Below are 57,671 nucleotides of genomic sequence, written 5' to 3'. Positions count from 1 at the left end.
AGCTGCCACGCACAATATAACGGCGATATTCACGGCTACGAGTGCCCAGCCCACTTTCTCGTGCAGAATCACTGAGGCAAGCAGCAGTCCAAAGAAGGGCTGGAGGAGCTGCAGCTGTCCAACCGCCGCAATACCGCCTTGGGCGAGACCCCGATACCAGAACACGAAGCCAATCAGCATACTGAATAAAGATACATACGCAAGACTGAGCAGTGCAGGAACGCCGACGCCCGACCATGAGTCCGGCGTAAAATAGAATGACAATGGCAGCATAAGAGGAAGCGACAGAACGAGAGCCCAAGAGATCACCTGCCAGTTTCCCAGCCGCCGTGAGAGCCGGGCCCCTTCTGCATAACCGAGTCCGCATACGACGATAGAAGCCAGCATGTACGCGTCGCCGATCGGGGAGGATACTCCGCCTTGGATGAGGGCGAATCCTGCTACTAGTAAGCTGCCTGCAGCTGAGAAAATCCAGAAGGCTGGCCGAGGGCGTTCCCCTCCGCGAAGTACGCCGAAGATCGCCGTCGCGAGCGGAAGTAGTCCAATGAAAACAATGGCATGGGCGGATGTGACATACTGAAGCGCCAAGGCTGTCAGCAACGGGAAACCGGCCACCACGCCGAACGCTACCACCAATAGCGCAGTTATGTCACCTTTGGCAGGTCGCTGCTGCCGGAAGATGAAAAGGAGCGCTCCAGCCAGTACACCAGCTATCGCAGCGCGGCATACGGTGAGGAACAACGGATCGAAGTCCGCCGCAGCCAAGCGGGTCGCAGGCAGCGAGCCGCTGAAAATGAGCACCCCGATAAAACCATTCATCCAGCCATTTGTTGCTTTGTTCATTTACAATCACTCCATAAAATGTTCTTCTCACAAGATCATTTCTTCTCTGTCAAAACCTGTATTTAAGGATTACAATGACTATAAACTGTAATTGACCTTTTAAAAACAGCCAGTTTTCATAAAAAAATGCATACCAGTTAGGGGAAACGAGCAAATGGATATCACACCTTTTTTAAATAGAAATCTGGATATTCCGCTTTATCAGCAGCTTTATCAGTATTTCAAAGAAAACATGCATCAAGGGCGTATTCAAAAAGGAATGAAACTGCCATCAAAGAGGCTCCTTGCGAGTCAGCTTTCCATCAGTCAAACGACTGTTGAGCGTGCCTATGAACAGCTTGCTGCTGAAGGCTATATTGTGAGCAAGCCAAGAAGCGGATGGTTTGCTGATTATAATGATGCTGATTTTGTCCATAGTAAAATGCTTAGCACATCACCAGCGAGACAAAATGCGCAGAAAAATGAACAATGGATTGATTTTCACTATGGAAATGTAGATTCTTCTCACTTCCCTTTTTCCGCTTGGCGAAAAAGTATGGTCAATAGTTTAGACCAATACGGCCAAGAGCTTTATCGGCCGGGAAATGCTTTAGGGGAGCTTGAGCTGAGAACACTTATTGCAGAGTACCTGTATCAATCACGCGGAGTTCATTGTGTCCCTGAACAAGTGATCATAGGGGCCGGGAACCCTTTTCTTCTGCAAATCTTGTGCCAGGTTTTTGAACCGAATATTTTCATAGGATATGAGGATCCGGGTTATCCAAGAGCTCGGAAGATTTTTGAAGGCAATCGTATGAAGATCGTTCCAATACCGGTCGGCGATGAAGGAATTTGTATACAGAAGATCAAAGAACACCAGCCAACCCTTGTTTATGTCACGCCTTCTCACCAATTTACGCTGGGGACAATCATGACAATTAACAGAAGAATGCAGCTGCTCAAATGGGCGGCAGACAATCAATCATTCATCATAGAGGACGATTATGACGGAGAATTTAGATACACAGGACAGCCGGTCCCCTCCTTGCAAGGGCTTGACCAGCATAACCGTGTCATTTATATGGGCACCTTTTCTAAATCTCTTCTTCCTTCGCTGCGTATCAGTTATATGATTCTCCCTTCGCCTCTTTTGGAAAAAGGCCATGACATCACTTCTTTATATAAGCAAACAGTGTCTTGCCACAGTCAGCTGACGCTGGCTCAATTTATAAAAAATGGAGAGTGGCAAAAACACATCAACAGAATGAGAAAGCTATACCGAAAGAAAAGGGCTATTTTATTAGAGACTGTGCAAAGAGAATTAGGAAAACACGTCAGGATTCGCGGGGAAAATTCTGGACTTCGTATCTTACTAGACGTTTTCTTGCCCTTCAGTGAAAAAGAATTAATTGAGAAGGCAAAGGAATATGGAGTGAGAATTTATCCTGTTTCACTTTCTTATCAAAAACATCCTCCTACAAAAACGGTTTCACTTGGATTTGCAGGGGTTTCAGAAGTCAACATACGAGAAGGCATAAAAAAGCTGAAAGCTGCTTGGGAGATATAAGGGAGCTTTCAGGTTTGCCATTTGAAATTCCTTCAGGTTGAATAAAAGAACGAGTGACGGCGATGAACAATGTTGGCGGAAAAATCATACGAAAACGGCTTTTGTATTTTGCCTTTCATCAAAAAAAATTGATTCATTTTATTGAATTTCATGAAAATTTATGATTATAATCAATATATCAAAAAAAATTGATTTAAGAGGTGATATGATGAATGATACGAAATTAGAACTGCTTCAGAATTATGAGAAAAAAATTTAAAGCTCTAGCAGATCAAAAACGGTTAGAGATCATGTATGAACTTTGTCAAAGAGGAAAAACCTGTGTTTGTGATTTGACTGAGATCTTTGATATGACTCAATCAAAGCTTTCTTATCATCTTAAAATATTGCTGGACGCGAACTTAATTACTAAAGAAGTTAAGGGAACATGGAGCTATTATGATGTAAATAATCCTGTGTTCAATCAATTACTGTCAGAAGAGGTTTGTTGTGTATTTAGAAAGAGCAGGGAGGGATGATGCGGTTACATTTTAACCATTAAATCAATATTTCTTGATGAATATCAATAAAGGGGGAATTATTATGATGTATGTTCATGTAGGAGTGAATGTAACCAATTTAGGGGAATCGATCACATTCTATGAAAAAGTTTTTGGAGTGAAACCTGTAAACGTAAAAACAGACTATGCAAAGTTTCTGTTAGATAAACCGGGATTGAATTTTACGTTGAATGTTCGTGATCAGGTACAAGGGAACCAAGTGAATCATTTTGGATTCCAAGTCGATAGTGTAGATGAAGTGTTGAGACATAAGGAGCGGCTTGAAAAAGAAGGCTTTTTTGCACGTAAGGAAATGAATACAACATGCTGTTATGCAGTCCAAGATAAATTCTGGGTTACAGATCCCGACGGAAATGAATGGGAGTTTTTCTATACCAAGCCGAATAATGATGACCAAAAACAAAATTCTCCTTCTTGTTGTGTAACACCTGAGTAAAAGCGTTATTCATTTAGATGAAGGTCAAAATTTCCGCCGGCTAGGCAAAACCGATGAGTGGCTAAACATAAACGTTAAGCTCGCTTAGCTGAGCATAGTAAAAGGGAGCAGCACTTGTTGCTCTTTTTTACCTTTCTTTTTTTCATCATTTTTATATCCTCAGCTTCACCTAGGGGCGGTTCGACTTGAGGCAAATGAAGCGACCAACAATGAAGAAGTCTATAAAACAACGATTCGCAGAAATATTAGGATATTTTCTCCCTTTTTTGTGGCTTTTTTGATCGTTTACCGTTTTTTCAGAATTTCTTTTCGACTTATACTTTGCATCCCAAGGGAAGAAGTCGGCCGGGTTATGAACATGTAGAAGCAAGTTCTGGAACTTATTAGAGGAATTCATTTATTGGTTTACTATTGGGAAATATACATATACCTTCTGAATATGGTCTTTAGTACAAATAACTCTATTATGGTATATTTAAATAAGATTAAATATTCGAAACGAGGAATGATATGAATACGAACAAAAAACAAAAGCATATTAAAATAAAAAGGATACTGCAAGTCATAATGGTTATTATTGGAGGAATTATAGCGGCATATGGACTGGAAACCGTATTGATTCCAAACAGTGTGTCTGATGGAGGGGTGACAGGCCTTAGTATCGTTGGTTCACAGCTGTTTGATTTGCCATTAGGGGTCCTTATTGCAGCTTTAAATATCCCGTTTGTCTGGTTAGGATATAAGCAAATCGGGAAAGACTTTGCATTATTATCCATTATCGGAATCGTATCACTTGCCGCTGGTACAATGTTTTTCCACCACACTCCAGCCATCATAGAGGGGGATACCTTGTTAATAACCGTTGTTGGCGGGATTATCCTTGGATTGGGAATGGGGTTGGCCTTACGTAATGGCGGCGCATTGGATGGAATTGATATGCTCGCTGTGCTGCTATCTCGAAAATTGCCATTTGGAACGAGCGATCTCATTTTATTCTTAAACCTTTTTGTGTTTATTTTTGTATCCATTGTATTTGGCTTTCAAGGGGCATTACTGTCAGTCATTGCTTACTATATTGCGTCTAAAGTCATACATATCGTTGAGGAAGGCTTAAGTGGTTCTAAAACCTTTCAAATTATTTCAACCCAGCCTGAATTAATGGTAGAGACAATACGTGATCAGTTAGGTCGAAGTGCTACTTATAAAGAAGCTTATGGCGGTTTTTCCCACGAGAAATTTAAAGAAATCACATGTGTCATCAACCGCCTGGAAGAAACAAAACTAAAGGAAATTATTAATGAAATTGATAAAAATGCCTTTGTTACCGTATATGACGTAGCTGAAGTGAAGGGCAGTAATTTTAGAAGACATACGAGTCATTAGAGAAAAACACAACGTCTAACCCAAAAGCGAGATACCGCTTTTAAAGTAAGTCTCAGAAATTTTATATTAAATTGTTTTTGTCATTCGGTCAGAAAATCTGTACTGGAATTCCATTGCCTCCTGTCTCGTATAATGAGAATAGGAGGCTTTTTTGTATCAGGTTATGCTTAAACGAGGGGATTTATCTGAATATTGAACTGCAAGAAATAGATATGTCACACGCGGATTCTGGTCCTTATGGGATAGCGGTCTCTCGTGAAGGAAATGTATGGTTTACTCAACATAAAGCAAATAAAATCAGTTGTCTTCATCAAGATGGAACAATCAAAGAATGTATTGTTCCAACTCCTGATGCACGAGTGCTGTGTTTGACCATATCTTCAATAGGTGATATTTGGTTTACTGAAATGAATGGAAATCGCATAGGGAGATTGACAGCAGAAGGGGTGATTCATGAATACGAACTGCCGAATGAAGAATCCTATCCTTCTTTTATTACGTTGGGGCCCGATGACTCACTTTGGTTCACTGAAAACCAAAACAATGCGATCGGCAAGATAACCGGCTCAGGAGAAATAACGGAATACCCAATCCCTACATCGGGAGCAGCACCAGTCGGTCTTGCAAACGGAAATGATGGTGACCTTTGGTTTACAGAAATAATGGGAAATAAAATAGGAAGGATCACGATGTCCGGCGAAATAAAGGAATATGATATTCCTACACCAAATGCCCGGCCTCATGCTATTGCTGCGGGAGTCGAATCGGATTTATGGTTCACTGAATGGGGAGCAAATAAAATAGGAAGGTTCACGAAAGAGAGAACCTTTGAAGAATATACAATCCAAACCCCTAATGGCGAACCTCACGGAATTGGCTGTGACAAAGAAGGCTGCGTATGGTTCGCATTAGAGTGTAATAAAATCGGAAATTTACGCTTTCTGAAATAAACATTGAGGTTTAGTCTAAGAACATGCATGATCTAAAAAGCATACCAAGAACATTGTATGCTTTTTCATCTCCCTGAAATAATGGTACATTAACTGAAACTGAGGTTTCATCAACATAGATTTTCAAAAAATTAAGTACTTATAGCTCTTTTACCATGACCTTCTCGCCGTTATAATCGAGCTCGCCATTAAATGTAAAACCGAATTTTTGATACAGGCGCAAAGCATGTATATTGTTCTCAAAAATGCTTAAATAAATTCTGTTACATGTATATAGCTCAGCAAGGTGATGAATAAGAGCTTCAAGCATCATGCTCCCTAACCCTTGACCTTGAAAACACTCGTCAATGAAAAATCGGTCAAGCCACACTCTGCCGCTTTTATTTTCTTCATCAAACTCAGGAAACCATCCATACATAGCAAAACCGACTAACTCCCCTTCGTAATAAAGTCCAGCAGGTTTATAATACTGACATTCTGATGCATCCTCTAGACATTGCTTGGTTGATTCTATATATGATATTTGGCTCTTGTGAACATGAAGAGACAGAATAGATTCACGATTCTCTTCAGTTACCGCCTTTATCTCAATATTCATCTTCATTCTCCTTTTATCTGTTTATCTGAAAAGGACAGAAGCTTTTCAGATCAATTGTTACGCTTTCATCGACATCATGTAGTCTTATAAAAAACAATAGTTCTGTAGTGAATCCCCTTACTTTACAATTTTTCATATGTTTGTCGCGGCAGCTGAGGAGCTGCTTTTTTTGAGTCTTGCGGTACACTAGGTGCTCTTTCATAAATTAATTTTACCTAATAAAATTCATCTCAATTGAAGCTTGTCCTGAACATTCTTTTATGGTGGGCATCTTCTTTTTAATGATGAACAGGTGAATTTTCTGAGCATAAATCCAATTTTTCCGGAAGTTTCGGTAAAAAACGAAACTTTTAGCGCATGTATTTTACTTTATAATGTAAGCGGTTTCTCTTGTAGTATACTTATACTATCGTACATCATTTGAGTGAAACACAGGAAGGATAGAAAAACAGATGAGATACATGAATACTAGACAAAAAGACATTTTGTATCTGTTGTTATCTGAACCTGATGATTATTTAGTCGTGCAAGATTTCGCCGACAGGGTAAAGTGTTCTGAAAAAACGATCAGGAATGATCTGAAAACGATCGAAGGTTATCTGCATGAACATTCTCCTGCTCAGCTCATTCGCAAACCAGGATTAGGTGTCTATTTAAATATAGAAGAATATGAAAGGGCCCGGTTAACTCAACAATTAGGTACTGAACATTTTGGCTCAAAGCAGCAGTCCGATGAAGAAAGAATTCTGCAAATCGCTTATCAATTATTAATGAACCCAAAACATGTGTCAGCAAAAGAAATTGCCGCTCAGCATTTTTTGAATAAGTCTTCCATCAAAAGGGATTTGCATGAAATTGAAAAGTGGCTGAAGCGATTTGATCTCAAATTGGTGTCAAAGCAGCGGCTCGGTTTAAAGATTGAGGGAAATGAAAGAAATAAAAGAAAAGCCTTAGCCAGAATCTCTGATTTGATTGATAATCCAGAGTTTACAAGTCAATTTATCAAAAGCAAGTTCTTAAGTCATGAAGTGAAATTTGTGGCGAATGAATTCAAAACATTGCAAAAGCACCATTCTATCTATTTCACAGATGAAACGTTCGAGAATTTATTATTGCATACATTGCTGATGATACGCCGAATCAAAATGAAGCAGCCCATCTCGATTTCGCCAACAGAAATGGCAGCAGTAGAAAAGAAGAAAGAATATCAGTGGGCAATGACATGTTTAAAACGGCTGGAAGCGGTTTTTGCCATCCGCTTCCCTAAAGAAGAAGCCGTGTATGTAACGCTGCATATACTCGGCGGAAAAGTTCGTTTTCGAGCTCAGGGAGAAGAGAAAAAGGTTCTGGAAAATCCCTTGCTTCCCATGGTTGTGCGGCATTTAATCGATCGTGTATCAGAGCTAAAAATGCTTGATTTTCATAGTGATCAGGATTTGATCAACGGATTGAACATCCATCTCAATACAGTGCTAAACCGGCTGAATTACGATCTTTCTGTATCAAATCCAATGCTTAATGATATAAAAAAAATGTACCCTTATCTGTTTCATATGATCATTGACGTTCTGGAAGACATCAATCAAACGTTTGCTCTTTCTATTCCTGAGGAAGAGGCCGCTTATCTGACATTGCATTTTCAAGCTGCGGTCGAACGTTTGCACCACAGCAGCGAGAAGCGTAAAAAGGCAATCATCGTCTGCCACATGGGCATTGGAATGTCACAATTGCTGCGAACAAAAATTGAACGGAAATTTCATCAAATCGCGGTGAAGGCCTGTATTGCAAAAGCTGATTTAGCAGATTACACAACAAAGCATGGGGACATAGATCTTGTCATTTCCACGATAGCGTTGGAACATGTGCCGATTCCTCATATTGTTGTATCACCGCTGTTGGAGCCTTCTGATGAGAAGAAACTAAGTGCATTTATGGATCAGGTTGACGTATCGCAACGCCAAATACAAAAAACGTTTAAGATGCTGAATAATACGACTCCTTTCTTAGTTTTTTTGCAGCAAGAGTCAGTTCATCGCTACAAGCTGATTGAGCAAATGGCAATGGTCTTATACGAGAAAGGCTATGTGGAAAAGGAGTATGCCATTCATGCTGTGATGAGAGAAAAAATGTCGGCGACAAACATTGGAGCTGGCATTGCGATTCCTCATGCAAACTCTAAATTGATTAAACAATCAGCGATTGCGATTGCCACATTAAAAGAGCCGCTTGATTGGGGGGCCGAAAAAGTGTCACTCGTCTTTATGCTGGCTGTCAAACACGAGGATCAAAACATGACAAAGCAATTGTTCCATGAACTGTCATATCTGAGTGAGCAGCCGGCATTCATTCATAAGCTGACGAAGGAAACAAATGTTATGAGATTTTTATCTTATTTGGATTATTAAAAGCGGGGCTTCGATGCCCTGCTTTTTTTTGCATATGGAAAAATGCTAGTTTTTCCGGAATTAACGGTAAAAAACAGCGCTTTTACAAGCATGATTTTGATATACAGTTGTTACAGGCCTTATGATTCATACTTTAAAGGAGGACTCGTATGAAACTGTTAGCGATTACATCATGTCCGAATGGAATTGCCCATACATATATGGCGGCTGAAAATCTGCAAAAAGCTGCCGACAGATTAGGCGTCCAAATGAAAGTCGAGACCCAAGGCGGAATCGGGGTGGAAAATGAGCTGACCGGAGAGGAGATTCGTGAAGCAGACGCGATCATTATCGCTGCAGACCGCTCGGTAAACAAAGACCGGTTTATAGGAAAAAAGCTGTTGTCTGTCGGGGTTCAGGATGGTATCCGCAAACCGGAAGAATTAATTCAAAAAGCACTTAGCAGCGATGTGCCGGTCTACCGTTCAGCTTCAAAATCGGAAGCCGGCAATCAACAGGAGAAAAAACAAAATCCGATTTACCGTCATTTAATGAACGGTGTTTCCTTTATGGTTCCATTCATCGTCGTCGGAGGATTATTGATAGCGGTTGCATTGACGCTTGGAGGTGAGAAAACACCGAAAGGCTTAGTCATTCCGGATGAATCTTTTTGGAAAACGATTGAACAGATCGGAAGTGCCTCATTCTCATTCATGATCCCGATTTTGGCCGGATATATCGCGTACAGCATCGCTGATAAGCCTGGGCTTGTACCAGGCATGATCGGCGGATACATTGCAGCGACGGGAAGCTTTTACGGCAGTGCAAGCGGCGCCGGTTTTCTCGGCGGCATCATCGCCGGGTTTTTGGCGGGGTATGCTGCCCTTTGGATCAAAAAATTGAAGGTTCCAAAGGCGATTCAGCCGATTATGCCGATTATTATCATTCCAGTGTTCGCTTCACTAATTGTAGGTTTGGCGTTTGTGTTTTTGATCGGTGCACCTGTAGCCCAAATTTTTGAATCTTTAACGGTATGGCTGGCGGGTATGAAAGGTTCGAGCTCCATCCTGCTGGCATTGATTTTAGGCGCAATGATTTCATTTGATATGGGAGGCCCCGTAAACAAGGTGGCATTCCTGTTTGGATCGGCCATGATCGGAGAAGGAAACTATGAAATTATGGGACCGATTGCCGTCGCCATTTGTATACCGCCGATCGGCCTAGGGATTGCAACGTTTTTTGGAAAAAGAAAATTTCAGGAGTCGGAAAGAGAAATGGGAAAAGCATCATTTACAATGGGGCTTTTCGGCATCACTGAAGGAGCCATTCCATTCGCGGCACAGGATCCGCTTCGCGTTATTCCGGGGATTATGGCAGGTTCTATGACTGGTTCTGTGATCGCTATGATCGGCAATGTCGGAGACAGAGTAGCACACGGCGGGCCCATAGTTGCAGTACTAGGCGCCGTTGATCATGTATTGATGTTTTTTATTGCAGTGATTGCCGGATCTCTTACCACCGCTCTTTTAGTTAATGTACTAAAAAAAGATATTCCGGTTTCTTCACCCGCCGGGCTGAGTGAAGCTGCAGCAGCGAATGACGTTCCGCAACAGCACAATGAAGCGGAAAGCAGACAGATGGAGAAGACGGATATTCACAAGCTGACAGACATTATGAGTATAGATCTGATTGAACCAACTTTATCAGGCGAAACCAGAGATGACATTATTGATGAAATGATTCAAAAATTGTCCCGAACAGGTATGCTGCATTCAGAGAGCGGTTTTAAACAAGCGATCATGAATCGCGAACAAGAGGGGACAACGGCGATTGGCATGAATATCGCGATTCCGCACGGGAAGTCTGATGCGGTCAAGAAGCCTAGTGTAGCATTCGGAATCAAACAATCAGGCATTGACTGGAACAGTCTTGATGGATCAAAAGCAAAGTTAATCTTTATGATCGCTGTACCGAAAGATAGCGGAGGGAACCAGCATCTGAAACTGTTGCAAATGCTATCTCGAAAACTGATGGATGACAGCTATAGAGAAAGGCTGCTCTCTGTGCAGACAAAAGAAGAAGCATACAAACTCCTGGATGAAATCATATAAAGGGGGGGGATTTTCATGATGGCTGAACCGCTATTTTTCAAGCCTGTTTTCAAAGAAAAGATTTGGGGCGGCACCGCTTTGGCTGCTTTCGGCTATGACATTCCGTCAGAACGAACGGCGGAATGCTGGGCTTTTGCAGCACATCAAAATGGACAAAGCATTGTTCAAAACGGGATATACAAGGGGCTTACGCTCAGCGAATTATGGGACCATCATCGGCATTTATTCGGACATCTGAAGGGGGACCGTTTCCCTCTTCTCACAAAAATACTGGATGCCAATCAAGACTTATCCGTTCAGGTGCATCCGAAAGATGAGTATGCAAAAATGCGTGAAAAAGGGGAGCTCGGAAAAACGGAATGCTGGTATATCATAGACTGCCAAGAAGATGCAGAAATCGTTTATGGCCACAACGCAAAAACAAAGGAAGAACTGATCTCGATGATAGAAGTTGGAAAATGGGACGAGCTCCTGCGACGCGTAAAGGTAAAACCGGGGGATTTCTTCTATGTGCCAAGCGGCACCGTTCATGCGATTGGGAAAGGCATTCTCATTTTAGAGACGCAGCAGAATTCCGATACTACCTACAGATTATATGATTATGGCCGAAAAGATACAGAAGGCAATTTGCGCGAGCTCCATTTGGAAAAGAGCATAGATGTGATAGACGTACCATTTGAACCGGATCAGCAAACGGTTCAATATGAACAAACAGATGATTTGCACAGAGCCGTATTGATTGAGTGCCCTTATTTTTCAGTGGAAAAGTGGGATTTAACAGGATCAGCAAGTTTAAAACAGCAAAAATCATTCCTTCTTGTCAGCGTCCTCGAAGGAGAAGGCCGGATAATCTCCGGCGAGCATACATATGACTTTAAAAAAGGAGATCATATGTTGCTGCCTTACAGGTTTGGGGAATTCAAACTCGCAGGGGATGCGGAGTGTATCGTATCTCATCTGTAAAATAAAACTTTATACCAGTTTCATTTTTGATATAAAGAACAAACCATCCATAGTGATATCTCTTTGAGCTAAATGAATAGTTAAATATAAAAAGATACCACTGGTATCTTTTTTCACGCTTCAATCTTATTTGAGCAAAAGAGAAGACGAAATGTGTTTCTGATTGATTTGTTTGTAAAAAAAAAAGCTATCCTATTATAAACGCAGGTTTTTTTATTTCATGCGCAAAATCATCTTTGGGTATGTCACGTTGGCTATTTCAAATGTGTCTTTCCCGAAACCCAACTTTTGATCTGACAAGTTTTATAGGAAAGAATGTAAAGGATGATCTACATGAAATATGATAAAGTATTTTTAAAGCGTTAGTTGTTGAAGGAATATTTTGATAAGAGGTGTATTTATGAGGTTTGATGAATTTGCGATTGGACAAGTATTTCATACAAAGTCTTTTAGGGTAACAAAAGAAAATGTAATGAGGTTTGCGGAAGAATTTGACCCTCAATATATGCATGTAGATGAGGAAAAAGCGAATCAAGGCAGATTTAATGGTATCATCGCTTCTGGGATACAAACGTTAGCCATTTCTTTTAAGCTGTGGATTGAAGAGGGTTACTATGGCGACGATATTATCGCTGGAACAGAGATGAATCATATTAAATTCATAAAACCCGTGTATCCAGACGATGAATTGCATTCAGTTGTTGAAGTGGTAGATAAGAAACCAAAGAAAAGTGGAACGGGAATACTTACTGTATTGATATTTACTTATAATCATAAAGAAGAGAAAGTATTTGAAGGTGAGTTATCAGTATTGATTAAGCAGTGACTAATGGAACATTAAAGGCTTTTCATCATTAATTTGATATGGATATCAATGTTAAAGGCTCATCTTAGAAAGAAACATACCAAATCATATTGGTATGTTTTTTTATTCATGCATTTTTTTATGGAACCTGTCATTCCTGCAATGACAGGAAGCAGAGTAGATACCTTGCATCAAGGCAGTAAAGCAAAGAGAATTGGCGGTTTGACAGAAAAGAAAATTAGAACTTACTACTCTCCTTTACCACCTTCATTTTGCTTCCTTTTATGTAGGTGAAACACACTCCGCCGACAGTAACTATTCCGCCTAGCAGTGAGATAAATGCAGGCATTTCGCCTATCCACACCCAGGAAATCACCAGTGTCAAAGCAGGCGTTACATAGAGTGAAATCGTTGCTTCAGAAGGACCGACGATTGAAGTGACATATGCAAGCGCAAAGTATGGAATGACCGTCGGAAATAAACCTAAGTAAACGATAGACAATGTGGAGTTCATTGAGGCGAGTATAAACTCTCCCCATAAACCTGGAAGAAAAACAAGCATTGGTATGACTGCACCCCAAATTGTGAACGTTACAAATGGAATAAATCCATACTTTTTTATATAGCGGGCTTGAAAAACGAAATAAATACTCTCTGCAAAAGCTGCCAGCAGGATAAGCAAAATCCCTTTCATTGAATGCGTATGATCTCCTGCCCCAAATGAAATAAATGATACACCCAATAAACTAATGATAGAGCCAATCCATTTAGAAAAACCAAAATGTTCACCAAAAAACAGTCGAGATAACACCGCAGAAAAGATTGGTGCTGTGGTTACGAGTAAGCTTGCAATCCCGGCACTAACTGTCTTTTCACCGATATTAAGCAAAAGATGATATAGTGCAAAACCTAAAAACCCTAATAATAAGATGACAGGGACATCTTTCATGTCAGGTAAGCGCATTTTAGTCAGCACAGCAAAAAGTAACAACGCCATAGATCCGATTAACAAACGAAATAAAGCAAGGTGTTCTGGTGTATAGTATTCCAAACCTACACGAATTCCAGGAAAAGCTGATGCCCACAAACCAATCATAAGACTGTAAGATATAATCAGTTGAACCGTTTTCTTTTTCATGATCTTCACTCCTTCTCTACAAAAACCAACCAGTGATTTAGTGTGTTATATACTAATAGAGATTTGATAAAATGACTTCAACCAGTTACGCAATTTATGACCCAACCACTTAGTAGAAGGAGACTGCTTTTGATGAGCTTTACAGAAGAAAAAACGAATAGAAAGCTTCCTAAGTACTTACAAATTATTGACTATATAAAAGAGAAAATAGGAAATGGAGAGTGGCCGATTGGAAGTAAGATTCCTAGTCAGCGAACGCTTGCAAAAGACTTTCATGTAAATCGAAGCACGGTTATCACAGCGTTAGAGGAATTGATGGCAGATGGGTTGATTGAAGGCAGAATGGGTAAAGGGACAGTTGTCATCAACAATACTTGGACACTGTTGGCTAAGAATTCTGCACCTAATTGGGAGAAATATGTAACTTCGGGAATCCAGCAGCCAAGCCGAAGAATTGTTCAGGAGATCAATAAATCAGAATCAAATGCTGATCTTATACAGCTCAGCAAAGGAGAACTTTCAAATGAGATTTTTCCTTTGTCTGCTATGAAAGAGATTATGGGCAAGGTATCTCAAAATATAGAGGCGTTCGGATATGAGGAACCAAAAGGATACTTACCCTTAAGAGAGGCATTGAGTGTTTATTTAAAAACAATCGGAATTCAAGCTTCTCCATCATCCATTCTTATTGTTTCAGGAGCACTGCAAGCCTTACAGCTTATATCAATGGGGCTTTTACAAAGAGGATCAACTGTTTTTCTTGATCAGCCATCTTATCTTTATTCATTACATGTATTTCAATCAGCCGGAATGAATCTGACTGGACTTCCTATGGATAAAGAGGGGCTTTTGCCAAACCATATTCATATGACAAAGGGAGAACGGGGGAGAGCCATATTATATACAAACCCTTGTTTTCAAAATCCGACTGGTATCTTAATGTCAGAAGAGCGGCGGAAAGAAATCCTTACAGCAAGCGAAAAAACACAGCTTCCCATTATTGAAGATGACATATATCGTGAGCTGTGGATAGATGAAAACCCGCCATATCCTATTAAAACAATAGATAAAAACGGGCATGTGCTATATGTAGGAAGTTTATCGAAAACGCTAAGCCCCGGCTTAAGGATTGGATGGATAGTCGGACCAGAACCAGTGATTGAACGTTTATCTGACATTAAAATGCAGACAGATTACGGATCCAGTTCGTTATCTCAAAGAGTTGCGGCCGAATGGTTTACATCTGGCCAATATCAGCGACATTTAGAACGTGTGAGACATCAATTAAAGATAAGAAGGCAATTTGTTACGAGCGCTTTAGAAACCAATATGAAGAATGCAGCTGTTTGGACTATTCCAAATAAAAAAGCCTTAACAAAAGGGATTCTTCTCAATCTTGGCAGTATCTATGCTCAGGAAAAAGGCAATTATATTCGCTTGTCATACGCTTATGCATCCCTTGAAGATCTCCAAAAGGGAATTTATGAATTAAGTTTGATCATTAAGGAACTGGCAAGTAAATAAATATGCATTCAATGTTGAGAACCTATCTATCAAGCAATGTTGGTATGTTTTTTATTTTTATGCGTTCTTAGAAATGTAAGATGAATATGTAGAGGAGTAGGTATCTCCTCATCTTTACTGGCTGTTCTAAAAAACAGAAGTGTCTCTTAAAAGAGGGGAATTCTTTTATTGATAAAATAAAAGAGAGAAAGTGATAGGAGGGATACAGTTTGCAGGAGGTAAAAAAAGAACAATATAGTGATGTCAAAAGATTGATCCATCATAAAGAAACATGTTGTCCGACATTTGTTTATTCAATATTAGAACAAACCATTCCAGGAGTTGTTTATGAAGATGATCAATCGTTTCTGATAGGAACCAGCTCAGGAATTTATTATGTTGCAGGGGATGAAAGGAATCAAAATGTCAATGAATATATCGTTGATTTATACAATAAGAGAGCAGAATCCAAAAAAAGATTCACTCTGTTTTCTCCCAATCGTTCATGGGACAGTGTTGTAAAAACTGTACTGCATGATGAATTGAACCAAATGATGCGATATGCGTTTTCTCAACAAATTTCTGCCAAAAAGGCTTTTCAGCTTCCAAAGGGATTTACATTAAAAAGAATAAATGAAGATATCATCCCAACCAGCACTGAATTTCAAAAAGCTTATTATGAGGAGTATTGGGGTTCAGTCTCGAATTTTTTAAAAAACGGATTTGGATTCGCTGTTTTGTATGACAATCATGTTGTCAGTGAGTGCACTTCCATATTTCTAGGCGGCGATCATGCGGAAATGGATATCTATACAAGCGAAGAATATAGAGGGATGGGGTTCGCTTATATTGCTGGGAGTGCCTTTATAAATGATTGTCTCGAAAAAGGCGTGACCCCTAGCTGGGATTGTGATGTCAGCAACAAGTCATCTATTCATTTAGCAAAAAAACTTGGATTTGAGATATCGACCAAATACTCCATCTTTTTTAAAAAATCAGGTTAAAAAACCCTTCTTAGGAAGGGTCTTTTCTTGAGCACCAAGCTGTTTTAAAATGAATATGATTCGCCATCATCCGGTACCAGTACATGAGATGACATGCCTTTTTCATGAATAAAGCTTTTTAATTCTTCTTTAGATAATGCCCAATGGTTGACAGTCTCCATATCAATGAAATCCCTTTATAAAAAGCTTTATCAAAAGGGATTCTTCTCAATCTCGGCAGTATCTATGCTCAGGAAAAAGGGGATTATGTTCGCTTATCATATGCTTATGCATTGCTTGAAGACCTTCAAAAGGGGATTTATGAATTGGTTTGATGATTAAAGAATTGGCAAGGAAGTAAGGTGAAAGAAAAAAAGTTGGAGCCGGGCTAAAAGATCACACACCAAACATATAGGTTCTTATGAAACAAGCGGTGATGGCACACCAATTAACATCTGCTTCAGTGGAAAATTCCACTATTTTTTAAAAACTGTTGACATTTGAACATCCATATTCTATTATTATCTCATATTCAAGATATTTTAATTCAAGGTAAATAGCCATGACCAAGCGTAAACCTGCTTGTATATAGAATCTCAATCCTTCTAATGTGATTTTTTTTAAAATAATATCTCGAATTCGAGATAAAAGAGGAGTGGCGTAAATGGCTGAATTTTCACAGCTAGTCCAAGAAAGAAGATCTGCAAGCAACTTCCTATCGGATCATCCAATCACGAAAGAAGAACTTAATGAGATGTTTGAATGGGTTGCATTGGCTCCATCGGCTTTTAATTTACAGCATACAAAATATGTGACGGTTCTAGACCCGGGTGTAAAAGAAAAGCTGAAACAGGCCGCAAACGGACAATATAAAGTGTTTAGCTCATCTGCGATTCTTTTGGTATTAGGAGATAAGCAGGCATATCAGCAAGCGGCTGACATCTATGAAGGATTAAAGGTGTTGGGGGTGCTAAATAAGCAAGAGTATGACCACATGGTTCAAGACACCGTTTCATTTTATGAAAGCAAGGGAGAACAATTTAAGAGGGATGAGGCGATAAGGAATGCTTCACTTTCTGCAATGATGTTTATGCTGAGTGCTAAGGAAAAGGGCTGGGACACCTGCCCTATGATCGGCTTTGATGCTGAAGCCGTGAAACGGATTTTGAATATAGATGATCAATTTGAGGTTGTCATGATGATTACAATTGGGAAAGAAAAAACAGAGAGCAGAAGGCCGCGCGGTTACCGGAAACCTGTAAATGAGTTTGTTGAGTATATCTAAATGAACATGTAAAGGAGCGGGTAAAAATGGCTAAAACAACGATGGGAATACATCATATTACAGCAATTGTCGGTCACCCTCAAGAGAACGCAGATTTTTACGCAGGAGTCCTGGGGCTTCGATTGGTCAAGCAAACTGTCAATTTTGATGATCCAGGTACGTATCATCTTTATTTTGGAAATGAAGGCGGGAAGCCGGGAACAATCATCACCTTCTTTCCGTGGACAGGAGCCCGCAAAGGCATCATTGGGGACGGTCAAGTTGGCGTGACTTCTTATGTCGTGCCGAAGGGAGCTATGGCTTTTTGGGAAAAGAGACTTGAAAAGTTCAACGTTCCATACACCAAAATCGAGCGTTTTGGAGAACAATATGTAGAATTTGATGATCCGCACGGTCTGCACTTAGAAATCGTGGAAAGAGAAGAAGGAGAAGCCAATACGTGGACGTTTGGAGATATAACACCTGATGTTGCCATTAAAGGCTTTGGCGGTGCAACCCTGTTATCAGCACAGCCTGATAAAACCGCTGAGCTATTAGAAAATATCATGGGACTGGAACAAGTCGGCAAGGAAGGTGACCTCGTTCGTTTTCGTTCTGCCGGTGATATCGGAAATGTGATTGACCTTAAATTAACGCCTATTGGCCGCGGACAAATGGGAATCGGCACGGTGCATCACATCGCTTGGCGTGCTAGCGATGACGAAGATCAATTAGATTGGCAAAGATATATTGCTTCTCACGGATACGGTGTGACTCCTGTTCAGGATAGAAATTATTTTAATGCGGTTTACTTCAGAGAACATGGGGAAATCCTGTTTGAAATCGCAACTGATCCGCCGGGCTTTGCTCATGATGAATCACCAGAAACAATGGGTGGAAGGTTGATGCTCCCTGTGCAGTATGAACCGCATCGAACACAAATTGAACAAGGGCTGCTGCCGTTTGAAGTGAGAGAGTTAGACGGATTGTAATAACGCACGAAGAGAAATAAAGAGACATATATTCAATAGATGACCGCTGGAAGTTACTGGAGGTAAGTAACATGACGTGCTGCCTTTCAGCACATCATGTTACATCAAAAATAAGGAGAGATAAAAATGGAAGATGCAGGACTATTGCTTATTCGTATTATGATTGGTGTGGTGTTTCTGTTTTATGGATCACAAAAATTATTCGGCTGGTTTGGCGGATACGGAATTAAAGGAACCGGACAATGGTTCGAATCAATTGGGGTTAAACCAGGTAACGCCGCGGCCGCTTTATCAGGTCTTGGGGAATTAGTAAGCGGAATTTTATTTATTTTAGGTGTATTCCTCCCGCTTGGAGCTGCTATCATAACGATCATTATGTTAGGTGCCATCGTAAAAGTCCATGGAGCGAAAGGATTTGCAAATGGTGCGGGCGGTTTTGAGTATAACGTGGTGCTGATTGCAGTCTCCATCGGGGTTGCACTCATCGGTTCAGGGGCTTACGCTTTGCATTTTTAATACGAAAGTATGTAAGAACAGTTACTGGCAAGCGGTAACTGTTCTTTGTTTTTTCCATTTTCGTGCAAGCTTGCAGGTAAAAGCAAAAAAGCGGATATCATTAATATAAATGTGTATAGTGAATAATACGTATCGATGAGCTTGGTCATGAAAGACAGACCAATTTGAAGGAGTAAATGGATGAAAGAGATGACAGAATTACATTCATTAGATGCTATAGAGCATTTTATTAAGCAGCATCAATTCAGCTTTATCTATATATCAAGACCCGGCTGTACAGTATGTCATGCTGTTCTGCCGCAGCTCAGAATATTATTAGATCAGTTTCCAAACATCACATTGGGGCATATCAATGCTGATGATGTAGAAGAGGTCGCCGGCCGATTTTCGGTCTTCACCGTCCCTGTGCTTCTTTTGTTTATCGATGGGACTGAGTTTCTGAGAGAAGCTCGTTTTGTTCATTTTGAACAGCTCGAAGAAAGGCTGAAAAGGGTTTATCGGTTATATGAAGATGAATAAAGCTTTACGCTTTCCAAATGAAAAGGAGCTCTCTGAAATGGGGCTGGAGCAAATGAATCAAGATGTTCTGTATCATACATGAGGATCAATCAGGGGGATATAAATGATTTCCTCATTTCATCATATCTTCAGCCGTCATCTAGTAGAATATCATTGGGCTTGCATAGAAACATCACATCAAACTCCAGCAAAATCATTTCTAAACAAACCAATAAGTGAAGCAAGAAAGGGTGTTACAAGGTGTAGCATCCTTTTTGATTTTTTAGAAATAGTAATATTCAAATAATGTAGGAAAGGGCTTTATTTATGAAGAGCAAAGATGTTAAGAAAGAAGGGCATCATCGTGGGGATCGTCACAAGGGCAGAGGCGATTCACATCATCATGGACCAAAAACTTTTCGCCGCGGCAGGGCCATTGCATTTTTAGAGATGATGCATTTTTTTCTCTTATATCCCTACAGTCTTTTATGCTGGTTTGCAGGAAATCTTTTTCTCTTATCGAATGATAGAGAGCAGAAGCTTAAAACGGGTTATTGAAGAGCTTTTCATTTGTACGCAGTGAGTGTCCGGCATTGGCTGGACTTTTTTTATAAGGAGGAATACAGGATGGCGTTAACTTTGGAAGATATGTCTGTGGAAGAGTTTAAAGCATTTCGCGGGATGTCCGTGCAAAATTATGCGAAACAAAACATAGCGTCGGGAACTTGGACAGATAAAGAGGCGATTGAGAAAGCGGAGCAAGCATATGAGAAAATGATTCCGGATGGACGAAACAGCAGCAATCACAACTTTTGGAACATTACAAATGAACAAGGGGAAAGGATAGGCTGGCTCTGGCTGTATGCTGATCCGCTCCATCCACAAAAGGAAGCGTTTATTTATTCCTTTGGATTATATGAAGCCTATCGCGGAAAAGGGCTGGCTCAATTGGCGCTTCAAACGCTGGATGAAAGAGCAAGAGAGATTGGCGCGGAAAGACTTGCGCTTCATGTGTTTGCGCACAACGAGACAGCCGTCTATCTCTATCAGAAGATGGGCTATGCCATGACCAATATACGTATGCGGAAACAGCTGTGCTGACTCCAGACGCTTACTTAAGCGACAATATGCCAATGTAGATGTTTAGAGTCCTGGTAAGCTCCTAATTTGGTGATCACACGGCATGCGCCTTTTTCTTCCGTTACCATTGAAGCGACCTTTTGAATGACTCCCATTCATTGAAGAAGCAAACCATGGTCATGCTCTTCCAGGGTGATCAGTGGGGAGATATGTTTCTTAGGGACAGCCACAATATGGACTGGATAAAAAGGCTTTGTATGATAGTATGCCAATACGTTATCTGTCTCTATTGCCTTATTCACTTTCGTTTTGCCGCTAAAAACCTCATCACAGTAAAAGTCTTCAGTCATATGATCCATCCTCACTTTTTTTGTTTCATTTAATAATCTTCTGCATTTCTTCATCACCTCCCTTCTTTTGTGGGATTCCATTTGAATGATCAAGGGCCGCATACCCTTGATATTTTTTTGCCCCCTGAACATGAATTATCGCAGGCTTGATCGACGGCTAAAGTAGAGATCTGCTTTAAAAACAGCAAAAAAAGATTGACCCGTAAAATGTAAGGGGTTACAATTGAAAACAATTAGGAAAGACTTTCCCTACTTTTAAATTAATATTATAAATTTATTTAAGGTTTACTTTTATTATCGAATGATATACAGAGAAAGACTTTCCTTATTTTCGCAGAATGGGAGTGGTAATCATGGGAAATGTACAGGTTGGGCTATTAGGTGCGGGACGGATGGGAGCTTTTCATGGAGAAAGTATTGCGTTCCGTGTGAAAGGGGCAGATTTGTATGCGGTTGCAGATCCGGTTCTGGGTAATGCAGAAGCATTTGCAAAAAAGATCGGCTCAAATATTAAAGCGTTTACAGATCCGTTAGACATGCTGGAGCACCCGGATATTGATGCGGTCATTATTGCCTCGCCGGCAAGGACGCATGCCGCAAACATTATTGCAGCGGCAAAGAAGGGGAAAGGAATATTTTGTGAGAAACCGATGGCTGTCACGCTGGAAGAAGCGGATGAAGTCATCAGGGTAGTGAATGAAGAGTCAGTTCCGCTTCAGATCGGTTTTAACAGACGTTTCGCTAAAGGCTTTCGCAGTGCGTATGAGGAAATTCGCGCAGGAAAAATCGGCACGCCCCAGTTAATGCGTTCCATCACAAGAGACCCGGCACTCGGTGATCCGACACCAATTCCTCAATGGACGATCTTCTTAGAGACGCTGATTCATGACTTTGATACGTTACTCTACCTCAATCCAAATGCAAAGCCGATTGAAGTCTATGCCGTTGCTGATGCATTAGTCAGACCCGATTTTAAAGACAAAGGATTTTTGGATACTGCAGTTGTCACGATCAAATTTGATAACGGAGCAATCGCAACTGCGGAAGCGAACTTCCAAGCCGTTTATGGATATGATGTCCGCGGAGAAGTGTTTGGATCTGAAGGCATGCTGACCATCGGAGATATCCGCCATACAAACATGACAAGGTATAACAAAGACGGAGTCAGCTACAACACGATTCGCTACGACCAGGATTTATTATTTGATGCTTATGTTGATGAATTGCAATCCTTTGTTGATGCCGTTCGTAATAATAATCCAACCTCAGTAACAGGTGAAGATGCGCGTGCAGCACTTGCCATTGCCGCTGCTTGTATAGAATCTTGCATAACAAAGCAGCCTGTCACATTAAAAGACGGAGTGCCGCAAACGGTTTGAGGTTTTCATAGAAGAAGCGCCTTTTTAAAAAGAAATTCCTGTCGGCATTCGTTTATACTAGAGAGGATCTATTTTATAAAGGTGGCCTTCTTAATGAAAACAACCATTTATGATGTTGCGAAGGAAGCAAACGTTTCAATCTCTACGGTTTCAAAGGTTCTTAATCATACAGGCAATATAAGTGAAAAAACGAAAAAAAGAATTTGGAAAGTGATTGAGGAACTTCAATATCAGCCAAGTGTTGTGACTTCAACGAGAAAAATGATGAAGACCATCGGGCTGCTCATTCCTGACATCGCTAATCCATTTATGGCCGAGCTGGCCAGAGCAGTTGAGGACAGCGGCCGTAAAAAGGACTTTAGTGTCATCATATGCAGTACGGACAACAATTCGCTGAGAGAAGAAGAATATATCACCATGCTGAAGCAAAAACATGTAGACGGCATTATTGTGGCGACGGGTCTCAAGAACAGTCAGGCGATACGTGAACTGATTGAAAGCGACATGCCTGTTGTCATGCTATCGAGAGATATACCGCATCTGCCTGTAGACACTGTAGTGGCGGATGATTTTAAAGGGGGATATGAGGCAGCCGTCCATTTAGCCCAATTAGGGCATACAAATATAGCGGTCATAGCAGAAAAGATTAACAATACATCAATTAAAAATCGTGTCATCGGCTTTAAAGAAGGACTGCAGGTCTCAGGAATCCAAATCGCTGAATCAGCCGTTCTGGACTGTCCGTATGACTTGTCAGCCAGTAAAGACATCAGTTTAAAGCTGCTTCATCAGAAACATAGGCCGACGGCTGTCTTTGTGACGACTGAGTTGCTTGGTTTAGGGGTTTTGCAGGCTGCAAGGCAGCTTCACATTTCTATTCCTTCATCTCTTTCACTGGTTGGGTTTGATAACAGCATCTTGGCAAAGATCAGTGATCCTCAGTTAACGACAATCGCACAGCCGACTGAAGAAATGGGAGAAAAGGCAATTGAACTGCTGATAGACGGCATGGCTCATTCAAAGCAAAAGAAAGCGGTACAGCGGGTGATGCTGTCTCCTTCATTAATCATGCGGAATTCAACGGCCTCACTGTTATAACCCTTTTGGCATTGGGAGATCTTTCTCTAAAAATGGAGGAATCTCCCTTGCTTAAACATCAAATACAATAAGTTGGAGGTTTCTTGATGACATCCAAAAAGGCCTATATCAGTCTTATTTACTTTTTCGGGGCATTAGGAGGTTTGCTATTCGGATACGATACAGGTGTAATATCAGGCGCTCTGCTGTTTATAAGGGAAGACATGGAGCTGACTCCATTTTTAGAAGGATTAGTTGTCAGTGGAGTGCTGATTGGCGCTTTAGTTGGCGCAGCCTTTTGCGGAAGATTTTCCGATCGTTATGGCAGGAAAAAAACCATCATCTGGCTGGGTGTGCTTTTTACAATTGGAGCCATTGGAACAGGTTTGGCTCATAATATCGGAATATTATTACTATTCAGAATAGAACTGGGCATAGCGGTTGGAGGAGCTTCGGCAATTGTTCCTTTGTATTTGTCAGAAATGGCACCTGCCGCGATCAGAGGCAGAATCGCTTCCTTGAATACATTGATGAATTCTTTCGGGATTCTCATGGCTTATATTGTGAACTTTGTTTTCTCATCTTCTGGCAGGTGGGATCTGATGCTCCTATTAGCAGTGATTCCCTCCCTCATTCTCATGGCCGGCATGTTTTTTATGCCTGAAAGTCCGCGATGGATGTTGCAGAAAAGAAGTGAGGATGAAGCACGCCATATTTTGCTTCTGACGAGAGACCCGAAAACAATCGATGCTGAGATTCGCAGTATGAAAGAGATCAAGACGGAAGAGCGTGTTTCAATATCAATATTATTATCGCCGGCAATCAGGCCGATCCTATTTATCGGTATTGGAGTCGCCATCTTTCAGCAAGTGATAGGCACAAATACGATTATTTATTATACACCGACCATCTTAGAAAATGCGGGGTTCGGTGCTTCCAGTGCCATTGCAGGGACCATTGGCATCGGCATTATCAATGTCTTATTTACGATCCTCGGCTTGCTGCTGATTGATATGATAGGCCGAAGAAATCTTATGCTGATTGGCAATGTCGGAATGTCTGTGGCACTTGGTATTTTGGGTGTCAGTACGCTTTTCTTTCATGCCCCCGGGTGGCTGCTATTATCCTGCTTATGCTTGTTTATGGTAGCGTATTCAGCGAGCTGGGGAATGGTCGTTTGGGTTGTGCTGGCTGAAATTTTCCCGTTACACATCAGGGGGACGGCATTGGGAATCGCAAGTACCTGTCTGTGGCTGGCAAATATTGCGGTGTCGCTGTCCTTCCCGCTGCTTTTAGATCTGATTGGTACAGGTATATTATTTCTCATGTACGGTGCCATTGGCGCCCTTGCCTTTCTCTTTGTCTATAAATTTGTGCCGGAGACAAAAGGCAAATCATTGGAACAGATTGAAGGAGAAATCATGTCAAAGAATACAGCTTCATCTTTCTAAAAGGGGGATTTCAATATGGGAAGAGAATATGGGTTATGCTTATGGACTTTCGGCAGCATTCCCTTTGAACAAAAATGCCGGCTGGCTGCAGAAATCGGAGTAGACGGAGTTGAGGTCGAGGGGGATATTTCTCTGAATCCAAAAGACCTTGCCGAAACACTGGCTGCTCATCGTATAAAGGTTTTGTCGGTAACGCCAAGGAATGTGGATATTTCAAGCACGAATGAAGAGGTTCGGTCAAAGGCTGTACAATATTTCTTGGACTTACTGGACTGGGCTGTGGATTTAGGCGCTCCCCGTATCTGTCTTCACGGCGATGTCGGCAAAGTGAGAGGGAGCGGTGATGATGAGAGGGATTGGAGTTTATTGGTCAAAAGCTCTAAAAAGATTATGGCTAGAGCGGAGGAATTACAAATTCAGGTGGTATTCGAAGTATTGAACCGGTACGAAAATCATCAAGTGGTCACTGGCGAAGAAGCTTTACAATTCATACGTGATGTCGGCAGTTCCAATCTCGATGTTCTTCTCGATGCGTATCATATGAACATAGAAGAGGCTGATCCTGTGAAGGCCATTGAATTGACAGGGCAGAAACTCGGAGTCTATCACGTGGCTGATTCAAATCGCCAGGCCATCGGAAACGGCCATGCCAATCTCAAAGAGCAAATCGAAGCACTCCATTCTATCGGTTATAAAGGCCCGATTATTATGGAGATGGTGGCAGCCGGTCCTGATCCTTTTACTCCGGTAAAAGGAAATCACTATCTGGAAGTGGTGACGGGGTACTTTAAGTCATCTCTAGAGACATTAAGGTCATGGGAAGGTTTGAAAATATAAAGAAAAAAGGACAACAGTTGTTGTTCTTTTTTAATTGTCAATATTCTATGGAGCTCCTCGCCTGAAACGACTTAATGAACTTGGCTACGAGGGAGTCAAAATGGCCATATTGCAAAAGAATTAGGAATTCGGAAACAATCTCTGTCCTACCATTTCTCGTCAAAAAAGGATCTGCTGATGGAAGTGTACCCCGAGATTGTTGAAGAAGAAGTAGCGTTTATCAATGATTTTTTTGAATCACGAAAGCATATGCCAGCCAAGAATCTTATATATGATTTTTTAAAAGAAACACAGATGCGCTTTCATGCTATACTTAATGTAGCCTTTTTGCAGGCGATGTCGTTTAAGGCTCCTGCTGAAGTAAGTGATTTTATTTCAGCCCAGTACCTGATGTTTCTGCATGCTTTGAAAAGCCGGGTTGCACTTGTTTTTAAAGAATCGGGCATCACCTGTCCGCCCGAGAAGTGTGCGGTAGCTTTCATCACTCTTTTTGACGGGCTGAACATTCAGCTGGTTTACGAGAATAAACAATCATTTGAGCGGTCTTTAGAGATTTCCTTCGATATTTTTTGGCGAGGGCTAAAGGCGAAAGCTTGAAAAATACCAAGGGCGAACAGCCCTTGGTATCCCCTACACGCTATTGATCCAGCTCTTTCATACGTTTCGTAAGCTCATTGAATGCCTGGTCAAGCTCTTTGTACCCTTTATCATTTGGCGTCATAAAACTGAGCTTTCCCAGCACTTCTTGTCTTTCTGTCTCTAGCTTTAAACGAAGCTCTTCCCGGTCATTTCTTTCTGATGGAACGCCACTCAATTGCTTTTCGATGCCATTGTCTGAAAGAACGAGTTTACTGTTCGTTGTTTTCTCAAGAAAATAACGATCGTGTGATACCACAATCAGTGTGCCGCTGTATTGTGACAGTGTTTCTTCCAGCTGTTCGCGTGACGGCAGGTCGAGGTGATTGGTCGGTTCATCTACTATCAGCACGTCTTTTTCCTCTAAGATATATGCCATCAGCTTGCACTTTACACGCTCACCCATACTCATATGTTGAATTGGTTCTGTCCATTGAGAAGCTGTAAATCCCAATTGCGTCATGATATTCTGCACGTTTCCTCTCGCCTTGAACGTGTCTTGATAAAATAACTCCTCCGGTGTTTGTTCTAAAGGCAAATCAAATACTTCCTGTGTTAAATAACCGATTTTTGCAGATGGTGATATCCATACCTTTCCCTCTGCCGTTTCCTGTCCAAGAATGACTTTCAATAAGGTTGTTTTTCCGCTGCCGTTTGGGCCTGTAATGGCAACCTTTTCTCCGTACTGAATCGTAAAGCGGGCGTTTTGAAACAGTATCTTTTCGCCAAATGACTTCGTCAGGTTTTGAACCTCCAAAAACCGTTTTCCTGTTTTATGAGCTGTCTCAATTGAAAAACGAACAGTATATTCCGGATCGACAGGTTCAGCCTTTGTTTTTTCGAGTTCCTTTTCAAGACGCTTTTGTTTCGATTTGATTTGGGCATCTGTGCGCTTTGCTTTTACACGATGGTATTCTTTAAACCCTTCCTTTTTCGTCGATTGTGCGTGGGCTTTTTTCGACCATGAAGTGAGTTCTGTCATTTGTGCTTCAATCCGTTCAATCATTTTCTGCTGTTTTTCATATTCACGCTGCTGTGCCAGTCTTTTCTCTTTCCGGAACTTCATGTAACCAGAGTAATTCCCTTTGTATTCAGTCAGCCTGTGGCCCTCGATTGACCATATTTTCGTGGCAACTTCATCTAAGAAATACCGATCGTGCGAAACGAGAATGACAGTGCCGCTAACGTTTTTCAGCTGTTGAATGAGGAATTGCAAGCTTATGTCATCAAGATGGTTTGTCGGTTCATCTAACAGGAACAGGTCTGCATCCTCTGATAGTCCTCTTGCCAGCCGTGCTTTCAGTTTTTCTCCGCCGCTTAACTTGCTGAAATCACGGGATGGCACGCGCCATTTCTCCAGCAGTTTCACTTCGGCAGGTGTCTGATTCTCAAAGGAAAACGATTCAGTCTCCTGTTCAACCAGCACCGTTTTTAAGCCGTGCTGCATCCATTGGATTTGTCCCTGTGACGGAGTTAAGTCCTTGTTGATCAGGTGAAGCAGTGTCGATTTTCCAGCTCCATTTTTACCGATAATCCCAATGATATCGCCTTGTTGAACGCTTGCATGTATGTGATTAAAAATGGTAAGATCCTTCACTTCATAGCTGACGTTTGTAAGTTTTAATTGTTCTTTCATCTATATCCCTCGCTTTAAGGGAGAACAAAAAAATCCTCCCAAATGTTTTGGAAGGATTAGCCGCGCCGTTGCATGATCAAATAAGCTATTTATTCATAAATAGCAATGTCGTATATATAGAAAATGGGCAGACTAATCCTATTTTTTCTGATTTGAAATATTGATTTCAAACGGCAAAAATAAGATTAGTTAATCATTGTCCACCCATCATCCCTTCTTGTTTTAATTACACACACTATATCATAACTTCAAATTCAAAAGCAAAGGTCATTTGTCATTTATTTTCATCAAAAAAGCTCCTGCTCTCATTTCTGAGGGCAAGAGCTGTAAAAGGGTTATTGCTGCTTTAATTTTCTTACTTTATAAATCACAATCAGCAAAATAAACCAAACTGGTGTAACAAATAAAGAAACCCGAGTATCCTGTGCTAATGCCAGCACAACAAGGACAAACGCCAAGAACGCCAGAATTAAGTAATTCGTAAATGGATAAAGCGGCAGCTTAAATTTGTTTGCTTTCGCCAATTCAGGTCTTGTTTTACGGTATTTCATATGGCAGATAACAGTAATTCCCCAAATATAGATAAAGCATACGGTGGATATACTTGTGATCAAGGTGAATACGCCTTCCGGCATGATGTAGTTTAACGTAACACCGATTAAAATCACAATAGCTGAAAAGAACAATGCATTTCTCGGTACCTTGCGCGGTGTCAGTTTTGCCATTGATTCCGGCGCATTCTTATCTTTCGCCAGTGAATAGACCATGCGGCTTGTACTAAATACAGCACTGTTGCAGGCTGAGGCAGCTGACGTTAATACAACAAAGTTGATAATGCTTGCCGCACCGACGATGCCGACTGCAACAAAGACCTGTACGAATGGGCTTTCGCTAGGGTTGATGACCTCCCATGGATAGATGCTCATAATCACGAGAAGAGCACCGATATAGAAAAGCAGCACCCGGACAGGGATATTGTTGATTGCCTTAGGGATGACTTTTTCAGGGTTTTCTGTTTCACCGGCTGTCAGTCCGACCAGCTCAATGCCGACAAAAGCAAATACAACCATCTGGAACGATAGGATAAACCCGTGCATGCCATTTGGAAACATACCTCCGTGGCTCCAGAGATTTGTGAAACTGGAGACGCCTGAGCTTGTGGAAAAACCTTTAAAGATCATGACAAGGCCAATGACGATCAGCGCCAAAATCGCAATGACTTTAATTAAAGCAAACCAAAATTCTAATTCTCCAAAAAGCTTGACGGTTGCTAAGTTCATAATCAGTAAAATCATCAGAGCGATTAAGCCGGGCACCCATTGCGGCACACCCGGGAGCCAATATTGAGTGTAGAGCCCGACGGCTGTCAGATCAGCCATTGCAATCGAAATCCAGCAGAACCAATAAGTCCAGCCAGTGATAAAGGCTGCCATATCGCCTAAATAGTCTTGTACAAAATCAACAAAAGAGTGATAGTTCAAATTCGATAGCAGCAGTTCACCCAGAGATCTCATAATTAAAAAGCAAATGATCCCTGTGATCATGTAAGCAAATAGAATCGACGGTCCGGCAAAATGAATGGATTTTCCTGAGCCGAGAAATAAGCCCGTTCCAATGGCCCCGCCGATGGCGATGAGCTGGATGTGCCTGTTTTTTAGGCCTCTTTCCAATTTTTGCTGATTTATATTGTCTTTCGTCATGTCGTCTGTCACTTTGTGAGTTCCTCCATTAAAAATTGTTTATTGAGTCAGCAATATATTTTTAATGATTATTATAACATTAAAATTTCTATCTTTTTTACTATACAGGAAATATGGAAGGAAATTTTAAGGTTTATCGATTCATCACATGATACGAAAAAAGCGGCTCAATTGTGGGAGCCGCTTTTGTTTACGCCATTTTATGCTTTTTTCATATACAGATAAAGCCCATAATCAGTCGGAGCAGATGCGTACCCTATCTGACGCAGCATCGCTGTTATGTTGCCGCGGTGGTATGTCCCGTGATTAACAACGTGGGGAACCAGCTCAGAAACAGTCGTTTTCATGATTCCGCCTGAGGGATTTATAATCTGGAGAGGCTTATTGAGCTGCTCTTTTTGCTGTAAAAATAATGTATAGCGCTCGGATAATGTCAGAAACAAGTCTTCCATTTCCTCCATTTCTTTTGCCTCTGTCTGTTCTTTAAGTTGTTCAGCTAATGCCAAAGCATCAGTCATGCTTTGGCCGGAAAACACTTCAATCCAGCCGAGATCAGAAAGATAAACATGAGACAGCACATGGGATATCGACGGAAACACGCTTTGCATTTCTTGTCGGTACACATCTTGTGGAAGCTCTTTTAATCGGTTGAAGATTTGCTGATTGGCCCAGACGTTATATTCATACAATTTTAATGAAAAATCTGACATGTTAATTTTCCCCTTTCGCGTTTATAACGTCTATTATACACGAACAAGTGTTCTTGGTAAGGTGTTCATGAATAAAATATGTTGACAGACATAGTTTAGGGGAATAAACTAATTGACATTGATCATAAAGTTTATAGGGGTAAACTATAGTAAGGAGGGGCAGATGTTGAATGAACAAAAGCTATGTCAGGCGATAAACCTGTTTGTAGAAGTATTACTTGAAGGGACAGAGTTTGTGCATCATGAAATCAATCAGGATGTCTTCAAGAATATCTCAAGGGAGCAGGCAGACCTGTTAAAAATTTTAAAAGTCAAGGGCCCAACCTCTCCCGGCAGCCTAGCCATGTATCAAAATGTACATAAAAGCGCGATTTCGAACAGGCTGAAAAAGCTGCTCGATAAGGGATTGGTTGAATGGGATGACTGTCCGGCAAAAAGTGATAAGCGCTCTAAGCTTATTAACATCACAGCCAGCGGTGAAACCATACTGGAAGAATTAGATTCAGCCATTTTTAATGCTCTCAAAGAACTGATCGATGATATAGATGAGAAACACTTAAATTCTATCATAGAGATATTCACCATTCTAAAAAGCAAATTTAAAGGAGGAGATTCTGCAGAATGAGAGCAATCATCAGATTCAAGTGGGCCATTGCAGCAGTTATATTAGCACTTACCGTCGTATTGAGTTTGTTTTCTCCGAACTTAACGGAACTGGCCAATCAAAAGGGGCAGGCCCAGCTTCCTGCTGATGCTGTTTCAGAAAGAGCAAATGCCATTTTAAAACAAGCGGGCGAAGACAATAATTCGCTCAGTATCGTCTTTACATTAGACCACGCTCTGAAGAAAGAAACAGAGGATCAGCTCGAGACAATGATTGATAAAGTCAAAAAGATCGACGGTGTAGAAGAAGTAACGTCTCCTCTAACAGCAGAAAAAGAAGTTAAAGACCAATTGATTTCAAAAGACAAGAAAACCATTCTCATTCCTGTCACGATTACAGGTTCTGATAAAAAAGCGGAAAAAATTGCGGATGACATCTATAAAATCGTTCCTAATGATTTGACTGCATATATTACGGGAGCCTCTCTCATCAATCAGGATTTCGCTCACAGCTCAGAAGAAGGGCTTAAGAAAACGGAAGTGATCACAGTCTGCCTGATCATCGGTTTACTGCTGATCGTGTTCCGATCTGTTGTGACGCCTTTTATCCCGATTGTAGTTGTCGGTTTCTCTTATCTGATCAGTCAATCTATACTGGGCATCCTTGTATACAATGTAGATTTTCCGATCTCGACGTTTACGCAAACCTTCTTAGTTGCCATCCTGTTCGGTATCGGAACAGATTACTGCATTCTGCTTCTTACCCGATTCCGTGAAGAGTTAGCAAACGGGCATGACAAGAAAGAAGCGGCGCTTATCGCTTACCGTACGGGAGGAAAAACCTTATTTATCAGCGGATTTGCGGTATTGGTCGGATTTTCCGCCTTAGGATTTGCGAAGTTTGCGATTTTCCAATCCGCAGTAGGGGTCGCAGTCGGTGTAGGGATCTTAATGATCATCCTCTATACACTGCTGCCATTATTTATGGTAACGCTGGGTGAAAAATTATTCTGGCCTTCTAAGAAAGTGCTGTCGCACAGTGACAACAAATTATGGGCGTTTCTCGGCAGACATTCCGTTATGCGTCCGTTTCTGTTTATTGCCATTACGGTGTTTATCACGCTTCCGTTTATTTTGACCTATGATGACCAGATTTCCTTCGATTCGACTGCGGAAATCAGCAGTGATTATAAATCAGTAAAAGCTCTCGAGGCCATCAAGGGTGGATTTGGTGAAGGGAAAGCGTTCCCGATCAATGTTGTCATAAAAGGAGACAAAGATCTCACAACAGCTGATACAATCCCTTATCTCGGAAATATCAGCAAAGCGATTGAGAAAGTCGAGCATGTTGACTCTGTCTTGACCATCACGCAGCCGACTGGTGAAAAAATCAAAGATTTATATATTGATAAACAGCTAGGCTCAGTTTCAGACGGACTGGATAAGACGGTAAAAGGAATTGCCGATGTCCAAAGTGGTTTAACTGATATCGAAAACGGGTTGAATCAAATGGCGGGTCAAACTGGCTCAAACCCAAATAGCAGCTCCGGCGGTTCACTGGGCGATGCGGCAGACGGATTGGGCAAAATCAATCAGCAGCTGCAGCTCGTAAGTAAACAGATTTCCCAAACCGGCACTACTGCACAGACCGTGCAGCAGCTTACGGCAATCAGCGGACAGCTTGGACAGATGCAAACCGGACTTGAACAAGCGAACCAGCAGATCTCAGGCCAGCAGGCGCAAGCTGGAACACTGATAGAAAGCCTGAAGAAGCTTGCAGGGGGCGTGAAGAGTGCAAATGATGGCCTGACGAAAATCTCTGACGGCATGACAGCTTCCAGTGACATGTTAGAGGACATGAGCAAAAGCTCAACCGTAAGGGATACAGGGATATTCATTCCTGATCAAGTCATGAAGGATAAAGACTTTAAGAAGTCAATCGACCAATATTCCTTTGAAGACGGCAAAGGCGTGAAATTAAGCGTCGTCTTGGACTCTAATCCTTATTCAGAACAAGCTATTACAACAATAAACCAAATCAAAAAAGCTGTAGCAAACGAAGTGGACGGCACTCCGCTCGAGGATGCACAGATCGTATATGGCGGGGTCACGAGTGTAAATGCTGACTTAAAAGAGCTTTCCACAACGGACTTCTCCAGAACAATGGTGATCATGATTATTGGTCTGTTTATTGTGTTAACGATTTTGTTCCGCTCTATGATCATGCCGATATATATGATCGCGTCACTGCTGCTGACGTATTATACGTCGATATCCATAACAGAATTAATTTTTGTAAACGGCTTAGGTAACGCCGGCGTCAGCTGGGCAGTACCATTCTTCAGTTTTGTCATATTGATCGCGTTAGGCGTAGATTATTCAATCTTCTTGCTGGACCGATTTAAGGAAGAGGTGCATCTTGGCATTCATCAAGGTGTCATCAGGTCAATGAGCAAAATGGGCTCTGTCATCATCACCGCGGCTATTATTTTGGCCGGTACATTCGCGGCGATGATGCCATCAGGCGTCAATACGCTGATGCAGGTGGCAAGTGTCATCATTATTGGGCTGCTGCTTTACGGCCTTGTCATTCTTCCGCTCTTGATGCCGGCAATCATTGTGACATTTGGAGAAGGAAACTGGTGGCCGTTTGGCAGAAAGAAAAATATAGAATAGAAAAAAAGAGTGATGACAATTCATTTGTTCATCACTCTTTTTTGTTGATGTTTTTCGCCTGTCAGCAAGCGATGAAATACATGGAGGAGAAGGGGGGGATCCTCAACTTTTCTACATCTGTTGTCAGGCAAATGTCTCCTGCGTACAGCGTATATGCGGGAACAAAAGGCGCGGTTGAGCAATTCACCCGTCAGCTAGCAAAAGAATTAGCCGTGAAACAAATCACCATTAATGCGGCTTCACAAGGGCCAGAGAACACCAACTGTTTCATACAGGCAGAACCGAGCAGCAGCTAGAAGGACTGAAAAAGTCGACTGCATTGGCGAACCGGAGGCTATCTCAAATGTGATTGACTTTTTGGTGAGCGAAGAATCCCAGGATCACAGGCCAGACGATCCGTGTGAACGGCGGATTTATCTAAAATGAAAAAGCTCCCAAGAGTCATTCTTGGGAGCTTTGTTTTATTTCCATTCTGCAATGGTATCAATCGGCAGACGGTAGGATGCGTATCCTTCGTCCGCAGCTTTTCCGATAGAAAGAAGCATAACAGGCACATAACGCTCTTTGTCTAATCCGAAGGCTTCCGCGATGTTTTCTTTATCGTAGCCGCCGATCGGGTTTGTGTCATAGCCGTGCGCGCGTGCAGTCAGCATAAGCTGCATAGAAACAAGGCCGCCGTCAATCAGGATCGTTTCACGGTTTACCTGTGCAGGAAGCTTTTCAAAATGAGCAGTCAGGGCAGCGATTTGTCTGTCTTTTACCTCCTGCGGCATGTAACCAAGCTCCACGGCTTTTGAATAAATGTCTTCTAAGTAGTCTGCATTGTTCATGTCTGCAAAAACAGCGATGACGGCAGATGAAGTTGTGACCTGTGTTTGGTTAAAGCTTGCTAGCGGCGCGAGCTTCTCTTTTCCTTCCGGGCTGTCGATGACGAGAAAACGCCATGGCTGCGCGTTGACAGAGGATGGTGCAGTTGTAGCTTCCTCTAGGATTTCTGTCATCTCTTCTTTGCTGATTTTCACTGTCGGATCATAATTGCGAATGGAACGGCGTCCTTTCATAATCTCCATAAAATCGTTTGTTTTAATCATGTTGATACACTCCTTTTAAGCTTCGATATTATCTATGTTGTTTCGCATGCGCCCAAGCACATCAATAAGCACGCGGCGCTCTTCAGCACTTACATTTGCGAGCATTTCTTTCATGAAACGCTCCTTTTCTTTCTTAGAAGACTCGATTCGTTTTCTTCCTTGATCTGTTAACCGCACAAGGGTAATCCGGTTGTCTTCGGGCTTGCGCCGTCTTGATACCATGCCTTTGGCTTCAAGCTGTTTTAGGTGTCTTGTGACGGCCGCGCTATCGATATTGACTTTCTTTTGAAGGTCGCTTTGACTGATCTCATCCGCATGATAAAGCAATGTCAGCAATTCCAAACGAGATTGGCTGATGCCCGTGCATGCCTCGAACTTCACGCCAATCACTTTGTTCACGCCTTGCAGCTGATATAAAATCTCGGCTTCCTCAGAACAAAATGATGCCAAAACCCATCCCTTCTTTCTTGTCAAAAAAAATAATTGATATATCAATGATTGACACGTCAATTAATATACAACGATTGATTTCAATTTGCAAGCCATTTGCACATTTGAAAAACCTCCCAACATATAAGTTAGGAGGTTCTTGTTATCCTTGCGGCTCAGGATAAAACATCAGCAGAAAAAAGCTGGCCGTTTCCTGTGATGAATTGATGTAGCTGTGCGGTGTGGATCCCGTAAACTGCAAGGCGTCTCCGGAAACAAGCGTATGCTTCTGGTCCTGCAGATTGACGGTTAACTCGCCCTCTTTAATTAAAATGTATTCTTCTCCTAAATGTGTTTTTGCTTCATGTATGCACCCCGGTTTCAGATCGACAACATAAATTTCAAACTTTGTTTCAGGATTGTAGGGAAAAAAGGGGTAAACGATGTAGTTTTCTTCATTATCTGTAACAGGTTCAATATCTTTAAGATTAATTTTTCTTACTTTTGGCTTGTCTTCTTTCAGAAAAACAGAAAAAGATACTTGCAGCCCATTTGCGATCTTCCAAAGAGTGGTGACAGTCGGGGTCGATTTTTCTTTCTCAATTTGTCCGAGCATCGCTTTGCTGACGCCTGTTAACTCAGAAACTTGATCAAGAGTCAGGTTTCTGCTTTTTCTGAGTTTGGCAAGATTCTTTGCGATAATGGCTTGGATATCATCCATACATGTATCTCCTTACGTCATATTCGCTTTATTATAGCATATTAAAATCAGCTCTTACATACTGTTGTAAGCTATAACGCATATGTGTATAATATGTTAGACTAGGAGGGGAACAGAATGATATCAGAGAAGGAACTAACCCATGCCCAACCATGCGAGCCATCGTTCATACAAGGGTTTAAAGATTGTGTCCCGACGCTAATTGGCTATATCAGTATAGGTTTGGCTGCCGGTATCGTGGGGATTGCCTCGCATTTAAGTGTCCTTGAAATTACACTGTTGTCAGGTTTGGTTTTTGCCGGCGGCGCCCAGTTCATTATTTGTGCTTTGTTAGCAGCAAACAGTCCAATGTCCGCTATTATTCTAACAACGTTTATTGTGAATTTACGAAATTTTCTATTAAGTGCTGCGCTTGCTCCTCATTTTTCTAAGTATTCTCTATTGAAAAATGTGGGGATCGGCATGATGGTGACAGATGAGTCATTTGGTGTTGCTTCAAATAAGATTGTAAAAAAAGAACCGATTAGTGATCGATGGATGTTCGGTTTAAATCTCACTGCATATGCGTGCTGGGTGCTTTCTTGTGTGGCAGGGGCAGTCTTTGGTAAATGGATTACCGATCCGGAAATGTTCGGACTCGACTTTGCGGTGACGGCTATGTTTTTAGCACTGCTGATTTTGCAGATGGAACATGTTGTGCCTGCAAAGGTTAAACACTATGTATCTCTCATCATTTATATGGTGATTGCGATGATCATTTTCTCTTTCTTTATGCCGTCTCATCTCGCTGTGATCATGTCAACGATCATCGTAGCGACAATCGGGGTGGTGACAGATAAATGAACATAAATGCATACATCCTGATGGTGATTATCGGCTGTGCGCTGGTCACAATGATTCCCCGCGTGATTCCATTTTTAGTTGTCCGGAATATTTCCTTGCCGGAGCCTGTTCTGAAATGGCTCTCTTATGTACCGGTTTGTATATTGACGGCACTTGTTGTGAAGGATTGCATGATTCAATCCAATGATTCTCTTACATTGAATTGGCAGGTAACAGTTGTATTGGTTCCTACTCTATTGATTGCATTGAAAACAAAAAGTTTATCTATGACAGTTATCAGCGGTGTTGTTCTTATGGCCGGCTTGCGCTTATGGTTATAAAACAGCTGTTAACATCAAAACTTACGATATCAGGGGGAAGCAGACCCTGGTATTTTTTGTGTCTCTGATTCAATCTTTAAGCGGCTTTCACTGGCTGAAAGTTATGGTACAATATACAAATGTTTTACGGCTTCAATCAATTGTTGGAGTGACATCTATTGAAAATAAATACTAGATTGAAGGGAAGGTTTTGATAGAATGCTGCAAAATCCAACTGGAAAAGAGCGTTTGGCATTGGCGTTTCTGCTCGGCATGCTTGCTATATTGGGCCCGCTTAATATAGATATGTATTTGCCTAGTTTTCCTGACATTGCCGATGATTTATCAGCCAGTGCCTCGCTAGTACAGTTAAGTTTAACAGCCTGCCTGATCGGGCTTACCATAGGCCAAGTGATTGTCGGGCCGGTCAGTGATGCGCAGGGAAGACGGAAACCGCTATTAATCTGTATTTTCTTATTTGCGTTATCTTCTCTGTTCTGTGCGCTTTCACCAAACATTACAACACTGGTGGCAGCCCGTTTTTTACAGGGGATTACGGCCTCTGCAGGACTTGTGCTGTCACGGGCAATCGTGCGGGATGTGTTTACAGGGAGAGAGCTTTCTAAATTTTTCTCACTGTTAATGGTGATTACTGCAGTCGCGCCAATGATTGCGCCAATGACAGGCGGTGCTCTTTTATTGCTGCCGTTTGCAACGTGGCATACGATTTTTCACTTTTTAACGATTATTGGATTTGTACTTGTACTGATTATCGCGCTAAAGTTAAAAGAAACATTGCCGCCGGAAAAGCGGATTCCAAGCTCAATCGGAACATCTGTCAGAACGATGGGGAGCCTGCTGAAGGATCGTTCTTTTATGGGCTACGCGTTAACTGTCGGATTTATTCACGGAGGAAGCTTTGCTTATGTATCCGGTACGCCTTTTGTGTACCAGGATATTTACGGGGTGTCGCCGCAGGTGTTTAGTATTTTATTCGGCATAAACGGCTTGGCGATTATTACGGGAAGTTTTATGATCGGGCGCTTTGGCGGAATCATTCATGAAAAAAGCCTGCTCCGCATTGCGGTCATTACAGCTATGATTGCGACTGCTGTGCTTTTAACGATGACGATGATTCACGGCCCTCTCGCTGCATTGGTCATCTCTATTTTTGTCTACATGATTACGATCGGCATGGTTCTGACGAGCACGTTTACGCTGGCCATGGAAAAACAGGGGCACCGCGCCGGAAGTGCAAGTGCGCTGCTGGGAATGCTCCCGCTGCTCCTTGGCTCCATCGTTTCGCCGCTGGTGGGCATTAATGAGACGACAGCTGTTCCGATGGGAGCGATCATGTTTGTCACAGCAGTTATCGGTTCGCTCGCCTTTTTTAGATTAACAAAGGAGAGCATGAAGCAAAATTAATCAAAAAAACCTGACGGCATGTCAGGTTTTTTTGATCTCATTAAAATAGCAAAAGCAGGCCGGCGATGGCCGGAGTCAAAAAGATGGCTGATTTCAAGACGGCCTTTGGCATGAGATTGGTGAATTTCGCGCCGACATACGCACCGCACATGGTTCCGATCAAGACTTTGACCAGCAATACATAATCAACAAATCCTTCCGTGATATACCCTATGCCTCCTCCTACAGCAAGAGGGATAATGACAAGCATCGTCGTTCCGACAGAATGACGGATGGAAAGGTTCAGCATAATCATTAAACCGATCTGGATAAAAGGAGCAGAACCGATGCCGAATGTGCCGGAAAGTATGCCTGATACGATTCCTAAAATCACGGCTTTTGTGTACATTGATACCTTGCTATGATTCACTTGAGTTTTTTCTTTTAAAATAAATAACCTGATTAGAATGAGAATCGCTGATAAAAATAACATTCCCGCTGTCAAATAATGAAGCAAATCGGCCGGAATAAAAGATGTCAGCTTTGCCCCGAAAAATGACCCGACGGCAGCAAAGCATCCGACCGTTAAACCGATTTTTAATTGGATGTTGCCTTCCCGATAATGGCTGTACGCTCCCGATAAGCTGGTGAAAGCCATACCGGCGAGGGAAGTGCCTAGAGCCGTATGAATCGGAATATGAAAAACAAGGGTTAAAAGAGCAATAACAAAGCCGGCTCCCCCAGCACCAATAAAGCCTAAAATGATTCCGAGAAGAAACATAACAAGAATAATGAGCATATTTTTTCCTCCATTGTATACTGAGCTGTAAATATAATGATCTAGTGATTGTAGCTGAGGCGAACTGTTCGGTAGCCCATGAGAGAATCAACTCATTAGTTGACAGTAGTCCGTCGACCGTCGTTCATCAAAAATATCGTACCGCAAATTTTGGGATTTGACAAGGCAGTTTGTTGCTTCCCTTTATTATCTGTTATATGATTTTGATGAAGAACAGACCCCTGAATCTATTCAAAAGAGGTATTATGTATATGGATGATTTTAAATTAGACAAGCCGACTCCTTATTACCTGCAATTTTATTTCCAGCTAAAAAAAATGATTTTTAACGGAACTTTTAAGCCGGGGGAACGGATCAATGAAACACAGCTGGCTAAAAGTTTCGGCGTCAGCCGCTCTCCGATACGGGAAGCTATGCGGCTGCTTGAGAAAGACGGCTTGTTACGGGCAGATGACCGGAATGGGTTTTCAATCGCTTCTTTAACAGCTAAAGATGTAGATGAAATTTATAAAATCAGAATTCCTCTCGAGCTGCTTGCTGTCGAATTGGTAATAGACAAAGCGAATGACGAAGAGCTTCAAACGCTTGAAACACAGCTTGAAGAAACAGAAAACGCGATTCGTAACGGAGCGGAAGAAACTGAAATAATCAGCTTAAACCAAAAGTTTCATCAGCTGCTTGTCGATTTTAGCCATAACAGACATTTGAAAAATTTGCTTGAGCATGTAAATGATCTGATTCACTTTTGCAGAATCCTTAATTATAAAGGGGACAACCGCCCTGAAACGATCCTGCGTGAACACCGCAGCATATTTGAAGAAGTCAAAAAGAGAAACAAAGAAGCAGCCAAAGAATATATGATGGCTCATTTTAATCATGACTCAGAACATTTGAAGCGTGTGCTTGAAGAAGGAAAAGAAAATTAAATGACATGTACGGATACCAAGGAAGAGTCCTTGGTATTTTTTATTGCTCTCATCACTTAATAAATCGCAAATCATATATAAGGAAGCCCATTAATAAGATTCTATGATGATTGACTAACGAATAATGGGGGTTAGACATGTTTATCCATATCGTCCGGCCGGGTGATTCCTTGTTTTCCATAGGCAGAAGATACGGTGCTTCTGTTGATCAAATACGGGGTGTGAATGGTTTAGAAGAAACGAATATTGTGCCGGGGCAGGCTCTGCTCATCCCTCTTTATGTATATACAGTACAGCCGGGAGACACGCTCGCAGCTATTGCGGTAAAAGCGTTTGTTCCAGCAGAACGGCTAAGAGCCGCAAATCCCGCTATAAACCCAAATGCCCTGCAAGCAGGAATGAGACTAACGATCCCTAATATCTCAAACTATATTGCGGGAACGTTAAGCTTTTACGTGCTCCGTAATCCGGATCTTGATCGCGATTTAATCAATGATTACGCACCGTATTCGTCTTCGATTTCCATTTTCGAATACCATATTGCGCCTAATGGCGACATTGCAAACCAATTGAATGACGCAGCCGCTATTGAAACCACATGGAGAAGACGAGTGACGCCGCTTGCAACAATAACAAATCTAACCTCAGCTGGCTTCAGCACGGAACTCGTACACCAAGTGTTAAACAATCCAACTGCGAGAACCAATCTGGTCAACAATATTTATAACCTGGTATCCAGAAGGGGATATGGCGGCGTGATGATCGATTTTGAAAAAGTGAGCGCCGCAGATCGGGATCTGTTCACAGGATTTTTGCGTCAGCTCAGAGATCGTCTGCAGCCGGGTGGCTATGTGCTGACCATAGCTGTTCCGGCAAAAACAAGTGATGATATTTCATGGCTGAGGGGCTATGATTACGGAGGGATCGGAGCGGTCGTCAATTATATGTTTATCATGGCGTATGACTGGCATCATGCGGGAAGCGAGCCGGGGCCTGTTGCGCCGATTACTGAAATAAGAAGAACAATTGAATTTGCGATTGCCCAGGTGCCGCGGAGAAAAATCATCATCGGTGTCCCGCTCTACGGCTACAATTGGATCATCCCTTACCAGCCGGGAACAGTGGCTTCAGCTATTTCAAATCAAAAATCAATTGAAACAGCGATGAGGTACCAAGCACCCATTCAATATTCAAACGAATATCAATCGCCGTTTTTCCGCTACAGAGATGAGCAGGGACGGACGCATGAAGTATGGTTTGAAGATGTCAGGAGCATGAGCCAAAAGATGCTGATCGTCCGAGAATATGGATTACAAGCAATAGGTGCCTGGCAGTTAACACTCGGATTCACACCAGCACCGTGGCTTCTGCGGAAATTTTTTACAATCAGAAAAGTGTAAGGGCACCGAACACGGTGTCTTTTTAGTGATGTTTTAAGCTGCTGCTGAATGTTTTAACGGTCTCAGTCTGCCTTGCCTTGTCTCTCGCACCGTGCAATACCTCTAAGCTGCTTCGTGAAGCTCTGAGTTTCCGATAGATTGTCAGTTCACTGACGCTGGCAGCGCTGGCGATATCCTTTATCGTAACAGATTGAAAGCCGTAAAGCCGCATCAGCCTAAAGTGGCAGAATAATTCGTGCATTTGTCACTTGCATGGCGTCGGTCTCCCCAATTATGATCGATAGTGATAACTATCATCAATCTAATCAGCCACAAATTGCATATCGTCTTATGAAAGCTTACGGAATACGAGTGAGAGGAAGTTGTCAGAATGAAAAAAGTATTGATCCTAAATTTCCCTGCAGAAGGCCATGTAAATCCTACATTAGGCATTACGAAAGCCTTTGCCGATCGAGGATATGATGTCCACTATATCTCCACTGAAAGGTATAAAGAAAGATTAGAAGCGGTAGGAGCGACTGTCCACCTTCATCAGGATTTGCTGAGGACAGTTCCTGTTCGTACAGGTTCCCCTGACGGTATTCTCTCCTTCTTAAAAATTCATATAAAGACATCTCTGGCCATATTAAATATCGTGAAAGAACTGTCAAAAAGCAATCAGTTTGACTTTGTTTATTATGATAAATTCGGTGCGGGAGAGCTGGTCAGAGATTATCTCAACATCCCGGGCATCTCTTCATCTGCTTCCTTTTTATTCGATGAAGAGCATTTAAAGATATTGCCTCTGCATCCGGATTCAGAAGTGCCTTTACAATTGGATAAAGAGTGTGAAGATCTATTATTAGAGATGAAACAACATTACGGTGTATCACCTGAAAATATGGTTCAATTCATGAATAATAAAGGTGACTTAAATGTAGTGTACACAAGCCGATATTTTCAACCGGAAAGCCATCGTTTCGGCAATGAGTTTCTATTTATCGGTCCAAGCTTTCCAAAGAGAGCGGAAAAAACTGATTTCCCAATTGAGAAATTGAAAGGTGAGAAAGTCATCTATATTTCAATGGGGACGGTATTAGACGAAACTGAAGAGTTTTTTAACTTATGTATAGATGCTTTTTCTGATGTCAAGGGCAAGGTCGTGATAGCTGCGGGAGAAAAAGCTGATCTGACAAGATTAAAGCAAGCGCCGGAAAACTTTATCATTGCTTCGTATGTGCCTCAATTGGAAGTGCTGGAACAATCTGATGTTTTCATCACTCACGGGGGAATGAATAGTGTAAATGAAGGCATTCACTTTAACGTTCCTTTAGTTGTAATGCCGCACGATAAGGACCAGCCAATGGTGGCCCAGCGGCTGACTGAATTACAAGCCGGTTATACAGTATCTAAAGACCATGTAACCGCGCAGTCTTTAAAACATGCAGTGGAAGAAGTGTTGAATAACGACCGATACAAGGAAGGGATTCAAAAAATCAATCAAAGCTTTCAGGATTGCATGAATATGCAAGAAGTAATGGAGCTGATCGATCAATTTATAGATCAGAGAAAATAAACAGCAAAAATACCTTCGCATGAAATAAGAAAAAGAGTGAGATTAATATGTTCTCACTCTTTTTTAATTTAGGGTCTTGCTGGCATTGCGGAAATAACCGGATTCAATTTGAGGATCAACGGTTTTGTCAAGAGGATTATAGATTTAAGGTCACCAATAAAAAAACCTTCCGTGTTGGAAGGCAATCGTTAAAATTGAATTTTAATCTTTTGAGAATCACTGATTTTCTTATGGTTTTGGTCAAAAACGTCACTTGTTGTGATTTCAATCCACTTGATCTCTTTTTTCTTCTTATCAGCTGATGGTTCATCATGAGCATGGCCGCTTGCTGCGTTTACAATAAAGCCGAGATTGCCGGATTTTTCGGCGCCGGCTTCTAATTCACCATTCAACTCTTCAAGGTAAATATCTTTGTTCCAATCAAAGGTTTCTCCTGTATTTGTTTTCATCAATGCAACCGGGGCAAAATTCACTTTCTCGGAAGATGAGTTTTTGATATCAACGAAAACTTTAACGAAATCAAACTCTTCATCGTGTGTTAATACATGAAAATAATCAATCATGCTGTAATCCGGACGTAAGTGGATCAGCTTCATTTCTTTTACTGTTAACTCTACGTTTCCAATCTTATAAGTTTGATTGACTTGTTTGATATCTTTTAAGACGGCTTCTCCTTTGTCATCAGAAAACGTTTGATTGACCTTCAGCAATGACCGGTCATCTGTTACCTGTGCATTAGGCTGATACTCATCTATACTGTCTTTTTGAGACGAATTGCTTTGGGGTGTGGCTTTTGCTGTTTGCTCTCCGGCTGTATTTTGTTTTTCTGAATTGACGTTTGAGGAGCAGCCCGCAAGTATGACGATAAAAAATAAGATCGATAGAGTCTTTTTCATCATAAGTCCTCCATTAAAAAGAGAGCCCGTTCCTTATACAAGCAACGGGACACCTTGTATTCTCTTACTTATCTTTAATTTTAATGTTGTATTGTAAAGCATCGAAAACATTTTTGGCGATTTCGGTATTATCGATTTGCCCGGAAAACTTCTCACTGGACGGTCCGTACGCATAGACAGGAACATCCTCGCCGGTATGTCCGCCTGTTGTCCATCCTGTGTGGGAGCGTTTATTGAAAATCTCCTCAATCGCATTATCAATATCAAGGACTTCCTTCGATTTTGCCGCGTTTTCAACAGATTGAATTTCAGATGCAGTTAAAGCTAATTTCTTTTGGTCAATATACGTTTTTAAAGTTTTTTCAACATCTGCGCCGTCGGCGATTTTTTCTGCCATAAAGTCAGGTGTGCGCTTTGCCGCTTTAATTGGTTCACTGAACCAGTTATAAATGCCGTCCGCACCGATGGAGTACCCGCCGGTTGAATGGTCAGCCGTTGCGACAACCAAAGTATGCTTGTCTTTTTTGGCGAAATCAATTGCCGCCTTGTAGGCTTGTTCGAAATCTTCCATCTCACTCATGGCGCCGACAATATCATTGTCATGCCCCGCCCAGTCAATCTGGCTTCCTTCAACCATGAGGAAGAAACCGTCTTTGTCCTTGCTTAATTTTTTGAGGGCTGTGTTTGTCATGTCTTTTAATGAAGGAATATCCTTCGTGCGGTCGATCTTTTTAGGCAGGCCGCCGTCAGCGAATAGGCCGAGAACTTGGCTGTCCTTGTTTTTCAGCATGTCCTTGCGGTTATCCACATAGCTGTACCCCGCTTTTTTGAATTCCTTTACCAAATTACGGTCCTTGCGGTCAAAATTGCTTTTTCCACCGCCAAGAAGGACATCAATTTTGTGCTTGCCGTTCACCATTTCATCAAAATAGTCGTTTGCAATAGAATTCATATTTTTCCGGCTGTGATCATGTGAGCCGAAAGAAGCCGGAGTGGCGTGTGTAATTTCTGAAGTGGCGACAAGCCCGGTTGATTTTCCTTTTTCTTTTGCTGCTTCAAGAACTGTTTTCACCTCTGAACCGTCATTATCCACAGCAATTGCATTATTATATGTTTTAATCCCAGCTGACATAGCCGTTGCGGCGGAAGCAGAATCCGTTACATTTTGTTCGGGATCTTCAGGGTAAGTGGTCTGCTGTCCGACAAGGTATTGGTCAAAAGCCGTAGGCTCTACAACCTTTGTCTTTTTATTATCCTTTAAGTAACGGTGAGCGGACGTATAAGACACACCCATCCCATCACCGATCAAGACGATGACATTTTTAATTTCGTTTTGATTCCCCTTTTTCTTTTCCTGGGCACTGGCTTCAGGCACACTGCCGCTGGCTAAGCTGCTGAACGCAATAGATGATAACACCGCAATAGGCAGTAATTTCTTCGGGAATTTTTTCAACTGGATAACCTCCTAAAAATATATGAATCTCAATGACAAACCCATTATATTTTTAAAGTGTTAAGCTAGTATTAATCGTTTTTAAAGATTGAATTTACAAGATTACAAGGAAATGAAAAGGCAGTGGCGAAGGTAAATATGATGTGCAAATCTGACCGGCTAGTGATTATGTATGTGAATTGAAGAAGTCAATCAATCCCTTGATAAAGATTTTAAAAATGCTAGGGGAAGATCTCTCACTGAGGGGATATTAAAGAAAAACATGTGACCGGCAATGCATCCGAAGAAGAGAATAGATGTTGAGGTGACAGGATGAAAATAAACGATGTGCTTTACGGCAGGCATCAACTAGACAGAGTACTGGAAGAACTCATAAAAAGCGCACCCGTGCAAAGATTAAAAGGGGTTTATCAAGGCGGCGCCAGCTTTTTAGTCAATCCAAAGTGGAATGTGACCCGGTATGAGCACTCCATTGGCGTTATGCTTTTAATCAAAAGGCTGGGGGGAACCATAGAAGAGCAGATCGCCGGCCTTCTCCACGATGTGTCGCACACAGCATTTTCTCATGTAATTGATGTTGTATTTGAAAATGAAGCGGAAGATTATCATGAAAACATTTTTCAACAAGTCATTGACCAATCCGAGATCCCGGGAATTCTAAAAAAACATGGTTATGATGCTGACGATCTTTTATTAAATGATACAAGATGGACACTGCTCGAACAGCCCGCACCGGAGCTGTGTGCTGATCGCATCGACTACACGCTGCGTGACATGTATCAATATGGACAGATCACGCTGCGCGAAGCTGAAATCTTTTTGGATCATCTCGTTGTGAGAAACGGAAGGGTGTTTCCAGATGGTATCGAAACAGCTGAATGGTTTGTGCGAGTGTATTACAAGGAAGTGATCGATTTCTTTATGAACCCAGTGAATGTATATGGGTATGAATACTTAGCGCAAACGCTGAAGGCTGCGCTGCAGCACAATGTCATCGCCGCCGAAGATTTGCTGAAAACAGACCAAGAGGTACTAGGCATCCTGCATTCATCAGAAAATGACGAGGTACTGAGACTGCTTGAAAAAATACATCCTCACATACTAGTAAAAGAGGATGACATTCATTTCGATTTTCATCGAAAAACGAAAATGCGTCTCATCGACCCTTCTATTTTCTTTCATAATGAATGGATCACATCCTCATCAGTATCTGAACACATCAGAAAAATGGGAGAGGCCGCTTATCAGAAAGCCAAAAAAGGCGTGTATGTCAAAGTAATCGAAAACTAACCGAAGCCGTGCCACCGCGGCTTTTATCCACCGCGTTTTATTCTGCGGATCACAGGGAATAGGACAAACAGCAGCATATGTTATGAGAATATTAGCGCATTTACATACCTTTCGGGGGTATCGTATTATTGAAAAGATCATGTATGACAGGCAGATGTGAAGGTTTACACCAAAAAATAAAGCAAAGGAGAATGAACATGAAGATTTCGAAAAAGGCACTTGGAATTTTACTGCTGTCTCTTATTTTTGTTTTATCAGCATGCGGCAATAGCGATAGCAAAAAAGAAAGCACTCATGACAGTCATTCGGACTCCGGCTCACACGAAGAAATGGATCATTCCGGATCTGCTGAAGTTCCAGAGGGATTAGCGGAATCGAAACATCCTACATATAAAATAGGCAGCCAGGTCATCATCAATGCTTCTCATATGAAAGGGATGAAGGGCGCCGAAGCAACAGTTACAGGCGCATACGATACAACGGCATATGTTGTTTCTTACACACCGACAACCGGAGGACAGCGAGTTGATCATCATAAATGGGTGATCCAAGAAGAGATAAAAGATGCAGGAGATAAACCCCTCAATCCGGGAGATCAGGTACTCTTGGAGGCCTCTCACATGAAAGGCATGAAGGGAGCAACTGCTGAAATCGACTCTGCAGAAAAAACAACGGTATACATGGTGGACTATACATCGACAACAAGCGGAGAAAAAGTAAAAAATCATAAGTGGGTAACTGAAGACGAGCTTTCCGCTAAATAATGAAAAAATCCTCCCTTTACAAGGAGGATTTTTTTACGGTATGAACAGGTCTTGTTAAAGAAAATAAAGCAAACAGAACGGCGATCACAACAATCGATCCTCCGCACCAAGCTGTTGACACAACAGTCCCCGTCTGGTCCAATACAACACCGCCAATGGCTGAACCAAGGGCAATCCCGATTTGTAACGCAGACGTATTAAAGCTTTGCTGAATGTCAGACGTGTCCGGTGCAATCTCAATTAAATAGCTTTGCTGGGCGGGAGCCAGACTCCAGCTCAGCAATCCCCAAATGACCATAACAGGCAAAAAGAAAATCATAGACGACGTTGACAGCGGCAATAAGAACATAATGATAGCGAAGGAACCGGTCACCAGCAAGATGCTCTTAAAGGAACCGAGCCGGTCAGAAAGCGCTCCTCCAAAAGGGCCTCCGCACACGGCAGATATTCCAAATAGGAAATAACAAATGCTGACCCAAAAAGAGCTTAGATGGAGAGTCGTCTCTAAAAACGGGGCAAAATAAGCATATAAAGTGTAGTGCCCCGCTAATGTAAACATCGTCACAAGGTGCGAGCTGGCGATTTTTGCATTGGCAATTGTTTTAATCTGATCCCGGAATGGAATCATTTTCTCCGTCGGTATCTTCTCAAAAAAGATCGAAATAATCAGCATAGAGATAAGCGCCAGAAGTCCGATGCCAAGGAACAAAATACGCCATCCGAAGGAATTGCTGATCAATATGCCAAGCGGCACACCTAATGCGATGGCGGAACTGAATCCCATAAAAATAATGCCAATTGCGCGGGCTCTGTATTCAGGCGCCACAATTTTTGGCGCAATCGTCAAGGAAAGCACAACAATCAGCCCTGTGCTCATCGCCGCCAATACCCTTGATACCATCAGCATCGCAAAATTAGGGCTGAAGTAGGCGACAAGGTTACTCAAAAAGAAAACAAATAACGCAATTAAATATAAACGCTTCCGTTCAACCTTCGCGGTCAATGCCAAAAGCAGCGGCCCTGAAACAGCATATCCCAGCGCAAACACACTGATCAGCTGTCCGGCCGAAACAATGGAAATGTGTAAATCATTTGCGATTTGAGGAAGAATCCCACCCACAATTAACTCAACCAATCCAACTGCAATCGTAGAAGCTGCAAGCAGAAAAACTTTAAAATTCATAACAAACTCCTTTACTTCAATTTTTTAACAAATAAAAAAATCCTGATTACAAAAAAAGTGATAAACAATTTTTGTAATCAGGATTTTACGGTTCCTGGTAGACACCCTCAATCCATATTATTGAGGTTATACAAGTAAAAATAGCTATTTAATTGATTTAGTTTCCGAGGATGAGTTTAACATATTGTGAGCGAATCTTCCATAGAAAAATTTGATAAATAGTTGAATGATAAATATATGAATATATTTATTTTATAAAAGTATAGACATTTAGGGTTAATTGACTATAATGAATTTTGTAAGCGTTTTAATAAAAGGGGAGGGACATCCATTGAAGAAAATTTTACTTGCGTGCAGTTCGGGAATGTCCACCAGTTTGCTGGTGACAAAAATGAAAGAATACGCGCAATCCATTGGAGAGGAAGCGGAGATCTGGGCTGTCGGCCAGGATAAAGCGAAAGAAAATATGCAAAAGGCCGACGTGGTTTTAATCGGCCCGCAAATGAGCTTTCTGAAAAGCGAACTGCCAAAAGCAGCCGACCAATACAACATTCGGGTTGAGGTCATTGACATGATGGCTTACGGAATGGCAGATGGCAAAAAAGCGTATGAACAGGCTTTGTCATTAATGGGGCAACAATGATGGAGCACATAAAAGTTGCCGGCTTAACAGACGAACAAATTAGCTTTCAGCTCATTCTCCACAGCGGTAATGCCCGCAGCTGCATCATTCAATCACTGCGCGCCTACAAGGAAGGAAACAGGGGGGAGGCAGATGCCCTTATTGCCCAGGCTGAGGATGCTCTATCTGCAGCCCATGACATTCACTTTCAAATGATACAGAAAGAATCAAGCGGCGAGGCAGCCAATTTCTCATTGCTGCTTATGCACGCGGAAGATCACCTGATGTCAACATTGACCATGAAAGAATTAGTAAAAGAGCTGCTTGGCATCTTTAAAACAAAGAATCTATAAAAATCGGGGTGGATAGGGTGTTCGAAAAAATTAGCCAATTCCTTGTTCCAATTGCAGGGAGGTTAAATAATAACCGGTATTTGCAGGTGTTGCGCGATGCGTTTATGCTGGCCTTCCCGCTTACGATATTTGGGTCCATTTTTGTGGTGTTAACGAACCTGCCGTTTTTAAATAAAATTATGAATGCTTCAATGCTCACAACGTTTCAGTCCAATTTTGGCATTGCGTCTACGGCGACCATGGGGATTATGTCTGTCTTCGTCGTGTTCGGTATAGGCTATTATCTCTCAAAAAGCTACCAGGTCGAAGCTGTGTTTGGCGGTGCGATCGCTTTGGTTGCCTTTTTGCTGCTGACGCCTTTTATTGTTCAGCCAGAAACAGGAGATGCCATAACCGGGGTCATTCCGGTAGACCGCCTCGGTGCCAAAGGAATGTTTCTGGGGATGATCACGGCATTTCTTTCCGGTGAAATCTACAGAAGAATCGTTCAAAAAAACCTGACGATTAAAATGCCTGCCGGGGTTCCGCCGGCTGTAGCAAAATCATTTGCCGCACTTATTCCGGCTTTTATCACATTGACTGTGTTTTTGCTGATTAACGTTCTGGTCACCCAGCTTTTCAAAACCAATATGCATGATGTCATTTATCATGCGATTCAGGCTCCGCTTGTCGGACTTGGAAGCGGTATCATACCGACGCTGATTGCTGTATTTTTCATTCAAATTCTATGGTTTTTCGGATTGCATGGGCAAATCATTATCAACTCTGTGATGGATCCGATCTGGAATACACTGCAGGTGGAAAACCTGGCAGCCTACACAGCGGGGAAAGAAGTGCCGCACATCATCTCAAAACCGTTTATGGAGATTTATACAGTGGGAATGGGCGGAACCGGGATGACGCTGGCGATTGTGTTTACAATTCTCATATTTATGAAAAGCAGGCAGATGAAGCAAGTGTCAAAGCTCGGCCTTGCTCCAGGTATTTTTAACGTAAACGAACCGATTATCTTCGGACTGCCGATTGTGATGAATCCGATCATCCTTGTGCCTTGGGTTTTGGCGCCGATGGTTGTCACACTCGTCACCTATCTGGCCATGTCCGCCGGACTTGTTCCGCCTCCAACAGGTGTCACGGTTCCATGGACGGTCCCACTATTTATTAATGGCATCATGGCGACAAACTCAATCATGGGCGGCGTGATGCAGCTTATCAATCTGATGATTGTCTTTGTGATATGGTTCCCATTCCTGAAAGCGATGGATAAATTACATTTGGCAAAAGAAAAGGAACAGGCTGTTCAGGAAACAGCACAGCAAAATGATAACAGCATCAAAATGTGACATAAGGAGAGAGAGAACTTGACTCAAACAGAACAGTATCGTTTTCCGAAAGATTTTTGGTGGGGATCATCTGCTTCAGCGACACAAACGGAGGGTGCCGCCGATCGAGACGGAAAAGGGAAGAATATTTGGGATTACTGGTTTGAAAAAGAGCCTCATCGCTTTTTTGATCATGTAGGACCTGCATCCACATCGAAATTTTATGACAACTATAAAGACGATATCAGGCTGATGAAGGAGCTTGGCCACAACTCGTTCCGTATGTCGATTTCATGGTCACGTTTAATACCGGGCGGAACATTCGAGATCAACCCTAAAGCAGTGGACTTTTATAACAGCGTCATTGATGAGTTCATAGCTAATGGAATAGAACCCTTTGTCAATTTATTTCATTTCGATATGCCGATGGAACGTCAAAACATCGGCGGCTGGGCAAACAGAGAAACGGTGGACGCTTATGAAAACTATGCGAGAACGTGCTTTCGTTTGTTTGGCGATCGCGTGAAAAAATGGTTCACGCATAACGAGCCGATCGTGCCGGTCGAAGGCGGATATTTATATGATTTTCATTATCCGAACAAAGTTGATTTTAAAGAAGCCGTTCAAGTCGGGTTTCACACGTTGTTATCAAGCGCCCGCGCCATACAGGCTTACAGAGAGATGAGGCAGGATGGAAAAATCGGCATCATCTTAAATTTGACGCCATCCTATCCGAGAAGCAGCCACCCGGCGGATGTAAAAGCGGGAGAAATAGCAGATGCGTTCTTTAACCGATCTTTTCTAGACCCTTCTGTAAAAGGCGAGTTTCCAAAAGAACTCATACACATTTTAAAAACTGAAGGCTTTATGCCTGAATACGAGAAAGAGGATCTTGAGATCATTAAACAGCATACGGTTGACTTATTAGGTGTGAATTATTATCAGCCTAGACGTGTAAAAGCAAAAGAGCACCTGCCGAATCCGGATGCGCCATTTTTGCCTGACAGGTATTTCGATCCTTACGTCATGCCGGGCCGAAAAATGAATCCTCACCGAGGCTGGGAGATTTACGAAAAAGGCGTTTATGATATCCTGATCAATCTAAAAGAAAATTACGGGAATATCGAGTGCTTTATTTCTGAAAACGGCATGGGGGTTGAAGGGGAAGAGCGTTTCAGAGATGAACAGGGCATGATTCAAGATGACTACCGAATTGAATTTATCAAAGAGCACTTAAAATGGATTCACCGCGCTATACAGGAAGGATCAAACGTAAAAGGCTATCACTTATGGACGTTTATGGACAATTGGTCATGGACAAATGCTTATAAAAACCGATACGGATTTGTATCAGTCAATCTGGAGAAAGACGGAGAAAGAACTGTCAAAAAGAGCGGAAAATGGTTCAAAGAGGTTGCTGAGAAAAATGGTTTTTAGGTTGCTATAGCAAAAAGGTCTTCCGGCGGTCAAGATTTCTAATAGAGACAACAATCAGCCATAACATTGATGAAACAGGGAAAAGAACTTATGATATCGGTAAAGAAGCTTATTCGATATCAAAACTTTTACAGCTGCCGGAGGATACCAATGAATAAATACGAAATCATTGCAAATGAAATGAGAAAACGAATCAAAAATAACGTATATCCCATCGATCAGCCGATTCCCGATGAAATATCTCTTGCAAAAGAGTTCAACTCAAGCCGCATGACGATGAAAAGAGCTCTTGATAATTTAGTTGCTGAAGGACTGTTATTCAGAAAACGCGGTCATGGAACCTTTATCATTCAATCTGCGATACAGGATGATCATGTCCATGTCGTCAGCAATGAAATCCTCGGACTGACCAATTTGTTAAAAGACAAAAAAATCGAAAGCAAGGTCATTCAGTTCGAGGTGCAATTTCCCACTGAGGAAGTGGCTGCGCATTTATCAATTGATCAGAAAACACCGGTTTATTATGTTGTACGGCTGCGGATTGTGGAAGGAGAGCCATATGTGTTGGAAAAAACATATATGCCGACACACTTAATAGCCGGCATTAATGATGAGGTGCTACACCACTCTATTTATGAACACATAACAAACAGGCTTCAGCTAAAGATTGCCGGAACGCACCGGAAAATCAGAGCCTGTAAATCTGATGAGATGGATCAGCAGCATCTGGGCTGCAAACAGGATGATCCTATTCTTGAAGTGGAGCACGTGGGCTTCTTAGATAACGGAATTCCATTTGAATATTCCTTTTCACGTCATCGGCATGACAAATTTGTCGTCACTTCGGTAAATGTAAGGCGCTGATCGCGGAGATAACAAGGAGGCCATCTGCATGCTTGGCGGTATTGAAGCAGGCGGCACAAAATTTGTGTGTGCCGTCGGAACAGAAGATGGAACGATCATTGACAGAATGGAGCTACCAACAGCGATGCCGGATGAAACGATAGAGAAAGTGATTCAATATTTTCGCCAATTCTCACTACAGGCAATCGGCATCGGCTCCTTTGGTCCAGTTGATATAGATGTAAACAGTAAAACATATGGAACCATTACTGCCACGCCTAAACCAGGCTGGAGGCACTATCCATTCTTTAAAACAATAAAAGAAGAAATGAATATTCCTGTCGGCTTCAGCACAGATGTAAACGCTGCGGCGCTCGGAGAATCACTTTTTGGCGCAGCTCAAGACCTCGACAGCTGCTTATATATCACGATCGGAACTGGCATTGGTGCAGGCGCGGTTATAGAAGGGCGGCTTCTGCAAGGATTGTCACATCCTGAAATGGGCCATATCTATATTCGCCGCCATCCGGATGACACGTATCAAGGAAAGTGCCCCTATCATAAGGATTGCTTCGAAGGTCTGGCTTCCGGTCCCGCTATAGAAGCGCGATGGGGAAACAAGGCCGCAGATTTATCACATGTAAATGAGGTCTGGGAACTTGAAGGATATTATATTGCGCAGGCTCTGGCACAATATATCCTCATCCTGGCGCCAAAAAAAATTATTCTTGGCGGCGGCGTCATGAATCAGAGCCAGCTGTTCCCTTATATATATCAATATGTACCTAAAATAATGAACAGCTACTTTAATTTTTCTGAATTATCAGAAAGTATAAATGAGTATATTGTATCTCCCCGTTTAGGCAGAAATGCCGGAATCATCGGAACGTTTGTTTTAGCCGAGCAGGCATTAAAAGCAGAAGAAGCATCCGGGGAGGTTCCATCATGAAGCATCCTTTATTTTTAGAGCCGATTTTTAAAGAAAGGATATGGGGCGGCACAGCGCTTCGTGATAGATACGGCTACAGCATCCCTTCAGAAAAAACGGGTGAATGCTGGGCTTGCTCTGCCCATGCCAATGGATCATCGACTATTCAAAATGGCCGGTTGGCAGGAAAAACACTGGATCAAGTGTGGAAAGAATGCCCGGAGTTTTTCGGCTTTCCGCAAAGAAGCGTGTTTCCGTTACTGGTGAAAGTACTTGATGCCAACATGGATCTCTCCGTACAGGTGCATCCAGATGATCATTATGCCATGGTACACGAAAACGGAGACCTTGGAAAAACAGAATGCTGGTATATTATTGATTGCAAAGAAGGCGCAGAACTGATTTTGGGACATCATGCAGGCACGAAGGAAGAATTCAAACAGCTTATTGAAAGCGGTGACTGGAACGGGCTGCTTAGGCGCATCAACATAAAGCCCGGAGATTTCTTTTATGTGCCAAGCGGAACGCTGCATGCATTGTGTGAGGGCACCCTCGTCCTTGAAATTCAGCAAAACTCTGATACCACATATCGCGTATACGATTATGAGCGCTGTAATGACCATGGCCAAAAAAGGGATCTCCATATAGAAAAAGCGATGGAAGTCGTAAACATACCGCATACGGACTCTGAACCAATACCGGCAGTGAAAGAAATGAAGGATGCCGTGATTACGTCTTATGTTCAGTCAGAATATTTCTCAGTTTACAAATGGAACGTCAGTGGCAAGCCGGTTTTTCCTTCTCATCAAACCTATTTGCTGTGCAGTGTTGTCGAAGGCTCAGGGATAATAGAAAACAACGGTGTGCAGTATGAATGCAAGAAAGGCTCACACTTTATTTTGCCTGCCCATTTTGGTGAGTTTTCAATAGAAGGAACTTGTGAACTGATCATAGCCCATCCTTCATAAGAACGGAGGAATTTCTGTGTTAAAGAAACCTATCATCTGTTTGGTCATCCTATTTTTACTTGCTTCTGCCGCGATGGCTGAACCAATTCAAGCACATACTGTGTCACCTGTTAATCCTAAGGCACAGCAGACAACAAAAGATGTGATGAATTGGCTTGCCCACCTGCCGAATCGTTCTGAAAACAGAGTGCTTTCCGGTGCGTTTGGCGGTTACAGTCATGACACATTTTCTATGGCAGAAGCAGAAAGAATCCGGAGCTCAGCCGGACAATCACCTGCCATTTATGGCTGCGATTACGCGAGGGGATGGCTTGAAACCTCAAACATTGAAGATTCTATAGACGTGAGCTGCAACAGTGATTTAATATCGTACTGGAAAAGCGGAGGGATTCCGCAGATCAGTCTGCATCTAGCAAATCCTGCTTATCAGTCAGGACATTTTAAAACACCGATTACCAATGAACAGTATAAAAAACTGTTAGACTCTTCTACAACAGAGGGGAAGCGGCTGAATGCCATGCTCAGCAAAGTTGCTGACGGACTACAAGAGCTGGAAAACCAAGGCGTGCCCGTTCTGTTCAGGCCGCTGCATGAGATGAACGGCGAGTGGTTTTGGTGGGGGCTAACGTCATATAATCAAAAGGATGATGAAAGAATCTTCTTATATAAACAGCTCTATATCAAAATCTATCATTATATGACTGACGAAAGAGGATTGGATCATTTATTATGGGTTTACTCCCCTGACGCTAATCGAGATTTTAAAACAGATTTTTACCCTGGAGCTTCATACGTGGATATCGTTGGGTTAGATGCATACTTTCAAGATCCATATTCGATAAACGGATACGACCAGCTGACAGCACTTAATAAACCATTTGCTTTCACGGAAGTTGGCCCGCAAACAGCAAACGGCAGCTTTGATTACAGCCTGTTTATGAGTGCGCTAAAACAGAAATACCCTAAAACCACTTATTATCTAGCCTGGAATGATGAATGGAGCCCGGCTGTGAACAAAGGCGCTTCCGCTCTTTATAATGATAGCTGGACATTAAATAAGGGAGAAATATGGAACGGTGATACATTAACACCTATAGTTGAATAAAAAAGAATGCAGTTTGCTGTGTTAAATTAATAAAAGGTTCTCAAGGCATCCTTGAGAACCTTTTGCTTCATTAGGCGTTCATATCCCCTAAGCCAGGACTATGTTCATTCGGCATGTCCGGAAGAACCGGAACAGGGAAACCAGCCGGAGGTTCAGTTACTTGCAGCTCGCCGCCATTTCTACTTGGAGATTTTCCTTGGAAGATCTCTGCAATTCTTGTTTCATCTAATCTGAAGTTAAACTGTACATTATGGTAGCCCAATTCGACATACTTTCTGCACTCTGGGTATTTATTAATGTCGTAATTCGGAACAGGAAAAAGCTTAGCCCAGTCAACGCCCAAAGTCTCAAGCGCTTTAGCAAAAGCATTTTGGTGAGCATTGTCACGTACAATAAGAAAAGCGAGTGTTTCCCGGAACGTCTGATTAGAGCTCATTTCATAAATTCTTGTTTTTTGGAGAACACCAGTAGACTCAAGCAACAAGTTATCCAACAGGTCAGTGATTAAGTTTCCGTGATTATACACCCACGACGCGTTCCAAGGGTTGCCGCCCGCATCAACCGGGAGTGAACTCTGTGCGCCAATAATGTAATGATGGGGGTTAGCATGTTTAACTGCTTCATCAAGGGGAGCGTGATCTATACCCTGGCTGCCGACTCCAGCACCGCCTGATTCATCCAATAAAGCATTGATTGTATTTTGCACAAGCTCTACATGGGCAATTTCTTCTAAGAAGATACCGCGCAGCAAATCACGATATTGTTTCTGCTTTCCTCTGAAATTAGAGCTTTGAAAGAAATATTGCATCATTGTACGCATTTCTCCATAATGTCCGCCTAATATTTCCTGCAGTACTTTAGCTGCGGCCGGATCTGGCTTATCGGGTTTAACGATATTGATCAATTCTTCTTTGTAGTAAAACATAACATGCCTCTTTTCTATATTATTTTGTTTTTATATCATCTGTTCAATCAGATAAAATATACGGACTAACAAACAGCGGAAAAGAAAATGAGAAAATCGAAATAAAAATATAGAAAAAGTGTTGACCAGTGAATACACACATGGTATATTATTAAATGTCGCTGATGAACAGCACAAAAAATGAAAAACAAAAAAGTTTTTCGAAGGTGTTTACAAACACTTCAGAATGTGTATAATAGATAAAGTCGAATCAAAAAGATTTTAAAAAAACATTCGAAAAAACATCTTGACTTTAACATCAATTAATAGTATGATAGTTAAGTCGCTCGATAAGCGCCCGTAGCTCAATTGGATAGAGCGTTTGACTACGGATCAAAAGGTTAGGGGTTCGACTCCTCTCGGGCGCGCCAATATAATATACACGCGGGTGTAGTTTAGTGGTAAAACCTCAGCCTTCCAAGCTGATGTCGTGAGTTCGATTCTCATCACCCGCTCCATTATTTATTG

53 protein-coding genes, 2 tRNA genes, 6 pseudogenes and 1 riboswitch (1 of these 62 running past the window's edge) are annotated in these 57,671 nt (G+C 41.9%); of the genes and pseudogenes, 44 read left to right on the top strand and 17 right to left on the bottom strand.

Annotated features, from left to right (window positions below):
- Positions 1–843 carry the 5' portion of a DMT family transporter gene (locus V6D42_RS16650; RefSeq protein ID WP_333513979.1) on the bottom strand. It extends 21 nt beyond the left edge of the window, so 843 of the gene's 864 nt are visible here — the first part of the coding sequence; it begins with the start codon at positions 841–843; its stop codon lies beyond the left edge, outside the window.
- A gap of 154 nt (positions 844–997) precedes the next feature.
- Between V6D42_RS16650 and pdxR the strand changes: the two genes are divergently transcribed.
- The 5 genes and pseudogenes from pdxR to V6D42_RS16625 all read left to right on the top strand — a co-directional run bounded on the left by pdxR (position 998) and on the right by V6D42_RS16625 (position 5,718).
- Positions 998–2,389: a MocR-like pyridoxine biosynthesis transcription factor PdxR gene (pdxR, locus tag V6D42_RS16645; protein WP_333513978.1), complete on the top strand. Its 1,392-nt coding sequence runs from the start codon at positions 998–1,000 to the stop codon at positions 2,387–2,389.
- Between the two features lie 208 nt (positions 2,390–2,597).
- Positions 2,598–2,907 (top strand): annotated as a pseudogene (locus tag V6D42_RS16640) (ArsR/SmtB family transcription factor).
- A 64-nt stretch (positions 2,908–2,971) separates the two neighbouring features.
- Complete coding sequence (locus V6D42_RS16635; RefSeq protein ID WP_333513977.1) at positions 2,972–3,385, top strand: ArsI/CadI family heavy metal resistance metalloenzyme; 414 nt, start codon at positions 2,972–2,974, stop codon at positions 3,383–3,385.
- 510 nt (positions 3,386–3,895) lie between these two features.
- Positions 3,896–4,768: a YitT family protein gene (locus V6D42_RS16630; RefSeq protein WP_333513976.1), complete on the top strand. Its 873-nt coding sequence runs from the start codon at positions 3,896–3,898 to the stop codon at positions 4,766–4,768.
- A 185-nt stretch (positions 4,769–4,953) separates the two neighbouring features.
- The gene (locus tag V6D42_RS16625; RefSeq protein WP_333514092.1) at positions 4,954–5,718 is read left to right on the top strand and encodes a Vgb family protein; all 765 of its coding nucleotides are present in this window, start codon (positions 4,954–4,956) and stop codon (positions 5,716–5,718) included.
- 139 nt (positions 5,719–5,857) lie between these two features.
- Here V6D42_RS16625 and V6D42_RS16620 read toward each other — a convergent pair whose 3' ends face one another.
- A complete protein-coding gene (locus V6D42_RS16620; RefSeq protein ID WP_333513975.1) occupies positions 5,858–6,316 on the bottom strand; it encodes a GNAT family N-acetyltransferase in 459 nt (152 codons plus the stop codon).
- A gap of 452 nt (positions 6,317–6,768) precedes the next feature.
- Between V6D42_RS16620 and V6D42_RS16615 the strand changes: the two genes are divergently transcribed.
- The 4 genes from V6D42_RS16615 to V6D42_RS16600 all read left to right on the top strand — a co-directional run bounded on the left by V6D42_RS16615 (position 6,769) and on the right by V6D42_RS16600 (position 12,600).
- Positions 6,769–8,721 (top strand): BglG family transcription antiterminator, encoded by a 1,953-nt coding sequence (locus tag V6D42_RS16615; RefSeq protein ID WP_333513974.1) that lies wholly within the window; start codon positions 6,769–6,771, stop codon positions 8,719–8,721.
- Between the two features lie 149 nt (positions 8,722–8,870).
- Entirely contained in the window at positions 8,871–10,811 is a 1,941-nt protein-coding gene (locus V6D42_RS16610; protein ID WP_333513973.1) for a PTS fructose transporter subunit IIABC, read from the top strand.
- Positions 10,812–10,826: 15 nt separating this feature from the next.
- Positions 10,827–11,774, top strand: a complete 948-nt coding sequence (manA, locus tag V6D42_RS16605) for a mannose-6-phosphate isomerase, class I (protein ID WP_333513972.1) — start codon at positions 10,827–10,829, stop codon at positions 11,772–11,774.
- 400 nt (positions 11,775–12,174) lie between these two features.
- Positions 12,175–12,600: a MaoC family dehydratase gene (locus V6D42_RS16600; protein WP_326332639.1), complete on the top strand. Its 426-nt coding sequence runs from the start codon at positions 12,175–12,177 to the stop codon at positions 12,598–12,600.
- 217 nt (positions 12,601–12,817) lie between these two features.
- Here V6D42_RS16600 and V6D42_RS16595 read toward each other — a convergent pair whose 3' ends face one another.
- A complete protein-coding gene (locus V6D42_RS16595) occupies positions 12,818–13,717 on the bottom strand; it encodes a DMT family transporter (protein WP_333513971.1) in 900 nt (299 codons plus the stop codon).
- Positions 13,718–13,849: 132 nt separating this feature from the next.
- Between V6D42_RS16595 and V6D42_RS16590 the strand changes: the two genes are divergently transcribed.
- Both V6D42_RS16590 and V6D42_RS16585 read left to right on the top strand, forming a co-directional pair.
- On the top strand, positions 13,850–15,241 hold the full coding sequence (locus V6D42_RS16590; RefSeq protein ID WP_333513970.1) for an aminotransferase-like domain-containing protein: 1,392 nt from the start codon (positions 13,850–13,852) through the stop codon (positions 15,239–15,241).
- Between the two features lie 209 nt (positions 15,242–15,450).
- Positions 15,451–16,224: a GNAT family N-acetyltransferase gene (locus V6D42_RS16585; RefSeq protein ID WP_333513969.1), complete on the top strand. Its 774-nt coding sequence runs from the start codon at positions 15,451–15,453 to the stop codon at positions 16,222–16,224.
- A gap of 44 nt (positions 16,225–16,268) precedes the next feature.
- Here the strand turns inward: V6D42_RS16585 and V6D42_RS16580 are convergent.
- Positions 16,269–16,385: pseudogene (locus V6D42_RS16580) on the bottom strand (MBL fold metallo-hydrolase); the annotation flags it as partial.
- Between V6D42_RS16580 and V6D42_RS20370 the strand changes: the two are divergent.
- The 7 genes and pseudogenes from V6D42_RS20370 to V6D42_RS16550 form a co-directional block, all read left to right on the top strand.
- Positions 16,381–16,564: pseudogene (locus V6D42_RS20370) on the top strand (PLP-dependent aminotransferase family protein); the annotation flags it as partial. The pseudogenes V6D42_RS16580 and V6D42_RS20370 sit on opposite strands and share 5 nt — an antisense overlap.
- A 303-nt stretch (positions 16,565–16,867) precedes the next feature.
- The gene (locus V6D42_RS16575; RefSeq protein WP_333513968.1) at positions 16,868–17,488 is read left to right on the top strand and encodes a nitroreductase family protein; all 621 of its coding nucleotides are present in this window, start codon (positions 16,868–16,870) and stop codon (positions 17,486–17,488) included.
- 26 nt (positions 17,489–17,514) lie between these two features.
- Complete coding sequence (locus V6D42_RS16570; RefSeq protein WP_333513967.1) at positions 17,515–18,459, top strand: ring-cleaving dioxygenase; 945 nt, start codon at positions 17,515–17,517, stop codon at positions 18,457–18,459.
- Positions 18,460–18,585: 126 nt separating this feature from the next.
- Complete coding sequence (locus tag V6D42_RS16565; protein WP_268454944.1) at positions 18,586–18,975, top strand: DoxX family protein; 390 nt, start codon at positions 18,586–18,588, stop codon at positions 18,973–18,975.
- Positions 18,976–19,155: 180 nt separating this feature from the next.
- On the top strand, positions 19,156–19,494 hold the full coding sequence (locus V6D42_RS16560) for a thioredoxin family protein (protein WP_010333167.1): 339 nt from the start codon (positions 19,156–19,158) through the stop codon (positions 19,492–19,494).
- A gap of 306 nt (positions 19,495–19,800) precedes the next feature.
- Positions 19,801–20,031 (top strand): hypothetical protein, encoded by a 231-nt coding sequence (locus V6D42_RS16555; RefSeq protein WP_333514099.1) that lies wholly within the window; start codon positions 19,801–19,803, stop codon positions 20,029–20,031.
- Positions 20,032–20,100: 69 nt separating this feature from the next.
- Entirely contained in the window at positions 20,101–20,574 is a 474-nt protein-coding gene (locus tag V6D42_RS16550; protein WP_333513966.1) for a GNAT family N-acetyltransferase, read from the top strand.
- Between the two features lie 14 nt (positions 20,575–20,588).
- On the opposite strand, the pseudogene V6D42_RS16545 reads toward V6D42_RS16550, so the two are convergent.
- Positions 20,589–20,903: pseudogene (locus V6D42_RS16545) on the bottom strand (HIT domain-containing protein).
- A 353-nt stretch (positions 20,904–21,256) separates the two neighbouring features.
- On the opposite strand from V6D42_RS16545, the gene V6D42_RS16540 reads away from it, so the two are divergent.
- The 5 genes and pseudogenes from V6D42_RS16540 (at position 21,257) to V6D42_RS16520 (ending at position 26,244) form a co-directional block, all read left to right on the top strand.
- On the top strand, positions 21,257–22,282 hold the full coding sequence (locus V6D42_RS16540; protein WP_333513965.1) for a Gfo/Idh/MocA family oxidoreductase: 1,026 nt from the start codon (positions 21,257–21,259) through the stop codon (positions 22,280–22,282).
- A gap of 93 nt (positions 22,283–22,375) precedes the next feature.
- The gene (locus V6D42_RS16535; protein WP_333513964.1) at positions 22,376–23,380 is read left to right on the top strand and encodes a LacI family DNA-binding transcriptional regulator; all 1,005 of its coding nucleotides are present in this window, start codon (positions 22,376–22,378) and stop codon (positions 23,378–23,380) included.
- Between the two features lie 86 nt (positions 23,381–23,466).
- Positions 23,467–24,810, top strand: coding sequence for a sugar porter family MFS transporter (locus V6D42_RS16530; RefSeq protein WP_333513963.1), 1,344 nt, complete (start codon positions 23,467–23,469; stop codon positions 24,808–24,810).
- Positions 24,811–24,825: 15 nt separating this feature from the next.
- On the top strand, positions 24,826–25,647 hold the full coding sequence (locus V6D42_RS16525; protein WP_333513962.1) for a sugar phosphate isomerase/epimerase family protein: 822 nt from the start codon (positions 24,826–24,828) through the stop codon (positions 25,645–25,647).
- Between the two features lie 34 nt (positions 25,648–25,681).
- A pseudogene (locus V6D42_RS16520) lies at positions 25,682–26,244 on the top strand (TetR/AcrR family transcriptional regulator).
- A 40-nt stretch (positions 26,245–26,284) separates the two neighbouring features.
- Here V6D42_RS16520 and abc-f read toward each other — a convergent pair.
- From abc-f to dinB, 3 genes are all read right to left on the bottom strand, one after another.
- Positions 26,285–27,919: a ribosomal protection-like ABC-F family protein gene (gene abc-f / locus V6D42_RS16515; RefSeq protein ID WP_333513961.1), complete on the bottom strand. Its 1,635-nt coding sequence runs from the start codon at positions 27,917–27,919 to the stop codon at positions 26,285–26,287.
- Positions 27,920–28,254: 335 nt separating this feature from the next.
- Positions 28,255–29,631, bottom strand: a complete 1,377-nt coding sequence (locus V6D42_RS16510; protein WP_333513960.1) for an amino acid permease — start codon at positions 29,629–29,631, stop codon at positions 28,255–28,257.
- A 188-nt stretch (positions 29,632–29,819) separates the two neighbouring features.
- Positions 29,820–30,329 (bottom strand): damage-inducible protein DinB, encoded by a 510-nt coding sequence (dinB, locus tag V6D42_RS16505; RefSeq protein WP_333513959.1) that lies wholly within the window; start codon positions 30,327–30,329, stop codon positions 29,820–29,822.
- A 166-nt stretch (positions 30,330–30,495) separates the two neighbouring features.
- Between dinB and V6D42_RS16500 the strand changes: the two genes are divergently transcribed.
- From V6D42_RS16500 to V6D42_RS16490, 3 genes and pseudogenes are all read left to right on the top strand, one after another.
- Positions 30,496–30,954, top strand: a complete 459-nt coding sequence (locus tag V6D42_RS16500; RefSeq protein ID WP_326193077.1) for a MarR family transcriptional regulator — start codon at positions 30,496–30,498, stop codon at positions 30,952–30,954.
- Positions 30,951–33,608: an MMPL family transporter gene (locus V6D42_RS16495; RefSeq protein ID WP_333513958.1), complete on the top strand. Its 2,658-nt coding sequence runs from the start codon at positions 30,951–30,953 to the stop codon at positions 33,606–33,608. The genes V6D42_RS16500 and V6D42_RS16495 overlap by 4 nt, the downstream gene beginning before the upstream one ends.
- Before the next feature lie 50 nt (positions 33,609–33,658).
- Positions 33,659–34,029: pseudogene (locus tag V6D42_RS16490) on the top strand (SDR family oxidoreductase); the annotation flags it as partial.
- 40 nt (positions 34,030–34,069) lie between these two features.
- Here the strand turns inward: V6D42_RS16490 and V6D42_RS16485 are convergent.
- From V6D42_RS16485 to V6D42_RS16475, 3 genes are all read right to left on the bottom strand, one after another.
- Positions 34,070–34,699, bottom strand: a complete 630-nt coding sequence (locus V6D42_RS16485; RefSeq protein ID WP_229150107.1) for a nitroreductase family protein — start codon at positions 34,697–34,699, stop codon at positions 34,070–34,072.
- 15 nt (positions 34,700–34,714) lie between these two features.
- Positions 34,715–35,209: a MarR family transcriptional regulator gene (locus V6D42_RS16480; protein WP_268444469.1), complete on the bottom strand. Its 495-nt coding sequence runs from the start codon at positions 35,207–35,209 to the stop codon at positions 34,715–34,717.
- A gap of 82 nt (positions 35,210–35,291) precedes the next feature.
- A complete protein-coding gene (locus V6D42_RS16475; RefSeq protein WP_010333178.1) occupies positions 35,292–35,849 on the bottom strand; it encodes a helix-turn-helix domain-containing protein in 558 nt (185 codons plus the stop codon).
- Between the two features lie 117 nt (positions 35,850–35,966).
- Here V6D42_RS16475 and V6D42_RS16470 point away from each other — a divergent pair, with 117 nt between their 5' ends.
- The 3 genes from V6D42_RS16470 (at position 35,967) to V6D42_RS16460 (ending at position 38,416) form a co-directional block, all read left to right on the top strand.
- Positions 35,967–36,692, top strand: coding sequence for an AzlC family ABC transporter permease (locus tag V6D42_RS16470; RefSeq protein WP_333513957.1), 726 nt, complete (start codon positions 35,967–35,969; stop codon positions 36,690–36,692).
- A complete protein-coding gene (locus V6D42_RS16465) occupies positions 36,689–37,012 on the top strand; it encodes an AzlD domain-containing protein (RefSeq protein ID WP_333513956.1) in 324 nt (107 codons plus the stop codon). The genes V6D42_RS16470 and V6D42_RS16465 overlap by 4 nt, the downstream gene beginning before the upstream one ends.
- Before the next feature lie 198 nt (positions 37,013–37,210).
- On the top strand, positions 37,211–38,416 hold the full coding sequence (locus V6D42_RS16460) for a Bcr/CflA family efflux MFS transporter (protein ID WP_333513955.1): 1,206 nt from the start codon (positions 37,211–37,213) through the stop codon (positions 38,414–38,416).
- A 40-nt stretch (positions 38,417–38,456) separates the two neighbouring features.
- Here the strand turns inward: V6D42_RS16460 and V6D42_RS16455 are convergent, their stop codons facing one another.
- Positions 38,457–39,194, bottom strand: coding sequence for a sulfite exporter TauE/SafE family protein (locus tag V6D42_RS16455; protein WP_333513954.1), 738 nt, complete (start codon positions 39,192–39,194; stop codon positions 38,457–38,459).
- 251 nt (positions 39,195–39,445) lie between these two features.
- Between V6D42_RS16455 and V6D42_RS16450 the strand changes: the two genes are divergently transcribed.
- Together V6D42_RS16450 and V6D42_RS16445 are read left to right on the top strand one after the other, a co-directional pair.
- Entirely contained in the window at positions 39,446–40,120 is a 675-nt protein-coding gene (locus V6D42_RS16450; RefSeq protein WP_333513953.1) for a GntR family transcriptional regulator, read from the top strand.
- Positions 40,121–40,257: 137 nt separating this feature from the next.
- Entirely contained in the window at positions 40,258–41,520 is a 1,263-nt protein-coding gene (locus V6D42_RS16445) for a glycoside hydrolase family 18 protein (RefSeq protein WP_333513952.1), read from the top strand.
- A 22-nt stretch (positions 41,521–41,542) separates the two neighbouring features.
- Here V6D42_RS16445 and V6D42_RS16440 read toward each other — a convergent pair whose 3' ends face one another.
- Positions 41,543–41,761 carry a TetR family transcriptional regulator gene (locus tag V6D42_RS16440; RefSeq protein WP_333513951.1) on the bottom strand — a complete coding sequence of 73 codons (219 nt, stop codon included), beginning with the start codon at positions 41,759–41,761 and terminating at the stop codon, positions 41,543–41,545.
- Positions 41,762–41,890: 129 nt separating this feature from the next.
- On the opposite strand from V6D42_RS16440, the gene V6D42_RS16435 reads away from it, so the two are divergent.
- Complete coding sequence (locus V6D42_RS16435; RefSeq protein ID WP_333513950.1) at positions 41,891–43,075, top strand: macrolide family glycosyltransferase; 1,185 nt, start codon at positions 41,891–41,893, stop codon at positions 43,073–43,075.
- A gap of 188 nt (positions 43,076–43,263) precedes the next feature.
- Here the strand turns inward: V6D42_RS16435 and V6D42_RS16430 are convergent, their stop codons facing one another.
- Positions 43,264–43,971, bottom strand: coding sequence for a DUF4352 domain-containing protein (locus V6D42_RS16430; protein ID WP_333513949.1), 708 nt, complete (start codon positions 43,969–43,971; stop codon positions 43,264–43,266).
- A 64-nt stretch (positions 43,972–44,035) separates the two neighbouring features.
- The gene (phoB, locus tag V6D42_RS16425; RefSeq protein WP_333513948.1) at positions 44,036–45,424 is read right to left on the bottom strand and encodes an alkaline phosphatase PhoB; all 1,389 of its coding nucleotides are present in this window, start codon (positions 45,422–45,424) and stop codon (positions 44,036–44,038) included.
- A 312-nt stretch (positions 45,425–45,736) separates the two neighbouring features.
- On the opposite strand from phoB, the gene V6D42_RS16420 reads away from it, so the two are divergent.
- On the top strand, positions 45,737–46,714 hold the full coding sequence (locus V6D42_RS16420; protein ID WP_333513947.1) for an HD domain-containing protein: 978 nt from the start codon (positions 45,737–45,739) through the stop codon (positions 46,712–46,714).
- A gap of 143 nt (positions 46,715–46,857) precedes the next feature.
- Positions 46,858–47,478, top strand: coding sequence for a YdhK family protein (locus V6D42_RS16415; protein WP_333514091.1), 621 nt, complete (start codon positions 46,858–46,860; stop codon positions 47,476–47,478).
- Between the two features lie 16 nt (positions 47,479–47,494).
- Here V6D42_RS16415 and pbuE read toward each other — a convergent pair whose 3' ends face one another.
- Positions 47,495–48,661 carry a purine transporter PbuE gene (pbuE, locus tag V6D42_RS16410; protein ID WP_010333192.1) on the bottom strand — a complete coding sequence of 389 codons (1,167 nt, stop codon included), beginning with the start codon at positions 48,659–48,661 and terminating at the stop codon, positions 47,495–47,497.
- A 54-nt stretch (positions 48,662–48,715) separates the two neighbouring features.
- Positions 48,716–48,815: riboswitch (purine riboswitch) on the bottom strand.
- A gap of 177 nt (positions 48,816–48,992) precedes the next feature.
- Between pbuE and V6D42_RS16405 the strand changes: the two genes are divergently transcribed.
- The 8 genes from V6D42_RS16405 to V6D42_RS16370 all read left to right on the top strand — a co-directional run bounded on the left by V6D42_RS16405 (position 48,993) and on the right by V6D42_RS16370 (position 56,239).
- Positions 48,993–49,304: a PTS sugar transporter subunit IIB gene (locus V6D42_RS16405; RefSeq protein ID WP_333513946.1), complete on the top strand. Its 312-nt coding sequence runs from the start codon at positions 48,993–48,995 to the stop codon at positions 49,302–49,304.
- A complete protein-coding gene (locus V6D42_RS16400; protein WP_333513945.1) occupies positions 49,304–49,636 on the top strand; it encodes a PTS lactose/cellobiose transporter subunit IIA in 333 nt (110 codons plus the stop codon). The genes V6D42_RS16405 and V6D42_RS16400 overlap by 1 nt, the downstream gene beginning before the upstream one ends.
- A 17-nt stretch (positions 49,637–49,653) precedes the next feature.
- Positions 49,654–50,979 (top strand): PTS cellobiose transporter subunit IIC, encoded by a 1,326-nt coding sequence (gene celB / locus V6D42_RS16395; RefSeq protein ID WP_333513944.1) that lies wholly within the window; start codon positions 49,654–49,656, stop codon positions 50,977–50,979.
- Between the two features lie 18 nt (positions 50,980–50,997).
- Positions 50,998–52,395 (top strand): glycoside hydrolase family 1 protein, encoded by a 1,398-nt coding sequence (locus tag V6D42_RS16390; RefSeq protein ID WP_333513943.1) that lies wholly within the window; start codon positions 50,998–51,000, stop codon positions 52,393–52,395.
- Between the two features lie 150 nt (positions 52,396–52,545).
- On the top strand, positions 52,546–53,259 hold the full coding sequence (gene gmuR / locus V6D42_RS16385; RefSeq protein WP_333513942.1) for a transcriptional regulator GmuR: 714 nt from the start codon (positions 52,546–52,548) through the stop codon (positions 53,257–53,259).
- 28 nt (positions 53,260–53,287) lie between these two features.
- Positions 53,288–54,187 (top strand): ROK family protein, encoded by a 900-nt coding sequence (locus V6D42_RS16380; protein ID WP_333513941.1) that lies wholly within the window; start codon positions 53,288–53,290, stop codon positions 54,185–54,187.
- Positions 54,184–55,134 (top strand): mannose-6-phosphate isomerase, class I, encoded by a 951-nt coding sequence (gene manA / locus V6D42_RS16375; RefSeq protein ID WP_333513940.1) that lies wholly within the window; start codon positions 54,184–54,186, stop codon positions 55,132–55,134. The genes V6D42_RS16380 and manA (V6D42_RS16375) overlap by 4 nt, the downstream gene beginning before the upstream one ends.
- Before the next feature lie 16 nt (positions 55,135–55,150).
- Positions 55,151–56,239: a glycoside hydrolase family 26 protein gene (locus V6D42_RS16370; protein ID WP_333513939.1), complete on the top strand. Its 1,089-nt coding sequence runs from the start codon at positions 55,151–55,153 to the stop codon at positions 56,237–56,239.
- Positions 56,240–56,309: 70 nt separating this feature from the next.
- Here V6D42_RS16370 and V6D42_RS16365 read toward each other — a convergent pair whose 3' ends face one another.
- Positions 56,310–57,164 carry a manganese catalase family protein gene (locus V6D42_RS16365; protein WP_333513938.1) on the bottom strand — a complete coding sequence of 285 codons (855 nt, stop codon included), beginning with the start codon at positions 57,162–57,164 and terminating at the stop codon, positions 56,310–56,312.
- 333 nt (positions 57,165–57,497) lie between these two features.
- On the opposite strand from V6D42_RS16365, the gene V6D42_RS16360 reads away from it, so the two are divergent.
- Positions 57,498–57,574, top strand: a tRNA-Arg gene (locus V6D42_RS16360).
- A 13-nt stretch (positions 57,575–57,587) separates the two neighbouring features.
- A tRNA-Gly gene (locus V6D42_RS16355) sits at positions 57,588–57,661 on the top strand.
- The last annotated feature ends 10 nt before the right edge of the window (positions 57,662–57,671 follow it).

Origin of the sequence: Bacillus sp. 0909A (assembly GCF_036765115.1) — a bacterium.
GTDB lineage: Bacteria > Bacillota > Bacilli > Bacillales > Bacillaceae > Bacillus > Bacillus mojavensis.
This window is presented reverse-complemented; position numbering and strand designations above follow the sequence as displayed.

Excerpts from the sequence above, each read along its gene's own strand:
- pdxR (WP_333513978.1), top strand. The coding sequence starts at position 998 with ATGGATATCACACCTTTTTTAAATAGAAATCTGGATATTCCGCTTTAT.
- V6D42_RS16635 (WP_333513977.1), top strand. The coding sequence starts at position 2,972 with ATGATGTATGTTCATGTAGGAGTGAATGTAACCAATTTAGGGGAATCG.
- V6D42_RS16630 (WP_333513976.1), top strand. The coding sequence starts at position 3,896 with ATGAATACGAACAAAAAACAAAAGCATATTAAAATAAAAAGGATACTG.
- V6D42_RS16620 (WP_333513975.1), bottom strand. The coding sequence starts at position 6,316 with ATGAATATTGAGATAAAGGCGGTAACTGAAGAGAATCGTGAATCTATT.
- V6D42_RS16615 (WP_333513974.1), top strand. The coding sequence starts at position 6,769 with ATGAGATACATGAATACTAGACAAAAAGACATTTTGTATCTGTTGTTA.
- V6D42_RS16610 (WP_333513973.1), top strand. The coding sequence starts at position 8,871 with ATGAAACTGTTAGCGATTACATCATGTCCGAATGGAATTGCCCATACA.
- manA (WP_333513972.1), top strand. The coding sequence starts at position 10,827 with ATGATGGCTGAACCGCTATTTTTCAAGCCTGTTTTCAAAGAAAAGATT.
- V6D42_RS16600 (WP_326332639.1), top strand. The coding sequence starts at position 12,175 with ATGAGGTTTGATGAATTTGCGATTGGACAAGTATTTCATACAAAGTCT.
- V6D42_RS16595 (WP_333513971.1), bottom strand. The coding sequence starts at position 13,717 with ATGAAAAAGAAAACGGTTCAACTGATTATATCTTACAGTCTTATGATT.
- V6D42_RS16590 (WP_333513970.1), top strand. The coding sequence starts at position 13,850 with ATGAGCTTTACAGAAGAAAAAACGAATAGAAAGCTTCCTAAGTACTTA.
- V6D42_RS16575 (WP_333513968.1), top strand. The coding sequence starts at position 16,868 with ATGGCTGAATTTTCACAGCTAGTCCAAGAAAGAAGATCTGCAAGCAAC.
- V6D42_RS16570 (WP_333513967.1), top strand. The coding sequence starts at position 17,515 with ATGGCTAAAACAACGATGGGAATACATCATATTACAGCAATTGTCGGT.
- V6D42_RS16565 (WP_268454944.1), top strand. The coding sequence starts at position 18,586 with ATGGAAGATGCAGGACTATTGCTTATTCGTATTATGATTGGTGTGGTG.
- V6D42_RS16560 (WP_010333167.1), top strand. The coding sequence starts at position 19,156 with ATGAAAGAGATGACAGAATTACATTCATTAGATGCTATAGAGCATTTT.
- V6D42_RS16555 (WP_333514099.1), top strand. The coding sequence starts at position 19,801 with ATGAAGAGCAAAGATGTTAAGAAAGAAGGGCATCATCGTGGGGATCGT.
- V6D42_RS16550 (WP_333513966.1), top strand. The coding sequence starts at position 20,101 with ATGGCGTTAACTTTGGAAGATATGTCTGTGGAAGAGTTTAAAGCATTT.
- V6D42_RS16540 (WP_333513965.1), top strand. The coding sequence starts at position 21,257 with ATGGGAAATGTACAGGTTGGGCTATTAGGTGCGGGACGGATGGGAGCT.
- V6D42_RS16535 (WP_333513964.1), top strand. The coding sequence starts at position 22,376 with ATGAAAACAACCATTTATGATGTTGCGAAGGAAGCAAACGTTTCAATC.
- V6D42_RS16530 (WP_333513963.1), top strand. The coding sequence starts at position 23,467 with ATGACATCCAAAAAGGCCTATATCAGTCTTATTTACTTTTTCGGGGCA.
- V6D42_RS16525 (WP_333513962.1), top strand. The coding sequence starts at position 24,826 with ATGGGAAGAGAATATGGGTTATGCTTATGGACTTTCGGCAGCATTCCC.
- abc-f (WP_333513961.1), bottom strand. The coding sequence starts at position 27,919 with ATGAAAGAACAATTAAAACTTACAAACGTCAGCTATGAAGTGAAGGAT.
- dinB (WP_333513959.1), bottom strand. The coding sequence starts at position 30,329 with ATGTCAGATTTTTCATTAAAATTGTATGAATATAACGTCTGGGCCAAT.
- V6D42_RS16495 (WP_333513958.1), top strand. The coding sequence starts at position 30,951 with ATGAGAGCAATCATCAGATTCAAGTGGGCCATTGCAGCAGTTATATTA.
- V6D42_RS16485 (WP_229150107.1), bottom strand. The coding sequence starts at position 34,699 with ATGATTAAAACAAACGATTTTATGGAGATTATGAAAGGACGCCGTTCC.
- V6D42_RS16475 (WP_010333178.1), bottom strand. The coding sequence starts at position 35,849 with ATGGATGATATCCAAGCCATTATCGCAAAGAATCTTGCCAAACTCAGA.
- V6D42_RS16470 (WP_333513957.1), top strand. The coding sequence starts at position 35,967 with ATGATATCAGAGAAGGAACTAACCCATGCCCAACCATGCGAGCCATCG.
- V6D42_RS16465 (WP_333513956.1), top strand. The coding sequence starts at position 36,689 with ATGAACATAAATGCATACATCCTGATGGTGATTATCGGCTGTGCGCTG.
- V6D42_RS16460 (WP_333513955.1), top strand. The coding sequence starts at position 37,211 with ATGCTGCAAAATCCAACTGGAAAAGAGCGTTTGGCATTGGCGTTTCTG.
- V6D42_RS16455 (WP_333513954.1), bottom strand. The coding sequence starts at position 39,194 with ATGCTCATTATTCTTGTTATGTTTCTTCTCGGAATCATTTTAGGCTTT.
- V6D42_RS16450 (WP_333513953.1), top strand. The coding sequence starts at position 39,446 with ATGGATGATTTTAAATTAGACAAGCCGACTCCTTATTACCTGCAATTT.
- V6D42_RS16445 (WP_333513952.1), top strand. The coding sequence starts at position 40,258 with ATGTTTATCCATATCGTCCGGCCGGGTGATTCCTTGTTTTCCATAGGC.
- V6D42_RS16440 (WP_333513951.1), bottom strand. The coding sequence starts at position 41,761 with ATGCACGAATTATTCTGCCACTTTAGGCTGATGCGGCTTTACGGCTTT.
- V6D42_RS16435 (WP_333513950.1), top strand. The coding sequence starts at position 41,891 with ATGAAAAAAGTATTGATCCTAAATTTCCCTGCAGAAGGCCATGTAAAT.
- V6D42_RS16430 (WP_333513949.1), bottom strand. The coding sequence starts at position 43,971 with ATGAAAAAGACTCTATCGATCTTATTTTTTATCGTCATACTTGCGGGC.
- V6D42_RS16420 (WP_333513947.1), top strand. The coding sequence starts at position 45,737 with ATGAAAATAAACGATGTGCTTTACGGCAGGCATCAACTAGACAGAGTA.
- V6D42_RS16415 (WP_333514091.1), top strand. The coding sequence starts at position 46,858 with ATGACAGGCAGATGTGAAGGTTTACACCAAAAAATAAAGCAAAGGAGA.
- pbuE (WP_010333192.1), bottom strand. The coding sequence starts at position 48,661 with ATGAATTTTAAAGTTTTTCTGCTTGCAGCTTCTACGATTGCAGTTGGA.
- V6D42_RS16400 (WP_333513945.1), top strand. The coding sequence starts at position 49,304 with ATGGAGCACATAAAAGTTGCCGGCTTAACAGACGAACAAATTAGCTTT.
- gmuR (WP_333513942.1), top strand. The coding sequence starts at position 52,546 with ATGAATAAATACGAAATCATTGCAAATGAAATGAGAAAACGAATCAAA.
- V6D42_RS16380 (WP_333513941.1), top strand. The coding sequence starts at position 53,288 with ATGCTTGGCGGTATTGAAGCAGGCGGCACAAAATTTGTGTGTGCCGTC.
- manA (WP_333513940.1), top strand. The coding sequence starts at position 54,184 with ATGAAGCATCCTTTATTTTTAGAGCCGATTTTTAAAGAAAGGATATGG.
- V6D42_RS16365 (WP_333513938.1), bottom strand. The coding sequence starts at position 57,164 with ATGTTTTACTACAAAGAAGAATTGATCAATATCGTTAAACCCGATAAG.